This window comes from Tangfeifania diversioriginum (assembly GCF_900141875.1).
Taxonomy (GTDB): domain Bacteria; phylum Bacteroidota; class Bacteroidia; order Bacteroidales; family Prolixibacteraceae; genus Tangfeifania; species Tangfeifania diversioriginum.
This window is the reverse complement of sequence record NZ_FQZE01000011.1, coordinates 57,672-115,342: the sequence shown is the minus strand read 5'-3', so window position 1 is coordinate 115,342 and position 57,671 is coordinate 57,672. Positions and strand designations below refer to the sequence as shown.

The window sequence follows — 57,671 nt, the reverse complement described above, 5'->3', positions numbered from 1 at the left end:
CGGCGGGCATGACTTCTGCCTCTAATTGCAAGGTGCTGTTATCGGTTGATATTGTATTCCCTCCGGTTATTGAAATGCTTCCCACGGGCACATATAAATCCGTAGATACGGTCCATCCTTTGTTTTCCAGATTGTTTTTATGAACCCACCCTGTATAGGTTGGCGGCTGATTGTTGCGTAAATCAATAGTGCCGTTTTGGGGATCAGTACCAAGCTCATCCATTTGCCTTAATACATCATCGATTCCTGCAGAAGTAAGTTTATTGTAACTCAGGTCCAGTTGTTTAATCTGAACGCATCCTTCAATATTTACTTCGCTAAGCTCGTTATGATCCATATCCACAATTCCCCAAAGATATTCATTTTTAAGAGCTCCCCGAAAATCGACAGAAGTATATTCATTCCCAAATGCACGAATCTCAATATTCCTGTTTGGATTTGATTTTTGAATGACTAATTCCCCTTGCTGGTTGGTATATTCTATTAACAAATCCGCAATATTGGGGTATCGGCTCATATCATTAAAAAAGTGCTGATTGAAGAAATCATTATGATGAACACATAAATGCCATAAACTGTCAGTCTCATTAGGCAATGTGATTGTAGTATAGCTATTGGCAGCCGCACGTAAATCCTGCAAGAGAGGAGAATCGCTCAAGTCAAGATTTTTTAAGCCATTAAATTCAAAGCATGCTCGCTTTAATTTATTTGTATTGGTAAGATTAACTTCCTCCAGCGTAGTTGAAAGGAAGCATTCTATCGTTTCCAGTTCGGTAAAGTTACTGAAGTCCAATTCAGTAATATCGTTGTAAGAGGAACACCATTCTTTTAAATAAGGAGCAACCAGGTGGAGATTCTCGACCGAATAAACTCTCTGATCTTCAACAAGTTCTATATCAGGAGTGCCATCATCTCCTGCATCGTATCCTATGTTTATACGCCGCACTGCACTCCAGGGAGTAACCTTTACCCTGTTAGCCCTTAACGCATTTGACCCGTAATCTTTCTCTGGCGCAGGCGAATTACTCGTGGTGCTGTCAGCCCATGTCCAGGTAACCTCGGCATCGGCACGCAAGGTCAGCACAGGTGAAAAAGAGCTGCCGGTGGTGTAAAATATGATTTCATCGGGAAAATCCTGTGAAATATTCTGATCAATTTCTTCGTTGCTATGGCCCGAAAAACAATTCTGAATTGGGAAGATAAAAAACAGGCTAAAAACAAAAATAGATATAGCTTTTTCTTTCATCTGTAATGAGTTTGCTTGTTTTATTTTCTTATAATCTTTAAAGTTACTTTACTTTCGCAACGTTTTCATGCAACATGTCAACTTCTGAAGAATCCTGTTTGCTCAACTTGGTTATCTCAACAATCCGTTGACACAAAAGAGGAGCAGCTTTTTCGGCTAATATCTTATTTGGATGGGAATCTGTCGGGCTACTTGCATATTCCGGTTTTAAATAAAGATCACCTTCAGTTTCAATATCATAAAAATCCCAGATATAGATGTTATCGTCTGGGGTATCCCACTCTTTTCGAACCCAGTCAAAAAAAGATTTCGCCCTTTGCGCTCTTTCCTTAGTTATGCTTTTTTCGACCCGTGCGGCCCCCGTCCATACCAGGAATTTAGTATCGGGAAACTCCAGCATTTTTTGTTTCAGAGCGTTATACTGAAGTTTGTAGTTCTCGATCCTTTTTTCCGGGGAATTGATATCAGGTTGATTGATATCCTCATCGATATCACTAACCGGGAAACAATGTTTGAATACAATCATGTTGTATTTTTTTGTGAGTATCTCAAGGGTGGGTTCATTCATATAAGGTGCTTCACCGGCATTCTTTACCCAGATGTTGTAATAATCATACGGGTAATTATTCCAGCCATAAGGCTTTTTTTTGGGGAAAAATTGTTCCTCAAAAACATAGTTGGTTCCATGCTTTTCGTTATAATCTTCCAGCCACTTTGCCACAAACGATTTTTGATTTATCAGCTTCCCAATGTAACGAATTGGTGGGGAGCCGGCATTTTTAATGATATTTCCGGTGCTGTGATGGAGAAAGAGGATTTTATACTCATTACCTGATTCCTTCTTGTTAAAAAACCTGAATAATAAGATGGCCACCAGTAAAATTGCACCTCCAAGTATTAAGTAATTGAATTTCATGTTACTACAAATTGAAAATTTATAAATAAATTTATTCTACACCAAAGTGTTTTTTAATTAATCTTTCTTTTTCGGATGGCGACAGGTTGGTCGTATTCAAATAGCCTTTGCTATTGCGAAAAATCAATTTCTGAATGTGAAAATTTGACACCACTTTGGCTGGATTTCCCATAATAACTGAATTATCGGGAAAATTACCCCGGACAACACTACCGGCTCCGACAATGCAATTGTCCCCAATGGTTGTGTTCATTAAAATAATGCTTTTAGCTCCTATAAAAACATTGTTACCAATTTTAATTTTACCACAAACAATTCCATCAAATTCATCCCTGAAACAATGAACAGAACCATCGTGTGTAAAAAATTCGGTATCACTGGCAATGATCGTCCGGTTGCCAATTTCTATTAAATAGGGCTCGGTTGAAAACTGCATGGTATTTATCAGGCAATTTTCCCCAATTTTCACTCCTTGTTTTCGCAGATAACGAATTCTCTTTTCTGGACTGCTTCTTAGTAATAATTTTTCATATATCTGCTTAATTAATCCTTTAATTAATTTCATTTGATTTCAGTTACTGTTGATAATTAACCATAGTACAAATATCAATAAAACACTGATAAACAAATAATTGAACCTCCGTAATTGATAGAGTCAAAAATTTAATTCGCTTAAAGATTCAACAATACTAAACATTTTAAAAAGGTATGTTTTAAAATCCTTAAAATAACCTTTTTATCATTTACAATCTTCCATCAACTAATTCGGGACTGAACAAACCTTTAACATCGTAAATAATACAGCCCTGTGATTTATGAGCTTGTATATTAATCTTTAAAAATTCATGATGTGCCGCGACAAGGATAATGGCATTATAACCATTTCCCTCCGGATATTTACTCATCATATGAATCTGAAATTCATTTTTTACTTCTTCGGGATCCGCCCAGGGATCATAAACGTCAACCTCCATTCCATATTCCCGAAGGTTACGGTAAATATCAATGGCTTTTGTGTTACGAATATCAGGGCAATTCTCTTTGAAGGTAATGCCCAACATGAGTGCCTTAGCCCCTTTTACCGACAATCCATTAATTATCATTAATTTAACTAATTCAGACACCACGTATTTACCCATACTGTCGTTGAGTCGGCGCCCGGCAAGGATAATTTCAGGATGATAGCCAAATTGCTCTGCTTTCTGTGCCAGATAGAAAGGATCAACACCAATACAATGTCCTCCGACCAGCCCAGGTTTAAATGGCAGAAAATTCCATTTTGTACCGGCTGCTTCCAAAACTGATGATGTATCAATATTCATCAAATTAAAAATTTTTGCCAGTTCATTAACAAATGCAATATTAATGTCGCGCTGACTATTTTCAATAACCTTGGCGGCTTCAGCCACATTAATAGCGGGGGCAAGGTGTGTTCCGGCCAAAATTACAGAACGATAAACGGAATCAACGATTTGGCCTGTTTCGGGAGTGGAACCCGAGGTAACCTTTTTAATTTTTTCCACCGTATGCTCCTTGTCTCCGGGGTTTATACGTTCCGGGGAATATCCTGCAAAAAAATCAACATTGTACTTTAATCCCGAAGTTCTTTCCACAACGGGGATACACTCCTCTTCGGTTGCTCCCGGGTAAACCGTTGATTCGTAAACCACAATATCACCCTTTGATATCACTTTCCCAATGGTTTCACTGGCTTTTATCAAAGGTGTCAGATCCGGATGGTTATAACGATCTACCGGTGTAGGAACAGTGACAATGTAAAAATTGCAGTTTTGAATTTCCCCAATATCGGTTGTGCAGAACAAACCCGGGCTATTTTCCCCGTTATTTTTTGTAATCGTGGGATTGTTTATCGTCAACACTTTTTTTAATTTTTCCGGTTCTACTTCAAGTGTTGAGTCGTTTCCCCCCATAATTTCAGCAACTCTGGTACTGTTTATATCAAAACCAACCACAGGGTATTTTGTTGCAAATAGCCGGGCAAGTGGCAAGCCAACATATCCAAGTCCTACTATCGCAATTTTAATCTGGTCTATCATTTTTAGTATTTTTTAATTTACTTCAGGTTTTCCCAATACCATTGCACCGCTTCCTTTAATCCATCGCGCAGGTTATATTCAGGATGATACCCCAGCAATTTTTGAGCTTTTTCCACAGATGCGAGGGAATGGGGGATATCCCCTTTTCGGGCCGGCCCGAATAAGAATTGAATATTTTTTATGACTGGATCGTATTCAGAAAGAAACTCTCTGAGATATCCGGCCAATTGGTTTAACGTGGTACGCTCTCCGTATGCCGTGTTATAAACTGTGTTAATGGAATCCGGATTATTTACCGTTAAGGCGAGCAAATTCATCTGAATCACATTTTCGATATAGGTAAAATCTCTTGAATATTCGCCATCACCGTTAATTACTGGTGACTGATGGCTGATCAACAATTTCACAAAATGTGGAATTACCGCAGCATAAGCCCCGTTTGGATCCTGTTTTCGCCCAAAAACGTTGAAGTAGCGCAAGCCTATGCATTCGATACTGAAAAGTTTTGAAAAAACATTTGCATACAATTCATCTACGTATTTGGTTACGGCATAGGGGGAAAGAGGCTGTCCAATTACATCCTCCACCTTTGGAAGTCCGGCAGAATCGCCATAAGTTGAAGAGCTTGCCGCATAAACAAATCTTTTCACCTTGGCATCTCGCGCCGCAATCAGCATATTCAGGAATCCGCTGATGTTCACTTCATTTGTTGTTGCCGGGTCCTTTATTGAGCGCGGCACTGATCCCAGTGCGGCTTCGTGTAAAACAAAATCCATTCCGTGGACGGCTTCCCTGCAATCATCCGGATTTCGGATATCACCGGTAATCAGTTTAAAGTTGGGATTTGGGAGCAGAAACTCTATATTTTTCATATTACCCGTTGAAAAATTGTCGAGGCACACTACCTTATTGCCAAGTTCAATCAATTTTTCACACAAGTTGGAACCAATAAAACCTGCTCCACCGGTAATCAGTATATTGCGGTTGGATATCATTTTATTAACTATTTATTAAACAATGTTGTTTGGTAAAAACCTCTGTTAGATGCGAAAGGTCCTGTCCGGGGAGGGGATTATTTACAATGAGTTTCAATTAAACTTTTTGTTTCCTCAATATGGCTTTTTGAGGAAGCACCAAATAATACAGATTCTATTTTCGGAAATCTGCCCAGGTATTCAGTGGCTTGTTCAGGTCGTAACGCTCCGGCAGCCAACACTTGCATAGCCACAGGCCTGAATTCTTTTTCTTTTAGGTATTTTTCGTAAACTTCAATGCCGCCACTCATCCTGAACCCAATTTTGTTGATGGAACTACATATTATAGGATTTTCTATACCAACAGAGTTCAAGGCATCGAGCAGTGCAGGCATATTCATAGTAATGTAGCCCGGTTCGGCATTGTACTTTTTTCGGATGTATGCATCATATTCCTTAAATACTTCAAACATTTTTAATCCAAGAATCAAATCGACAAGCACATTTTGAATAAAAATTACAGGGGTTTTAATACCCCTAAACATTTTCATTTCGGCATCTATCAATAATTCCATCAAAGACTTAAAGTCTTTGCTGATAAAAGCAAAACCTCCTTTGGCAAAGGTACCGAATACATTTCCCGGGACATACTGTTTGATTGTTCCCATGATCCCCAATTCGGTAACAGCATTAGCATATTTGTGCGCATAAGGCATACAGGGATAAATATTAAAATCTTTGTACCTCAATGGATTTGCCCGCATATGGTCGCATATATTTCCGATACGGTCGTGCGTAGTGCACATAAAGGTATTGATGCCCAAATCTATGGCCTGATCGATTACATTAATAATGGCCGAATCTTCCTTAAAACGGATCGACTGTGCTCTTGCTTTTTCGTCGGAAGCATGATTTACCGCAAAAAACTGGTTGTCGCCAAATAGAACTTTATCCATGTTTATTGTTTTTTGTAGTCAGCTATAATTAATTCAATAACCTTATCGGTACAAAGACCCTGTTCAAACGAGTTATAATCTGTTTGTTTTTTTTGCTTGATACAATCGATAAAATTGTCGATTTGCGCACTGTACTCTTCACCCCGAAGGTAGAAATCTACCGGAATGGCGAGGTCGGTGATATATTTAATGGTCCAGCCTTTATCCAGGCCTTCCTTTTCAACAGGTTCGTTTAGGTATATTTTAATTTCTGTGGCATCGCAAATTATTTTTCCGTTTTTCCCCTGGACAGTGATTGATGTTGACATTTTTCGGTAGGTTTCATCGCTCCAGTTTACCGACAAGATCCCACTTAATCCGTTCTCCAATATTAGAGTGCCATAAACGGCATCTTCAACGCTTTTTGAGAATATACGCTTTAGCTGAGTGCCGCTTGCCTTTACCGGGCGGGCAATAATTTCCTGGATCAGATTGATAACATGCGATGCATAGTCGTACAGGCATCCACCGCCTTCCTCAGATTTCGACCGCCAGGTTCCCACCTTTTCCTTTACTACCACCGGGCCATAAGCTTCTCCTGAAAAATGAACCAAGTCGCCCAATACCCTGGACTGAAGCAGCCGTTTTAGTTCCCTGAATGTTCCGATAAAATGATTATGATACCCCACTTGATTGAACACTCCCTTTTCATCAGCTAACCTGACTAACTCCTCCCCTTCTGAAACGGTGAGGCTGAATGGTTTTTCGCAAAACACATGCAATCCGCGTTCCAGTGCCAGTTTTACCATTGGATAATGAAATCGTGTTGGAGTGGCGATTAAAACAAAATCCAGTGGTTCCTTATTCATCATTTCCTTATAATCGCTGTATGTTTTTACCTGGCTGTATTTTTTAAAAGCATTTAATACCAGCGATGAGGCATCACAAACGGCCACCATTTCTGCATCAGGCTGGGCGCCCAAAATGGCTGCGTGGGAAAGCCCCATTTTGCCCAGTCCGACTATTGCTCCTTTTATCATTGGTTTAGTGTTTTTTTATATACGTTAAAAGTGGATAATGCAATTGAATCCCAATTGTATGTTTCATTCAGTTTATTATCGAAGTCTCTAACTGTAGGATTTTGTAATTTTGCTAAAATTTTTCTTGACAAAACTTCAGAATTACCTGCCTCAAAATAATCATTTTCTTCAAGTCCGACCTCTAAGTTAGGAGGTATATCTGATGACAAAACATCTATATTGTAACTCATAGCCTCTAAAAGGGAAATTGGCAGACCTTCCTGAAAAGAAGACATTATATAAAGGCGCGAAAAAGAAAATATTTGTTGTAATTTCTCACCTTTGATAAATCCAGTAAGAATAATATTATTTGCTTTAGCTTTATTTTTTAATTTTTTGCTATACGTAGTGGGATAGTCTGTATCTCCTGCAATTACCAGTTTAATATCACTTACCCCTGTCAATTTATAAGCATCAATTAAATAATCAAATCCCTTCTCTTCCAAAAACCTTCCTATTGCTAAGATATAATTATACTTTTCAAGACCTAATGATTCTAGATAATCAGAATGAACAGCACGTTTAGGTGTTTTTATTCCGTTTCTGATAATCTCCCATTTTGATAATTTATATTTTTCAACCAAAATATTTTTCATAGTACCTGAAATAAAAATAATACTATCTGAAAAGTTGATACTAATTCTTTCTGTCAGGTGAAGAAATAATTTAGAAGCTTTGTTCCACTTTTTTTGCGTATAGCTAAGATTATGATAAGTGAATACAACTTTTATATTAAAAAGTTTTAAGATTGGAATAAATGCCCCCGGACCGGTATTGTGATAGTGAGCAATATCCGGATTTAGAAAAATGGTATAAACGGTAGAGAGAAAAGAATGTAAAAATGTTTCCAGATATTTATTCTTAGGAACCCACAAATCGATAAATCTTATCTGTTTATAGATTGTGTTATATTCTTTTACATAGGGTTTTCTCCTAAACACAATTATTTCACAATTAAAATTATCTGCAATTTTTGTGTATAATTCTTCGCAATGTGTTTCAATGCCTCCCTGAATATTGGGAAAACCTCTTGTGCCGATAACACAAATTTTCATTTTCTTCAATGTACAAGTTGATTAATTAAGGTGAGGTAATTATGTTCAAATCTGGCAACCGAGAAGTTTTCTTTCAAATGTGTATAACTATTATTACCTAATTCAGTTCTCAATTTTTCATTCTCCGATAATTCCAGTACATGCATTCCGAGATTTTCAAAATCTCCTGGTTTCGTCAAATATCCATTAAATCCATTTTTTACAAGAAATTCATTATCACCCACATTTGTAGCAACAATTGGCAAGGAAAAACTCATAGCTTCCATAATAGAGTTGGATAAACCTTCAAAAAGTGAAGTTGACAGGTAAACATCTGACTCTGCTAAATATTGATACACATTTTTAGGATTCAGGACTAAAGATACATTGTTAGTAAGAGATAACTCATTTATCCAATTTCTAATTTTGGTTTCAAATTCTCCATACCCAATTATCGTGTAATGAATGTTTTTATTTTTTGAGTTTGTTATTGCGTAATGAATAGCTTTAATTGAAGTCATATAATCTTTTTGACGAACAAAACGGGCTACGGTAATGACTCTAATAAACATTTCATCTTTTTTAATCGCAGCCCTATTATTAAACTCAAAACAATTGTGAATAACCATCATTTTGTTTGCATCGAATCCATAGTTTATGCATTCCTCTTTTCCACTGAAACTATTGGAGATTGACATTGTAAGAAAATGATTGTGGAGAAATCGCTGAATAAAATTCTTAATTACCGAATGTTTTGAATTTCTGATGCCACCGATACGATGCTTAACCTTTAAAACAGAGCCTACAACTGCATTAATTAAATTACCAATAAAAAGATAAGATATAATAACTGATATTTTCTTCTGTTTACAAAAATTAAAGAAACTTACTATTTTCCTTAAATGACTGCCTTTTAATAAAATCAGTTCAATATTGTGTTCCATTATCTCATTCATAAACTTTTCTTCGATTTTATGTGAATAATAAACACAATAGTAAACTTTAAAATACTTATTTAAAAATTTGGCAAGCATAAGACCTTGTTTCTCAGCCCCACCGCTTATTAACCAATTATTGAGGATAACAATTTTTTTCATTTAGTTCGTTAACTCAAGATTTAAAAGGATAAGAAGTTTATGTTAAAATTTTATTATTCCACACCGAATTCGCTTATTCTTTAATAAATAGTCAAAATAATATAACGCACCATAATCTTCCTTGTAAATAATACTGAATAATGTTCTAATCCTCAACTAATGTTAAAATGCTTTAACAGAAATTTTTTTTTGGACCTTCTTGATAAATGTTTGGTTTCAATAACCTCATTTTTAATTTTATTGTAATAATCATCTGTTGATTTGATGACCCTTGCAGGTGAACCAACTGCTACTGAGTTATCAGGAATGTTTCTGGTTACAACAGATCTTGCTCCAACAATTACATTATTACCTATTTTTACACCTGGCAATATAATAACGTCATAGCCTAAATAAACATTATTTCCAATTTTGATTGTACTAATTTTATCCCAGTGTGGATGTCTCTTTCTAAAAATCCATAAGCCACCATCATGGGTTTCAAAATGTACCTTTGTAGCAGAAACATGATTACCAATTTCAACAAGATATGGTTCAGTGCTGAATGACAGCTTATAAAATCTGCAATCGGAACCAACCTTAACTCCAATCTTTTTTGCCCAAAGTACCTGATTAAATAATCTGTATGGGAGGTAATATAATTTAATTAATTTAGGAAACATATTGAGTTTTTAAGTAAAATACTAGGCATCCAACTTTTTGATAAAAAAAATTAAATTCTGTAATAATTGCTTAAAATGATGATTAAATAATCAGTTACTATATAAATATTACCATGAATATATCATAAAATTAAAGGCTGATTATTGATATCCAGTTCACCTACTATCAACTAATTAAGTTTTTTTTGGAAAATAAAGGTCATTTTGAATATTGGTATAATCGATTACAAATATTATAATCTTCAATGTTAAAAACTTATGACTGAATCAGTCTTAAAAATAAAGACTGAGTTTTCGTTTAATGATTTCCCTGATCTGAAATACTGGTCGGAATGTCCAATGCATTCCATCAACTGCAATGATATTATCCATGATATTGATGGTATGGATGGTATGAATATTTTTATTCTTTATCTTATTGATGCAAATATCCATATATGTTTCCTCAACAAATTTGGTTTCACTTAATTCTGTAACTTTTTGAATCGTTATTGATTTGCCATATTGCTCTTCGCAGTTTTGGGCAGGTCGGTACAAAACTCCATCCACCCTGATAAAGTTACCTGCTGACCGGGTTCCGTTTAGTCCTTCTTTCACCGGATTATTGGGGTGAGCAATGTATGTACCCAATAAACTGTCTGAGAAAAAGAGATGTAAATAATATTCATTGTCGTTTTTGCTTGTGGTCCCAAAAATATAGTATTTACCGTTGTGCTTTATAATCGTGGAATCAAGCAAAGGTAAATCCAACATTATTTTTATAAATACAAGGGATTTCTTTTCTGAAACATATTCATAACACGACAAACTGCCCGATTGTTTTGATTCCGGAAAAACATATACCTTGTTATTCTCCTTATAAACAAAGGGATATGAAAGGTGACTTTTGATGTCTAAAACTGTTTTTCGATTTATTTCTTTGAAGTCATGATCAAGTGACATCATGGAAATATTACCATAATTGTTTTTGTACAGATATTCCTCGAAAATAACACTAATGCTTCCATCATTTGACTCCAAAAAGAAGGGGTCTGCATCAAATTTAGCCAGAGATTTTAAATTTAGCCAGTAAATGTCGGGATCAAAGGATTTATTTTTGATTATATTATCAATATTATCGCGGAAAATTCCGATTGTCCATTTCTTAAAATATAATTTCTGAAATTGTGATGATACTATATCTTTTAAGTCACTCACTAAACCACTCATCTTAATTCAATTAAATCAAATATTATCAAACATTTACACTATTCTCTTTAACTTCATAAAACAGACTGCTGATTTCGGCTATTTTATTCTCTGTTAAAGTATGAAATTCTTTCACGTATGTTTTAGCTCTTTTCTCTAAACCATTTTGATTTCCGAGACGATTCATTGCTTTTATCATTCTATCAATATCACCATCCGCTGCAAAACCTAATTTTTCCCTTTTAATAATACCCCCCGGATCGACATAAAGTGATAATACCGGTATCCCGCAAGCCCATGCTTCTACAAACACATTGGGAAATCCTTCCATGGGAGAGGTACTTATAAGTGCTTTTGAACTTGCAATATGATGTAATGTCTCCGGTTGAGTTAACTTTCCTAAAAGAGATACATTCCGAAATTTTTTAAGTTTTTGATAAATCCGTAAGGCGGTCTTATCGCGGGGCGATCCAATCACTTTATACTTGTAGGCAGGCGATTTCTTCACCATTTCATAAAAATCCACAATTCCTTTTCTTTTATCAAGGCTTCCTACATAAACAAAATGATCCGGCACTTGATCTTGCTTTAATTGGATTTCAATCTGTTCAAAAATGTTTGAAAAGACCTGCGATTTAATACTCTTTTGAAGTAAAATATTTCTTTGCCCGGAATGTTGAACCAAAACAAGATCTGCTTTTCTTAAAAGCAAAGGATATATTATCTCAGTCAGCAAACCATTGAACATTACCCATAAGCTCAAACGATTTACCAAATAAAAATATTTAATTCTTTTACTGAAATTCGACACATCAAGGTCGGATGCAATTCCTAATATGAATTTTGCCTTTACCTTTCGAGCTGCCCAAAAGGCCAGAAGATGCCTGAAATCGCGGATGCGACAATAATAAACATCTGCTTGCTGTTTTTTTAAGGAGTTATATAATTTTGGCAAACGATGAGTAAAAGCCCTGATAAAAGGCAAACCGGAATTCCAGCCTTTTATTTTAATGACCTTTATTCCATCTGTGGTAATAAAATCTGTTGATGTATCAGAATCTAAAATAACTACTTCATGCCCGCCTTTTACCAGTGCTTTGGCCAGTAATGCCAACTGCAACTCACCTCCCCCAGAAGTATTTCCATTAAGCGCACTTGCTATATCTCCCCAAAAACAAATTTTCATTATTTAAAATGCTCGTTTTTCTTATTACTTGAATTGAAATAATATTGCTGTCCCTTCATTATATAGATGACATGCAAACTAGTCGTTACTTGTTTAAATATTTAATTCAAGAAAATCTTCTAGTTGACATTTTTGGGGCCAACATTGACCTTTGTGCCAGTTTAATTTTTCATCCCAGTGGCCGGGACAACTTTGAACAGCTGAATCCACAAAACAATAGCTGATTTCATTAATCCATGGTTCTTTTTCTTCATCATATATGAAATCATAAGCCATCGTATTAAAATTAAGCTTTTTTGAAACAGAGAATGCAATTTCGATACAGCGGATATCTATCTTATCGGGATTGACATCAATTTTACCACTACCAGAGGCTCTGAAATCATTTTCTCTTACAAATCTTCTGAATGCAAATGCCCTGTCCCCAATAATCGTTATTCTGGTATCAAAAGTATTATTTGGCAAATATTTCTGAAACAAAATCGAGTCTTTTTGTATCTGCCATTCCGGATATTCAATTTTTTCTTTTATCAGATTAAGTTTTAATAAAATTGATTTTAAAGTTGCTTTTCCATAATTAAAATAACCCACATTGGATATGGACGTTAAATTCGAACGATTCTGTAAGCCTCTTACCTTAACGCCATCATTAAAAACCTGATCAATAATTTTTTTCCCTTCGCCAAAAGAATTTAAAATAACCACATTGCTTGAACTTGCTCCTTTTGACAATTTCGCAATGATTGGAAATTCTGTTTCATTCAGAAAATTATAAGCGTGATTATTATTCCAGAATACCTGAGAATCAATGATTGGGAAACCATGACTTTTTAACAGATAGTACTCTTTTATTTTGTTTTCATATGACCAGTAAGTTTCAAAATTTGGATAGCATTTAATGTTAAATACATTCTGTGCAATATAAAATAATGATTCATAAATCAACATATCTGTATCGCCCTGAGTATGATGAAATAATAAATGCGAACATGATTGCAGTTCATCAAATAATGTATAAGAATTAGGATCAATTAGTTTAAAATGTATATTATTTTCATCCAGTATTTCCTTATATCTCTCACTGTAAGGACATAACCGATTATTTGAATTTAAAAGAAGACCTACTTCCATACCATGTTTTTTACTAAATTTGGAATGTGTGGATTGTTAATATAGTCTCTTATTCTTCTGTAAATTTTCCTTTTTTTGAGGTGCTTCTGTATAATCTGTTCATATTTATCATGATCCAGATTTTGTCTTAATTGAATGTATTTGTCGAGCGGGGTAAAGGGTAATTCAAAAACCCGGTCAAAGATAAAAATGTATTTCTTAACTTTAAATTCCATGCTATTCATATCAATTAATGCTCCCCAGGATATTCTGTTCCATAACATCAGATTTTTATTATAAGATGATTGAGGATTGCCTCTTTCATCATAATACGTTGGAATATTTTTCAATGCTGGCATAATAAAGTTTCCTAAATTGTATGCGATGATTCCATTTTTATATTTTTCGATCGGCTGAGGTGCATGGGCATGGGTCCCAATAATTATATCTGCCCCTGCATCAATTAATTTCCTGGCTTTTACAATTTCCTCTTTTAAAGGATAAGAAGATTCTTCCGCCCCCCAATGTATATAGATGACTATTCTGTTTACTGACTTTCTTAATTCAATAATACTGTCAATCAATTCTTTTATATCCAGAGTATCCAAATGAATGCCATTTTCTATATCAATAACAGGAGAAGTTGACGGGCATACTGCAGATAGAAAAGCAAATTTATTTTGATTAATTTCAAGTATTAAGGGTTGATAATTATCTTCTGCTTTTAAGTTTAAGCCGAACCAACTGATCCTATATTTTTCAAGTTCATTTAAAGTTGACTCCAACCCTTTTTTCCCATAATCCAGAATGTGGTTATTTCCTAAACTTACACTGATTAATTTACCATTAAAGATAGTGTTTAAATGATTTTCACTGGCATTTAGATTTATTTTCCCCGGAACCGGGTTGCCAACCATTGTTATCGGGCATTCCAAATTGATTACTGTTGGATAATGATTTATAAACTTAAATAGTTTGTGTGGGACCACATCTCCTAAAAACAGTATTGATTCTTTCTCGTCCATAAATACATGATTACTTAAAATAATTCTAAATTGTAATTCGTGAAATTTTCTTAAAGAATATATTTTCTTAAAGAATTTAAATCCATGCCAAACCAGACTTCCATAAAAAAGGTTTATCTACAAATCAGTAATGTTTTTAATCCAATTATCTATTGAATATTTTTCAAAAGAAGGGTCCCAACTTGGTATATAAGAATGAATAAAATCAAAATCAAAATCACTTAAATCTGGTTTAATTATTTTTATCCTTTCCGAATCATAGAAAGGTTCTCTTTTAATATATTCATTGGTTGTAATAAGAAGTAAGCCAGCTGCGATAGTTTCAAATGTGCGCATGGTTAAACCTGTTTGAATATCCATTGGATAATCAATCATCGACACTGAATTACTCATAATTTCTACTACTGAATTTAAGGGCAGAAAATTTGAACCTATATATTTAAATGTTGATGGGTTTTTAAATAACAATTTGAGATTCTTTTTTTTGTTAGGTGAATAGAAATAAAACTTGTGTTTTACTTTTTTATTTTTATTATTTAATAGCTTAATAAAGTCCTGAAAAAATTCATATCTACCTTTGTTAAAGTATGTACCTATAAATGAAATATCAAATTTCTTAGGATGATTTAATCCTATTTTTTTAAACTCAGGCAAATAAAAAAGTGGGTGATAATTAAGCTCATACTTTTCACAATCTTTAATGTCAAAGGAATAAATTATATCAAAATATTTTTTATACGGAAGAAAATCAAATTTTTCAACAGAACTCCAGTTATAATTAATTTTAGTTGCGTTTGGGAAGTGAAAAATAAGTCTTTGGAAAAATTCATGTTCGATCATAAAAGGAGCTTTTATCAAAATGATATCGTAACTTCTTTTTTTGATATAGTTAAACATTTCATTTATCTTACTTTCACGTTCTTTAGTATAGGAGGAATGATCTACCTTTCCAATAATTCCTTTTCTATTAAACTCATCATAGGAGAAGAAATCGACTGAATTGCAACTTCTTTCAAATGCTTCTTTAATACCTCTTGTATAAATGGTTTTGTTTGCATCAAAATATAAAATATTTGCTTTGGTTAAATTCATTGTGGATTAATATTTAAAGTTAATATTTTCAAAAAAAATGTAAAAATTTATATTAAATATTATGATTGCTTTTCTGTAGTTTGAACTACTTCACGTTATGTTCAAAATACAAGTTGAAATTTTTCATCTCTTCTAAACTCTTTTCATATTTTTTAAAAATTTCTGCTTCATTTGAAATAATGATCCAATCTATTAAACTACAAATTCCTTCTTCTAATTTAATTGCAGGTTTAAAGTTTAAATCTTTTTGTATAGCCTGAATGTCAGCAAAGTTATGCCTGATATCACCTGCTCTGAAAGAACCTGTGACTTGATAACCTGCGTTACTCTGTATATTTTTAAAAATTAAATTAACGATTTCAAGGACTGTCGTTTTTTGCCCCGTACCGACATTATAAATTTTATTTTTTTTATTAATTAGTAAATCATAATAAATAGCATTAACTATGTCATTAACATGTATAAAGTCTCTTGACTCCAAACCATCTTCAAAAACATTTATCTCTTTGTTTTCCAAAAGTAATTTTGAAAATATTGCTAAAATGCCAGTGTATGGATTATTAACTGACTGTCCCTTTCCATATACGTTCTGAAATCGGAAAATCGTATAAGGTAGATTAATGCTTTCACATAATGTTTTTACCAATTGTTCCTGATTAAATTTTGTAATTCCATAAATTGATTTTGGAGATATCGCACTTTTTTCGTCTGTTGCTAAAGATGAAACCTCCCTGTCGCAAAATGGACATTTACATTCAAATTGTCCCTTTTGCATGTCTTCAATTTTACGAGCATCCGGATAAACATTTCCATGTTCGATACAGTAATATTTGCCTTCTCCATATACTGCTCGGGAAGATGCTAAAATAAATTTTTTAATATTACTCCTATTTTTAATTATACTTTCAAGTAAAACTGCTGTTCCAAATGAATTAGTTTTTACACAGTTCGAAATATCATACATAGATTGTCCTGTTCCTGTTTCCGCTGCTAGATGGACAACATAGTCAACTTTATTTACAATAGTATTCAAATACTTACTTTCTAAAATATCTTCCTCGATGAATTCAGCCTTATTTAAAATACTTTTATATAAAAAAGAATCATATTTGAATTGCCCATGTATTTGTGGATTGAGATTGTCAATAATAAAAACTTCATGCCCTTCTTCATATAAAAGATTTGTAAAATACGATCCGATAAATCCAGCACCTCCTGTGATTAAAATCTTCATTTCATTATTATTTTTTCAATTCCTATTATTGATCTTTTTTTAAAGTTCACTTAAATTAAATGTAAAAGATAAAAGTTCTTTTGATTTTAACTTCTGATATGTTTTAAATCAAGTAGGGTTTAATATAAATTGTGTCCCACAACTTTCTTTTAATTTTTATAAAATAAAATACAAAGAATGTCTTATTATATTTTCACCCAATGGATTATTAAAATACATTATTCTGGTCGCTTATTAAAGATCGGCGATTTCCAACAAAAGGTTTACAAATTAGCGCTTTTATTAAAAAGCACAATCTTGTTATTTGTTTTATATCTTCTTTGTGACTCAAAATTTCCAAACATCCAAAAGCAGCTAATTAGAGGTAAAAGTAATATTGAATAACTTATTGAAATAAATAAAATCAAAAAGAACAATAAAAACTTACCCCTATATTTATAGTGCTCCGAGAGGAAAAAAGAACTTTTTATAGTCAATAAGATAAAAAAAACAAACCCCGCCAACCCACTCTGTGCCAACAAATTACCAATTCCGGAAATCACAGAGATATTTGCTCCAATTTTAGCTGTCCAGCTTGCTTCCGGCCCTCCGCCCATAATACCCAGCATCGGATTTTTTTTGAAATCCTCAAATGCAATCATAAAAGATTCAAAGCGCTGTGGATGGATTTGCTCTTCACTATTAATACTTCTCAATATGGTCATTTCCATATTAGTACTATCATCACTTAATTCCACTATTTTATCGGCCATAAAGGGTAAGGAAAGAATTAAATAAGCTCCAATAAGAACAACAGGAAAAACCATTAAGATAATTTTGACATTATTATTATAATAATAATGCAGCAATATGATCAGTAACATGGCAAAACCGGTGGTTGATTGCGTGGTAAAAAGTGCAGCCAATAATACCCATAACCGGGTGTTGCTGTTTTTATCGGTTTTTGTAATAAAAAGATTGATAAATATGGCCAGGCTGAGATAAACCGCAAATGCTCCCGGCTCCCAGGCATAACCACAATTTCTGGGGATGCCCGAACCTAAATTATTTCGCAGGTTATAATCAAAAGGCTGCACAGAATAAACAATGGCATTTAATCCCCCACCAGAAACAAAAGAAAATGAATTTACGCCCGGGATCTTACTAAATATGCTAAAAAGTGAATCTCCTCCCAAACCGAATTGAATGCTCCAAAAGATCAATCCCACTATTGCCAAATAAAACAGCCAGTATTCATAAATCCGTAAAAAATTAAATTTCAAAACTTTATAACACACATAAACAATCACGAACAAAGTAAAATAATCCAAAAAAATGGTAATCCGTATCTGACTGTACTTTAATGAAATGGCCAAGAAATAGATTGCAAGACCTAATATCAGGAAATAAAACCGTTTGTCGGGCCATATTTTCCATTTAATTGCCAAAACAACGCTTAACCCAACCGGAATTACATAACCAATGAAATTACCCTTGATTGAAGCAGCTTCACGAACAAAAGTGTTGGAATATCCGGCATAAAAGATTAAGACCAAAACAAAGAAATATTCAAAAAAACCTATTTTTTTTTCGAAACTGTCATAAAAGGTATTTTGTGAAAATACTTGTAACACTTTTATATTTTTTTGATTTTCTACAATGAACCGTTGATTCATCAATAATTTTTAATAAAAAGAGTTATTTATTTATCCTTAAACTGATAAACTTTTTAAATGTTAAAAATATTACTAATTTTTCCTTTCAAGTCTTTATTCAAATTTAATTAAAGTCCTTAAGGCTGATAATCAACTTTCTATAATACCAACTCATGCTTGATAAATAGATTAATCCTGAAAAAAACAGAGTACAGGCAGCGCCTGTTTCTCCAAATCGGGGAATTAGGATCAGATTAAATGCCATCGTGCTTAACCCAACGAGAAATGAGCTGTTTCGCAATGCCCCACCCTTTCCATGAGCGCCCAGAAACCGATTAAAAAAATCAGCCAGACCGGATAGGATAATACCAAAACTAACAATATAGGTAAGCGATATTACCGGATGAAACTCCTGCCCGTAAAAAATATTGATAAAGGGGCTAACCAATAACAGAGTCAATAAAAGTGCAGAAGCGCTTATCAGGATGGTAACCCATATTAACTTTCGGGGAATATTTTTGCTGGTTGAAAAATCTTTATAATGGGTTGTGGCAATTACATTTGGGATAAAACTTAATGGCGATGCGATGGTTGCAGCAAGCGAAAAGTAGCCCACCCCACTATTGTCCTTTGCAAAATAGCTAATTAAAATTCCGGTCAGCTGAGCAAAGCCAACAGAAAAAAGACTGCCAAGGTAAACATTGAACCCATAGGTTTTATTATAATAAAAAATTTCTCTCATCCTCGTATTTAAATTCTTGAAGGATGGATTTATTTTATAAATAATATAAATAAATACTAAAATTTGAGTGATTAGGAAAAATCCAAGAATAATTTGCAATTTATTCCCTGTATAATTAAGAAAAAATGAATAAATTATCAGGACAGAAATGAAAAAGCCAAGTTTAGGGTATAACCTCGAATTGGCAAGCAGTTTAATTTTATTATCGGCCTGGAATAAAACCTCGAAATAAACTACTAATAAAAATATCCAGGAAAATGGGATAATAAATATTAAAGTATTTCGTAGTCCCTTTTCATTAATATTATTATCAAAAAATGCATAACTTATTAAAAAAATACTCATTATAATAAAAAGGATACTAAGAATTATTAGCATTGCTCCATAATACTCTTTGCCTTTCATTAAGTCATGATTCAAAACCAAAGCCCTGTTCCCAGCCTGAAAAAAACCAAATGAAAATATTACAACTGCTAAATTAAAAACATTTAATAAAAATTTGAAGTCGCCATAAGATTCTGGCCCTAAAAAACGAGTTATTATCATACTGGAAACAATAGATAAAGGAATACCAATTACATTGACCATTGATAAGGCCATTACCTGCTTGAATCGTTTGTTTTCCAGATATCGTTTAGAAAATATCTTTTTTGTTATCCGTGTGCTAAGGCCAGGTTTTTCAGTTGCCATTTTAATATTTCTGCATTGTTGGTTCTTAATTTTTTATTTAACAGCTTAGATTTTCTCATTCCCATAACTACATTGTAGCGAATTTAAATACAGTCAATTCACTTTTTGTAATATCCATATCCCATTTGTTCACTCACCAGCTTATTGTCGTTTAAAACAATATATACATTGTTAATATCTTTATTTTTAAGCTCACTGAGTACCAACCGGAGTAATTTCTTTTTGGTTACATTGTAGCGGGTAACAATCAAATTTAAATTTGAATATCGTATTATTGCGAGAGCATCAGAAACCTGGGCCAACGGGGGAGAGTCAAGAATTATATACTCATAGTTCTTTCTAAGAAAATCAAAAAGGTTTACCACCATTTCTTTTTCCATTAAATCAAGCGGATTTGGAGGAACCGGTCCCGAATGAATAAAGTCGAGATTTTTAAATTCGGTTTTTTGGATTATTTCGTTCAGCGCCACCTCTTCGTTTAAAAACAGGCTTAACCCGGTTGTTTTGTCCACTTTTTTAATAACTGAGTGCGAATTACGAAGATCGAAATCAAGCAAAATGGTTTTCTTCCCCATTTGTGCATAGGATGCTGCGATATTGAGCGCATTAAAAGATTTACCTTCGCCTGATAAACAAGAAGTCACCAAAATGGTTTTGTGTGAGCTGCCATTCATCGCAAAATTAAGATTGGTCCGCAGTGTACGAAAGGTCTCTGCTGTTTTATCATTCGGTGAAGAAACAAAAACGTTTTTTTCTTTGCGCTCACTGAAATGAAATACTTTCCCAACCACAATTGCGTTTGTAATGTTTTCTATATCTTCCTGCGTGGTAATAGTAGATTTTAAAAAACTTTTGAATAATAAAATACTGAATGGAAAAGTAAACCCCAGAAATAAAGCGATTAAATAATTCATCATATTTTTCGGCGAAACTGGTGATAGCCCAACCATATGGGCAGGCTCAATAACCTCGTTATCGGGTAAATTGGAGGCTTTGGTAATTTTAGCTTCGGCTTGTTTCTCAAGCAGGTAGTTATAGATGGAATTATTGAGATTGTAGTTTCGCTGAATTCCGCCCATTTGCATTTGTGTTTCGGGAAGTTCACTCATCTCCCTTTCTATTCGTTCAATACGACTCTGCATTTCGTTAATTGAAATTTCATTGCTTCGGGCAGCAGCGGCAATATTCTCTGAAACGGTATTTTTAAGGTTTTTTATTTGAATATCAAGGCGGTTTACAATGGGGTTCCGCTGTTGGTTATTTTGTATAAGGTTATCCTTTTGAGTTTGTGCAGTAGATAGCTCTTCTATCAAATTATTGAGCAGCGGATCCTGAACTCCCATAGCTGAGGGGGGCACAATCTGTGTATCATCTGAATTATCACTGTTATATTCTTTGATGTAATCGTAATAACGCTTCTGCGTCATTAGTTCAGCCAATTGATTTTGCAAATCCAATCGCTGTTGGGCCAATCTAGTCGATTGTTCATCGATATTCATTAATTTATTTTGAGACATAAATTTCTGAAGGTTGTTTTCTGTTAGGTTCAAAGATGCAGACACTTCGTCCAATTGCTCATCAATATATTCAAGGGTCATATTGGCAAGGTGGTTCTTTTTCTCCAGGTTCGATTCAGAGTAAACCTGAATTAACTCGTTGATAATATCTTCACCGAGTTGAACAGAATTAGTTTTCATACTTATTTCGATGAATGTGCCCAGCCTATCAGGAATATTAAATTCCAACTTTTGTTCATAATGGCTTACCAGTTGCTTAATAGTGGAAAGTTTAAATGCAAAACGACGGTTATCACTGGATAACAAACTGTCGTTTTCATTGATTGTTACCAAAATCTTAAAATCATCTGTTTCAACAACTTGCCCCACATTCCCATTAATACTAAACTCCAAATCTTTTCTTTCTCCAATCTTATGCCCGGTATTATAATTATAAACCATGGCATCTTGCTTTTCAACCTTTAATGCATAACTTCCATCCGAATTTAAAATAACATCAAAAACAGGCCCAACGAGTTGTGGATGTTCCTTAAAAATAAATACTTTAAATGGTGACTCATTATAGGCATTGTAATACTGGTAATTTTTATATTCATAGTAAGATACTTCTAAATTCAGGTTTCTTACCGTTTGCGAAATATTTGGAAAGGATTTAATTATTTCTAATTCATTCTGGATATTTTGACTCCTGGAGAGTAGTTCGCTGTTTATATACCTGGATTCACCACTGGAACTGCTACTTCCCGAATTATCTTTTAACAATAGAGTGGCGGATACCTTGAAAGTAGGTATTGAATACCAGTTGTAAAAATAAGCAATACCCAATGCCACAATAATGCACGATATGACAATCCAAATATTTTTAAAAAATAGTTTAAAAATATCTTGAATATTCAAGATATTTTGCTCTGGTAGCTTCTGCTGATTCATAATGAATTTATAATTGATTTGTGTGTTTAAATTTTATTGACCAAACACGGTGTAAAACAAGATTCCAGTTGACAATGTTGATAACAAAATCTCAAATGGGAACTGGCGCATACCCCAGAATTTTTTGCGCATGGGTTTCACATACACCATATCATTAGGCCGAATGTAATAGTATTCAGATGCCATCAATGTGGATGATGTCAAATCAATGTTGATGCGTAAATTCTTCCCCTTTTCGTTCCGTGCAAGAATCACATCATTACGGTCTCCATACTCAGTAATATCTCCGGCAAGGCCCAGCGCATCAAATATGGTGAATTTTTCCTGTGAATATGTAAAATGACCTGGGTCCTGAACTTCTCCCAGTACCGAGACGAAGCGGTTTACTAATTTTACTGTAACTGTTGGTTGGCTTAAAATATGCTCTAATGAATCTTGCAAAATGGCACTAACCTCAGGAACGGATTTGTTCTCAACCTGAATATTCCCAACAACAGGCATTCGTATAAACCCCTCCCTGTCAATAGAATACGACATAAGATAGGCTCCATAGGGCTGAATATTTCCATCAATGTCGTTACTCTCTTGTACACCAAGTTGTTGAAAAACATTTGTCGAAGGGTCGTCCAAGCTTTTTATCTGTATGTAAAGCTCATCTTTAGGTTTTAACTTATAATCCGGCACTTTGGCATCATAGAAGGTTTTGACATTTCCCTGCTGGCTGGAATCATCACGCAGGTATTCCACATTCCTTTGTGATACACAGGACGAAAAAAGCAATATGATAGTTAAAATCATTATCGGGAATATTCTTAATTCTTTAATGAGCTTGCTGAATTTAGTTATTCCAATGATGTGCAGATGCTTTTCTGTAAAGCTATTCATTTTCATATAATTATAATTATTAACTGTTAAAGGTATCACATGGGGCACTGTCTGGTCAGGCAGGCTCGCCTCCGCCGGCCAGCGGATAATCATTTTTCTGGGGGGGGGGGTATTTTCCCCATGCCTGTTTCTTTTTGTTTTTTTGATGATAAATCTTGATGTTTATTGTCCATCGCCGGTTAATACAACTTTTACCGTTTTTAATAAAATGATGAAGTCGAGTTTAAGAGACCAGGTATCAATGTATTGCATATCCATTTTCATCCATTGATCAAAGGGTATATTATTCCGTCCTGAAACCTGCCAGACACATGTAATACCTGGTCTCATGCTTAATCTTCTTTGTTGCCATCTTTCGTATTGTTTTACTTCTGTGGGAATAGGTGGTCTTGGGCCAACAATTGACATTTCCCCTTTAAGCACATTTAAAAACTGAGGCAATTCATCTAACGATGTTTTCCGCAAAAATTTGCCAATTTTTGTAATCCTCGGATCATTCTTAATCTTAAATACCGGCCCGTCCTGTTCATTCTTATCCAGCAATGTTTTTTGTAATTCTTCGGCATTAACTACCATTGTTCTGAATTTATAGCAATAGAATTCTCTTCCGTGGAGGCCAGTCCGTTTTTGCATGAAAAGAACCGGTCCACCATCCAATTTGATTAAAATGGAAATGATTAACAACAGTGGAGATAAAATAACAAGAATGAAAAGGGAAAATACGAAATCAAGAATAACCTTAAACTTCAACGCCAAATAATTATCCGGGGTATTTCGGAAAGTTAAAAAGGGCATCTGGTTTAAAAACGAGAGCGTTGATTGCATTTTTACGTAATTCAATAGCATCGATTGCATTCTAAATACTACACCAACTTCTGCACATGAATAAATAAATCTCTGAATCTCATGCTGATCCAACGAACTTTTACAATAGAAAACTTCGTCAATTGTACTTTCGTCAATTACTCTGGATAGATTATGCTCATAAGGAATGATATTGAATTCGCTTTTATATTTATTAATTAATGCTTCGTCATCTGACATGATGGCCCAAACCCGATATCCCCAATCTTTTGTTTCAATCAACCGATCAATAAAATAATAGGAATCAGCGTCTGCAATAATTAGTATTTGCCTTGTATTCCTCCCTTTTCGCCTAAGATATTTCATTGCGACGGATAGAATATATTTGAACGAGTACAATACAATAAAGTCCAATAATGCAAATACCCCCAGTACCAATCTGGAGATTGAATCAAGATTTAAAATTTCAACTGAAGCATATAACAGTATGCTCCCAATAAAGATAATCGTGAAATATTCGACAAAACTAATTGAGTGCATTTTTATACGGCCGACTCTTCCCAGGTTAGCCTGCTCCAAAAGTAAAATCCAAACAGGGATAAGGATAAACATCACTATTTTGTACTGCGCAGGATCCCACATAATGGGTTTCAAAAAGATGTGGGTTAATTTCACCGCTGCCCAAAAGCATCCCAAAGTCAAAATTACCTGAAAAACATTGCTTATTTTTTCAAGTACTGGTTCTCTTTCTTTAAGCATGATAACGGAATTTAATTGACTGAAATATTAATTGTAAAGAAGTATCACTATTCGTGATCTTTTTAGTGCAAATGCATTAACCTACCCCATAACAGGTTAGTATGCCTTATTTTAAAGTTTGAAACATCAGGACTACCACGAAAATTGAAACCCGACGCATTAATACAAGGCCGCCCCCATTAAATCTAGTGGTTATAGATGTATTGCTAATTTCTTTTTTAGAAAATTGCTGTTAAAAAAAATTACTTTTTTTTCGGCCTTATCGTCATTATCAATTATGAGTTCATATATTTTCCCCCATTCAGGAATGCCCAGGAGGTTGCGATCATCAATGTATAAATCAGCGTAAATTTTTCTGCTATAGGAGTTATCAAATTCTTCATCTTCAAAATTATTGTTTACAGCATGAAATGTAAGTCCCCTCTTTTTACAAAATTGAACTGCCTCATCCAATTCTTTGCCTGAACGATGTGTCCAGAGAATAATTTGATGTCCTTTTTGCTGTAAAAGGACTAATGTTTTAATCGCAAAAGGTATTTCTTTCCCAATGGATGGGTATTTATGTTTTACAATGGTTCCGTCAAAATCAACTGCAATTATCATATTTTGTGCTTAATTAATTGTATAGTTCACTTAATATTAACCCGTTAATCAATCTAATGATTTATGTAAGACTCCTAATAAAGCTGAATTTTGTTGTAGTATCACATCCAATACTCTCTTTGAAATTACACAAGCCAACGTTGGGAGTACAATTTTCGGAGGAAGGGCCTAAATCAATAATCTTAAAATCGTCATGATAATATTCAAATATTTTATGAGCAAGGTAGTTCATAGTTCTTAAATGCGAGTATTTCAGGTTGTCGCCCCAGTAAGCAACCTGGACAACAGATTGGCTTACATGAAAAACGATGGCGGCACCAATTGGAAAATTTTTAGCGTTATACGCAATAAAAAAATCGGTATTTATTATGGCCGTGTACATCAAAATCTCCTCCCAACTCATAGTAAGAGGTAGTTGTTTGGTTTGTTTATTCAGTTTAATTACCTGATACGCTATTCTTTTTTCAAGAAGGTTTTCGCACAGGTGAAAATTCAGGTGTTTTTTTAGTGCTTTATTCAGATTATTTCTGCCATTTCTCCAAAGATTATTTTTGTAATTATCATCGAACTTTCTTGTAAAGAAAATATGATTCAATTCAATTTTCAAAATATAAAAATCTTTGTGGAAGAGGCAGTTTATCTGTTTTGAGATAAAGTTTTCATCGTAAACAGGTGGCGGCAGAATCAAGTTAATAGCCTTAAGGTTTTTTGACTTCCCCCATTTAACAAGCAAATCGATGGCGTTTTCAAGATAAGATATTTTGATATCGCCACGTAAATGTATAAAACCACCAAAAGGAGCAGAAAAGGCAGAAAGGAATGCACCTCCTCTAACGCCACCGACAATACCCAAGCGATATTTATTTTCTTTAAAGAGCAAATAATGAAGCGATTCGCATTTATGTTTGTTCAAGTAGTTAAAATCAGCATTCCCGTATATATAAAATGGGTTGCTAATGATATTGCCAAATTTTTCATGTGTTACTTCAAAAATTTCCATTTTTTGTGTTTTAAATCCCCCTCAGGCAGTGAGCTTCAATTTTTTATTCAAGCCAGGGCTAAACGAATTAGCGTCCTATGAAAAATCTTATAATTTAATTCTCAATCAATATAAAGTAAAAAGTTGGCAATCAGGATTCTGTGGTCTTTTCCGTTTTCAGTTGATATCATCATTAAGTAATAAATAGGATTAAATGCTAAAAACTAGCCCGGATTATTCACAAATAATCCCTATCTCTCCCGATGACTATCGGGACGACTAAGATTCAGTAAAACTTTTTTAAAAGTTCAACTTCATCTAAGTCGGGATTAACCTGAACTTTATTCATATTTTTAAAATTTATGAATAGTTCAGGCTAGAGAACAGAAAAACAAAATTTATTAGAAGTTATCCTGCTCCCGGATTTTAAAGTAAGGATATCCTTCACTTTTTTAGCTGCATCTGCCCCATTTTCAAAAGATTCATCTGTTGTTTTATTTTTCCATTCACCATATCTGCCACAATAAAAAATGTTTATTTCATCCAGGTAATCATGCACAAGTGATAGATTATGTGGCCTGTCAAAATCATAAACTATGTTGGCGAAAGGAATCAGACTGGCCTCCTTGAAAAGTATCTTATCCGTTTCCTTCAGAATGCTACATCGTTCCAGGTTACCGATTACAGGTTCAATAAAATGGTTGGGAGAAAGATACAATGGCTTATACTTAGGACTAAAATCTATAATCGCATGAATAATTTCATAATTGTCGGGGGTTTTATCGCCGTTTGATGAATGAGAAAAAATGAGTTTCGAAAATAGGATATCGTTATCGTAAAAATAAGCATAATCAAATTCCGAAGTTTGTTGCCGTTCAATTCCGATACTAACCATTACACAATTTGTGTATGCAAGTTTTTTCACCGCTGACAAAATTTTTTCAGGAACACCGGCCAGACAGCTTATCAGCTCAGGTAAAGGCATTGAGGAAATAAGATAATTGTAACTTACTTGTTCACCGTTTTCGAAAAGTACAACCTTCTGTTCCGTGTCAATATATACAACTTTATGGTTGTGCTTTAGGTCAATGTTGGAAATAATTTTCCCCATCAACCCGGAAAAACTGTTAGCCACTGAGTTATATACATTCTGTTTGCTGTTTAAGCCATTAGATATGGTTAAAGCACCAGATAAAATTTCCTCGAAAGTTGGCTGTTCAAACTCTTCCCGAATTTCTGATAATTCAATTTTTCCCGGAGGAAGAGTATAAATTTTATTTATAAGTTTTTCTAAAAAAGAATCCGTAAATATTTTCCCATAAACCGCATATAACCATTCCTGAAGATTGTTTGCATACTTTTCATTTCCCTGATTTAACTCAACAAGCTCATTTATGACTTTTACAACTATCTCTTTGGGAAGCCCCCGGAGGTTGACAATCGGTGGATGTTTGACAAAGCTTCTTTTCCAAAAATGACCGAGATTTGGCTCATTGGGTATTACTCCCTGATCGACAGATTTGGGAACAAAAAATTTAAACCAACCATTTTGCTTTAATGAAATATACGGTTTATAATCAAAAATAAATCGCATTCTATTGTAAAATGAAATCGCATTTTCGTTGGAAAAATCGTTCATTTCAAAAACAGTTGCCTCCAAATGATGGCTGCTTAGGAAATGAGCAGCCCCCATTCCGGCAAAACTACCACCAATTATAACGATTTTTGCCATGAGGTCTTTAAGGTTTTCCTTTTCAATGAATTGTTATGTGATTTCAAAATTGCAGGAAGGGTTTTTAACTTGCATTTTTTCTTTATGATGAAAAAACCAAAAGTTGAGGTTCCTATTTAATATACAGAAGCTCCGCTTTTCTTGTAAGGAATTCGATCTAGCGAAGAATATTTTTTTTGAGCTGTTCTGGTAGCTTTATTTTTAATTAACTTGATCTCATCTTTAGAAATATTAACATTCAGGCTAACTCCCATCGATGCTAAACGAATAAGCAAACGCGACTGGCCACTTATTCTTACCACCTCACCTTTAATACCTTTAAGAGGGCCAACAAGCACTTCACATTCAGAACCTTTGCGAATGTTTTTATAGTTTACTTCAATTTCTTTTTCTGTTTGCTGAACTATGGCTTTTATGTATTCAATTTGATTATTGGGAATTGACTGGGGTTCACCGCCAAAACTCACATAATAAACCACCCCTGGAATTCGGAGAGCCCTGAAATACTCGATGTAACTTACTTTCACAAAAACATAACACCTGAACAAGGGTAGATCAACCCATTTTTTTCGATCGCTCCATTGCCTCAATGTTTTCTTCAAGGGCAGGTAACATTCAATGTTCTCTTCTTTTAAACGGTCAAATACTTTTTTCTCGTTGTTCGCCTTGGTATAAATTGCATACCATTTATAAACCGGTTTCTGTAAATACATATTCAAAAAAAATTGCAGTGATTAAAATAAGATTAAAGTTTAAATACAAATTCTTTTTTCCACAATAATGTCCTGATTATCAATACATCAATGTTTCTTTTTCAACTTCGCCTTTAAAGTTAAATTTTCCAGGCTCAAATCGGCAAACATGCGTTTCAGCCGCTCGTTATCTTCCTTTAATTTATTGAGTTGGTTAATATCTGCTGATGACAAACTTCCATATCTCGACTTCCAGTTGTAAAAAGTTGCCTGACTGATTCCATATTTTTCTATTATTCGGCTGATTGAAGTACCATCTTTGTATTCCTGAAGAATTTTATGAATCTCGGTTTCTTTGTAACGTTTTTTAGGCATCTTTCTAAAAATTGAGTAAATGATTAGCGCAGTGACAAAACCTGATTTCAGCTATAGTTAAAGTTCATTCAAAACCAACAACCTGAAAAAGAATTTGTTTTTTTGCTTCGTTTTTAAAATAATTTTAGAATTTTTCCAATTTTGCATTAATTCCTGAGAATTTTTCCAATTATTGAATTTTAAAAATGAGTTAAAAAGCAAATCCAACTATCTCTATTTTAATGTTTTAAGGACAAAATTCTCAGTAGATTAGAGCATGATGCTTTGCGACGGGCACTGAGGTCCCCTGCCTGTCACTCACACCTTTTTAGCAGGTTTATGTGACAAAAACTTATCACTCGTTAAAGCTCTGATTGAAATTTTCACGAAAAAAAGTTACAACAATTCAAATAATTTCCTGATTGGAATTTTATTGAAATTTAATAACTCAGATTGACTATAAATTGAAAGAAATGTTGAAAATCTGGGGTTTATGGGGTATTTTTGTATTTGTTAGATTCTAATTTGCGAAAAATTAATTTCCAAATTAGGACATTTTCTCCCACATTGGGACAATGCCAATGGTTAAGTTAATTTGCTGTTAATAACAACAACCAGGGCACTAATAAACAAGTATTTACAACAAAAATAAAAATCATAATTTCTCTATATTTTTTGACTTTACAGATTATCCTACCCGTTTATATTTTATTTTATTAGAATGTACACAATTCAATTCCAGAATTTTAAGGCAAACAAAAAGGCTGCACATTAAAAATTCATGCGCAGCCTTGATTTTTTTTAACAGAAAGTTTTATGCAGCACTTTCTTCCATAAACATTTTTATATCTCCTTCGGGTTCGTTAATTCCGGCAATTCCGAATTGCTCCACCAACACATTGGCAACATTTGGCGAAAGGAATGCGGGCAGTGTTGGTCCCAGATGAATATTTTTCACCCCAAGAGAAAGCAATGCCAGCAATACAATTACTGCTTTTTGCTCGTACCAGGCTATGTTATAAGCAATGGGCAGCTCATTAATATCATTCAGTTCGAAAACCTTTTTCAGTTTCAAAGCAATTACTGCCAAAGAGTAAGAGTCGTTACACTGCCCGGCGTCGATTACGCGGGGAATGCCGCCAATATCGCCCAGGGGCAATTTGTTGTAGCGGTATTTGGCGCAGCCGGCTGTTAAAATCACCGTATCGGTTGGCAGTTTTTCAGCAAACTCGGTGTAGTATTCGCGACTTTTCATGCGGCCATCGCAACCAGCCATCACAAAGAATTTTTTGATAGCGCCGGTTTTAACAGCATCCACAATTTTATCGGCCAGCGCAAACACCTGTGCATGAGCAAAACCGCCGGTTATTGTACCGGTTTCAATTTCCTGTGGCGGGTCACATTCTTTGGCGTGCTCGATGATGTCACTGAAATCTTTCATCCTGCCGTTTTTGCGTTCAGGAATATGGGTTGCACCATTTAGCCCCGAAGCTCCGGTGGTGTAAATTTTGTCTTTGTAACCTGCATTTTTCAAAGGTGGAACAATACAGTTGGTGGTAAAAAGAATTGGCCCGTTAAACGACTCGAATTCTGATTTTTGTTTCCACCACGAGCCACCGTAATTGCCTACCAGGTGGTCGTATTTTTTGAAAGCAGGATAATAATGCGCCGGCAACATCTCACTGTGTGTATATACATCCACACCGGTTCCTTCGGTTTGTTTCAACAATTCCTCCATGTCTTTCATATCGTGACCGGAAATAAGGATAGCCGGATTGTTACGCACGCCAATATTAACTTGTGTAGCTTCCGGGTTCCCGTAGCTGGATGTGTTCGCTTCATCGAGCAGCGCCATCACATCCACACCAAATTTTCCGGTTTCCAGCACCAAATCAACCAACTCGTCAACGTCCAAATCCTCCGTGGTTGCCACCAGTGCCCGCTGCATGAATTTATAAATTTCATCCTTTTTGTGGCCCAGATTCCAGGCATGTTCGGCATAGGCTGCCAGCCCTTTCACACCATAAATTACAAGTTCGCGCAGCGAGCGAACATCTTCATTTTCGGTACTTAACACACCCACCTCTTTGGCCTTTTCTTCAAATTCTTCAACTGAAAAAGCGCTCCAGGTTACAAACCCTGGAAGGTTTTCAGGAAGCTCAATATTGTTTTCTTTGCACTTTTCATGCAGTTCATTCCTAAGCGCAAGGGCTTCATTTATTCTTTTCTCAAAACTGGTTTTGTCGAAATTGGCATTTGTAATGGTGCTGAACAACCCGTCGAACACAAATTTATCCACTTTGCCGGGGTTCAACCCTTTAGCTCTCAGCTTCTCGTTAAACCAGCTGATTCCTTTCAGTACATACATCAAGGTGTCCTGAAGGTTGGCCACATCATCGTTTTTCCCGCAAACTCCCTTTACTGTGCAGCCGGTTCCTTTGGCTGCTTCCTGACACTGAAAACAAAACATACTCATACTATTCTTTTTTTAATGTTTAAAATTTTCTCCCGAATCAATTCCTAAACTGACACATAAAACTATTTACGTGTTTGTCCTGTTCCGGTTATACTAATTTTCACCCAAATATTAAATGGCCCATTCCTCTGATAACACTTCGCCTTTAATTCCAATCATTGCAATTTTTACAGGTACCTTGCGCGATGCCTGCGCCAATGCCATTTGCACCATGCGGGTTAACCCGCCGCAGCAAGGCACTTCCATCACAACCACAGTTATGGTATTTACTTTTGCCTCGTCAATCAGGCGAATTAATTTCTGCATATAAATTTCTTTCCCCTGGTCGAGTTTGGGGCAGGCAATTACCATTTTTTTGCCGGCAATAAACTTCCGATGAAAATCGCCGTGTGCGAAGGCGGCACAATCGGCTGCTACAAGCAAATCGGCTCCCTGAAAATAACTGGCCGCCGGGTTAATCAAATGCATTTGCACTGGCCAGTGATCCAGTTCGGAGGCAGCCTCAGTGGCCTGAGATGCCATTTTAAATCCTGTTGCATTAAAGGATTGAGATGCAGAACCGGGGCAAGTTGCTCCTGTTTTGGGCTGGGGTGAAACTGGTTTTTCAATACCATGAAGCAGTTCATGTACCTCTTTTATTGAAAACGGAAGGGACTCCCGGTTGGCTTTTAGATAATTCAAAGCTTCTTTCAGGTAACCCATCTCGTTGTGATCCTGCAAATGTTTCAGGTGGGCAAAAACAGTGGCCCTGCCCTTTTCAATCATTTGGGCAATAACCGCTTCTTCGTCGTATTCAACGGCCTCCCGTTTTTCAACAGTAATTGCTCCCTGAGGACAGTGCCCCAGACAAGCGCCCAATCCATCGCACATCAATTCACTCACCAGCCGGGCTTTCCCGTCAATAATCTGAAGGGCTCCTTCATGACAATTCGGGACACATTGTCCGCATCCGTCACAAAGCTCCTCATCTATTTTTACAATTTCTCTTATCATTTTTTCTTTTTCCGTGAAACAAAACTACGCATACACCGTTGGGTAAACTGTATCAATTGTTACAAATTCAACATAAATGATAAATTATCAACTTCTGAATGAATGCCCTGTTTTTAAAGGGGTTGCCGAAAACGAAACCCGCAAATTGCTCCAACAGGTTCACTACCAGGTGAAGAAATTTAGCAAAGGCGATATTGTAGCCATTGCAGGTGAGCAAATTTCCAATCTTTTCATCATTCTCTCCGGGAGTGTGCGAGGCGAAATGATTGATTATTCGGGTAAAACAATAAAGATTGAAGACATTGAAGCTCCGCGTCCGCTGGCAACAGCATTTTTATTCGGTTCCGAAAACCGGTTCCCGGTAACAGTTACTACCAATAACAGCGTGGAAATTTTTTCGATTTCAATTTCAGAATTATTGCGGTTAATGCAGCTTAATTCGGTGGTGCTGAAAAATTACCTGGACAGTATTTCGTCGCGCACCCAGTTTATTTCTCAAAAACTTCATTTTTTAAGTTTCAAAACCATCAAGGAAAAAATAGCCCACTACCTGCTGCAAAAAGCCGGCGACCGGTTGCATTCGTTTCAACTGAACAGCACGCAACAGCAACTGGCCGAATTATTTGGAGTAACGCGGCCGTCGCTGGCGCGGGTGATTAGCGAAATGCAAAGAGAGAAACTCATTATTATTGATAAAAAAACGGTAACCCTTTTGAATAAACAAAAACTAAATGAATTGCTCAGAAATGGATAAAAGCAAATTAATTACCTACCAAAAATTTGGTCCTTATTCCAACTTAATAGCATTTAGCACCACCAAATCTACTTTCTCTGGCAGAAGCAATTTACGTTTTACTGGTAATGAGCCCGGCTTGGTGCAAAAAAAACGCGAACAACTGGCCAATGTTTTGGATATTAATGCCTGCCAATTGGTTTTTCCGAGGCAAACACATACCAACTGTGTTGTTAATTTGAACCACATTCCTGAAAATGAAATTTCAGAAACTGATGCGCTGGTAACCAACCAGCCCGGAATTTGCCTGTGCGTTCAAACAGCCGATTGTGTCCCTGTTCTTTTATTCGACCCGGATAATCGTGCTATTGCAGCAGTGCATGCCGGCTGGCGGGGTACTGTAACAAAAATTGCAACCTTAACCGTTAAAAAAATGAATAGGTTGTACGGTAGTTTGCCGCAAAATTTGCTGGCTGTAATCGGCCCGTCAATTGGCCCCGAAGTTTATGAAGTGGGGAGCGAAGTGGTAAAAGAGGTTCGCCAAAACATTCCCAATCCTGAGAAAACACTGCACAAAAATCCAACGGGTTCGTTTCACCTGAACCTTTGGGAAGCCAACCGTCAATTAGTGCTGGCTGCCGGGTTATCGAACGAAAACATTGAAATTTCAGGAGAATGTACTTTTAAAGAAAATAAGAAATATTACTCGGCCCGCCGCGAAGGGATTGAAACCGGCAGGATAGTTTCCGGAATTATGCTGTGCTGAGTAAAATTGTTTAGAACTCTTAAAAACGGGTTCTGCTATTTCAGTTTGATCGAAAACAACTATCTTCGCAGCAATCATGTTTCCTGCAAAAAAGTAAATAAAAAGAAATGGAAAAATACAAACTGGCAAACAGGCTTACCGGCTGGATTATTTTTATTATATCGGCCATTGTTTACTTAATGACCATTGAACCCACCACCAGTTTTTGGGATTGTGGCGAATTTATTACCACATCGTTTAAACTGGAAGTAGGCCATCCGCCGGGTGCGCCCATATTCATGATATTTGGCCGGTTTTTCACCTTTTTCGGGAAACCTGAAAATGCCGCCATGCTGATAAATGCCATGTCGGCTCTGGCAAGTGCTTTTACCATTTTATTTCTGTTTTGGACCATTACCCACCTGGCAAAAAAACTGATAACCAACGAAAATGAAGTAAGTACCGGAAACCTCATTTCCATTATGGCTGCAGGAGCGATAGGTTCACTGGCCTATACTTTTTCTGATACCTTTTGGTTTTCGGCAACTGAAGGCGAAGTGTATGCCTTCTCCTCAATGCTTACAGCCATTGTATTCTGGGCCATTCTGAAATGGGAAAACATTGCCGACCGGCCGCACGCCAACCGGTGGTTAATTTTCATTGCCTATATCATAGGATTATCAATTGGTGTCCACCTGCTTAACCTGTTGGCCATTCCGGCTATCGTCTTTGTGTATTATTTCAGAAAATACGAAACTACCCGCAACGGATTTATTGCTGCACTGGTTATTTCTGTGGTGATTGTAGGAATTATCATGTGGGGAATTATCCCGGGAGTGGTTACGGTTGCATCGTGGTTCGAGCTACTGTTTGTCAACACTTTCGGACTTCCTTACAAATCGGGAGCTTTGTTTTACATTGCCCTGATTATTGCAGCAATTGTTTATGGCATCCGCTATACTATTAAAAAGAAGATGGTATTTTGGAATACTGTAATTGTTGGGGTAACTGTAATTCTCATCGGTTATTCCTCGTTTGCACTCATCATTATACGCTCGGCAGCCATGCCGCCGATGGATCAAAACAGCCCTAAAGATGTTTTCTCGCTGTTAAGCTATCTTAATCGGGAACAATACGGGCAGCGGCCATTGTTCTTCGGTCAATACTACAATTCACCACTCAATCCGCAGGAGCGTTACACAGAGGGCAAACCGGTTTATTCCCAAATTGATGGGAAATATGTAGAAACCGACCGGAAAGTTGCGCCAAATTACGATGATAAATTCACAACCTTCTTTCCACGAATGTGGAGCAGCATGGATCCTGTTCATGCACAGGATTATCAGCAATGGGGACAAGTTCAGGGACGCAGAATTCAGCACCGGAATGAAAGTGGCGAAAACGAAGTCATTGTAAAACCTACGTTCTCCGAAAACATGCGGTTCTTCTTCCGCTACCAGGTGGGGCACATGTATTTCCGGTATTTTATGTGGAATTTCGCGGGCCGGCAAAACGATATACAGGGACATGGTGGACTACTGCACGGAAACTGGCTGAGCGGCATTAATTTTATCGATGAATGGCGACTCGGCGATCAGGACAACCTGCCCGACCGGTTTGCCAACAATAAAGCCCGTAACACCTATTATTTCCTTCCTTTACTGTTGGGGCTTCTCGGAATTTTTTACCAGTACAATAAAGGAAAGGAAGGCAAAAAAGGCCTCTGGCTGGTTTTCCTGCTGTTTTTTATGACAGGCCTGGCCATTGTAATTTACCTGAACCAGTATCCGCATCAGCCGCGCGAACGTGATTATGCCTACGCCGGTTCGTTTTATGCATTTGCCATTTGGATTGGACTGGGAGTGCTGGGCATTATTGAAGCACTGAAAAAATACATGCCCGAAACCATTGCAGGCGGTGTTGCAGGTGCACTCACACTTGTTTTGGTGCCGGGAATAATGGCCGCCGAAAACTGGGACGATCACGACCGCTCCAATCGTTATACCGCAAGAGATTTGGGTGCCAACTACCTGAAAACCTGCCAGCCCAACGGCATTATTTTCACCAACGGCGATAACGACACCTTCCCGCTCTGGTACAACCAGGAAGTGGAAGGCGTACGCACCGATGTGCGCGTGTGTAACCTCAGCTACCTGCAAACCGATTGGTACATCAACCAAATGCGCCGGCAAGCCTACGATTCTGAGCCAATGCCATTTTCTATGGATGAAGAAAAATACCGACAGGGCACCCGAGATTTGGTTTACCTGATGGATAACCCACGGATTTCAAGAGAAAGCATTGGGCTGAAAGAAGCTGTGGATTTTATTGCCGACGACAATCCGGCCACAAAACTCCGGCAGGCCGACAATGCAGCCTACCTACCCAAAAAAGTAATCAGCTTTAAGGTGGATAAAGAGGCTGTGATTGAAAACAACGTGGTGAAACCGGAAGATTACGATAAAATTGTCGATTCCATCACTATCGATTTATCGGACCGGAATTACCTGCCCAAAGATGAAATGATGATTTTGGATCTGCTCGCTACCAATAACTGGGAACGTCCCATTTACTGGGCCATTACAGTTGGCACAAACAAATACATGAACCTGGAGGATTACTTCAGGGTAGAGGGATTTGGATACCGGTTTGTACCCATTAAAGGCGAGAGTGAAGCCGAACGACTGTCGTACGGAAGTGTGGAGACCGAAATAATGTACGATAACCTGATGAATAAATTCGCTTACGGAAACATGAACGATCCGGATGTTTACATTGATGAAAACAACCGGAGAATGATGACTAACATCCGAAATTCATTCAGCAGGCTGGCCGCCGGATTGGTTGCCGAAAACAAAAATGATTCAGCCATTGCTGTTATCGACCGTGGCTTTGAGTTGGTACCGCCCGAAATTGTTCAGTATGAATTCTTTGGCATTCAGCTTGCCGAAAATTATTACGCCGCCGGTGCTCCCGAAAAAGCAAGAGCTGCCTTCGAAGAAGCAGTGGCGACGTTCGACGACGAACTGAGCTACTTCCTTTCACTCGACCGCAAATTCAGGCAGTCGGTGAATGAAGAAATACAACGCAACCTGTTTTATCTGCAACGAATGGAAAGGACAGCCCGCAACCATGGCGATTCCGAACTGTCAACAAAAATAGGCGAAACGCTGCAAAAACATTTTGAATCTTATAATTCAAATTAAATGAACATTTTAATCATTGGCTCCGGTGGAAGAGAACATGCACTGGGCTGGAAAATAAAGCAAAGCAAAAAAGCCGGACAACTTTTTTTCATACCCGGCAACGCTGGCACCAGCGAGTTAGGTGAAAACATTCCCCTTGGAGTAAACGATTTTCAAAATATAAAAAAAACCATTGTTGAAAAGCAGGCAGATATGGTGGTGGTTGGCCCCGAAGTGCCGCTGGTTGGGGGCATTCACGATTTTATTTCGGCCGATCCCGAGCTTCAAAATGTAAAAGTGGTGGGCCCTAAAAAGGCTGGCGCTCAGCTGGAAGGCAGTAAAGATTTTGCCAAAGACTTTATGATGCGCCACAATATCCCCACAGCAAAATATTTATCGGTAACCAATGCAAACCTCAACCAGGGAATTAATTTTCTGAAATCATTAAAAGCGCCTTATGTGCTGAAAGCTGATGGATTGGCAGCCGGAAAAGGAGTATTGATTCTCGATTCGCTTTCCGAAGCAGAAACCATGCTGAAAAAGATGCTGGAAGGGAAATTCGGGGAGGCAAGCAACAAAGTAGTAGTTGAAGAATTTTTGAACGGCACAGAGGTTTCTGTTTTTGTGATAACTGATGGCAAAGACTACAAACTTTTACCCGAAGCCAAAGATTACAAACGCATTGGTGAGGGCGACACCGGGCTAAACACAGGAGGAATGGGTGCCATCTCACCCGTACCGTTTGCCGGGCGCGAATTCATGAATAAAGTGGAAACCCGCATTATCAAGCCTACCATCAATGGATTGAAAATGGAAAAAATTGACTATTCGGGGTTTATTTTTTTCGGTTTAATAAATGTGGACGGCGAACCATTTGTTATTGAATACAATGTGCGGCTTGGCGACCCCGAAACCGAAGCCATTTTACTGCGCGTGAAATCTGATTTTGTTGATTTATTAGAAGGCGCTGCCGACGGAACGCTTGCCAAAAAAGAAATTGAAATCGACAAAAAAACAGCTGCAACCGTGATGCTCGTGTCTGGCGGCTACCCGGGAAGCTACCCAAAAGGGCTGAAAATTTCCGGTTTGGAAAAAGTGGCCAACAGTACGGTTTTCCATGCAGGAACAAAACCCGAAGGCAGCTCAGTGGTAACCAGCGGAGGACGCGTGTTGGCCGTAAGCTCTACAGGCAACAACAAAACGGAAGCACTGGAAACTTCATACAGAAATGCTGAAGTCATTCAGTTTGATAAAAAATATTACCGGAAAGATTTAGGATTCGACCTTTAATTAAGGTATGATACTTCGTACATTAAAATCAAACAGTGCTGTAAATTTCATCCTGTTCCCTTTGGTTGCAGTTATTTTCTGGCTGAAAAGCCTTTTAGAACCCGTAGTTTATCCGTTTTACAGGGGCGAAACCGAAAATTTACTCTACCGCCCTGTTGCGCAGCTGCTTCAAAACTCTGCGTTTCTGCAAAGCCTCGCATCTTTGTTGCTCATCATTTTAATGGCTTTTTTGGTCCTTCAAATTAACAACCGGTACAGTTTTATCCGTGTAAGAACCATGCTGCCCGCCCCTCTTTTTGTAATACTAATTGGAGGGTTTACCCAACTGCACACACTTCACCCGGTTTATTTCGCAACTGTTTTTTACCTGATTGCCATCTTCCGGTTTTTCAGCGCTTTCGGAAAAACAAAGCCCTACACAGCACTTTTCGACACTGGAATATGGCTGGGTGTAGCTTCACTATTTTATTTCAATGCCATAATTCTATTGCCGGCTTTTTTAATTGGCGCCGGCATTTTAACCCGCGAAACCCGGTGGCGCGAGTTCGTTATTCTTATTACCGGTGTTTTTGTCCCATTTATTCTGGCGTTTGGTTTTGCTTTTTATACCAACCACTTGCTCGAGTTATTAAAAATCTTAGAACTAAATATTGTAACACCCAATAACTATTTAAAAGGAAATATTGCTTTGCAGGCTTTTCTCGGGTTTCTTGTTTTATTTACCCTGCTTGGCAGTGTGAAGTTACTTCAGCAATACAACACCAAAAAAGTGAGTACCCGCAAGTTCTTCACTGTTTTCTTTTTCCTGTTCCTTTTTTCGGTTTTCAGCTTTGTTTTTATTCCGGCAACTTCGCAGGAGATGCTAATGATTATTGCCATTCCTGCAACGTTTCAGATATCCAATTTTTTTGTTTTTCTGAAAAGCCGGTTTTGGGGCGAACTGCTCTTTTCGTTGCTCTTCGTTATAGTTATTGCACTGCAGTTTTTTAGTTAACCCACAATGAAAAAAGAAAAACCAACTCTGGCCATTTACGGAATCCAGGACCGCGGGAACTTTGAACATCCGCTTTATGTGCACGACCACAACCTGGCGTTGATGCACAACGGAAAAGTAACCCACTTCCTGCAGCAGGAGCGAATCTCGCGCCGGAAAAGAGACAACTCGCTTCATATTCATTTAAAAGAAATTATGAAGCAGAATAAATTGCTGGACGGCGATTACGATTTGGTTTTTACCGACAACGTGGTTGGCCGCACTTTCCTCACATCTGATGGCGAAGCCCGTTTTGAAGCTCCGCTAAACAACCGGCTTTCGGAAGGCCTTGAAAAAGGAAAATGCTGGTGGTTTGGACAGGAGAAAGAAGCGCATGTTCTTAACCACGAATTGGCACATATTTTTTCGTGCCTGCCGTTTTTCGGCCCTTTCAAAGAGAACAGCCTGCTGGTGCATTTTGACGGTGGTGCCAGTGTGAGCAACTTTTCGGCTGCTCATTTCTTCAACGGAAAACTGAAATGGCTGGAATACCATTGGGATTTGAAACCCATGAGTACAATTTACAATGCCAACGCGTTGGTTTTTGCCATCATTGGGGCAAAACTGCCCGAACAAAATGCAGTGCCCGGAAAATTTATGGGATTTGCAGGCTTTGGCAACCCCCGTCCCGAAATTGAAGATTGGCTCATTGAAAACAACTATTTTCAGAATATCTGGGGGAAGACATCGCATTTTTTCAGAAAAGCCAAAAGCGATTTTGGAATTGAACTGAAGTCATTCGACCAAAAAAATCCGTTCATTCAGAATGTTGCGGCCTCGCTGCAACACATTTTCATTCAGCAAATTATAAACAAACTAAAAACACTTGCTGAAAAAACAAAAGCTGAAAATTTATATTACACGGGCGGCTCGGCGCTGAATATTGTGGCCAATACCAAAATCATCGAGCAAAACATTTTCAAAAATGTTTACATCCCGCCCTGTACCGAAGATTCAGGATTGGCTCTGGGGGCAGCTGCTTTTGCCGAATGGAAAAAACACGGCACGGTTAGTAAACACGGGCCTTACCTGAACAATTGGGGGATTGAAAACTATTCTGAAAATTACTCTCCCGAAACGGTTTTGACTGTGGCCAAGATGCTGGCCGAAAACAAGTTTGTTGGCGTGTGCAACGGTTTTGGCGAAGCCGGCCCAAGAGCTTTGGCCAACCGAAGTATCCTGGCACGGGCCAATTCAAAAAAAATTGCCCGGGAGTTGAGCATCAACAAAAAAGAACGCGAGTGGTATCGCCCGCTGGCGCCCGTTGCGCTTGAGAAAAACACCCGGTATTTTACAGAAAAAAACAGCATCCATCCACTTTCAAAATACATGCTTATCGATTTTGCAGTTCTTCCCCAAAAGCAAAAAGAACTGGCCGGAGCTGTTCATGCCGACGGAACGGCACGTTTTCAAACCCTTTTCGAAAAAAATCAAAATCCTTTTCTATTCGACCTGCTGCAAATCCTCGATGAAAAATTTAATGTAAAAGCCCTGATAAACACTTCCTTCAACACCCGGAATGAGCCAATTGTGCACACCACTGAAGATGCACTTGCGGCGGCAAAAAAAATGAAACTCGCCGGGACGGTTTTAAATGGGAAACTGCACTTTTAAATCCAATCAGCCAGTCAACTGCATTTCCTTTTTTGGGTTAAGAATATCATAATTCTTCTGCCTGTTTCAATCCTATAACTTACACTAAAAATTAGATTCAGAACAATTAAGTATTTTTGCCAGCACTCAAAATGAAAAAATATGGCACTCATTTTAAATATTGAAACCTCAACAGAAGTATGCTCGGTGAATGTATCGGAAAACGGCAATTTGCTGTTTGAAAAAGAAAGCCGTGAAGGATTAAACCACTCAGAACTGCTCACCGTATTCATAGAAGAACTTTTTAACGATAACAACCTGGTTATTAACTCCATTGATGCAGTGGCAGTGAGCAAAGGACCAGGATCGTACACAGGGTTACGCATTGGTGTTTCGGTGGCCAAAGGATTGTGCTATGCGCTGGGGAAACCGCTCATCGGAATTGGCACCCTCGAAGCCATGGGAATTTACACCAGCCAAAATGCAGAAAACTATCTCCCGGAAGCTTCCACTGAAAAAAATCTGCTTTTTTGCCCCATGATTGATGCCCGCCGCATGGAAGTTTACACCGCGCTTTACAACACAAAAAGCGAAGTTGTTGAACCCGTTTCAGCAAAAATTATTGACGACAATTCTTTTTCAACCCAACTTCAGGTTAACAAAATACTTTTTTTCGGAAATGGTGCCCGCAAATGCAAAAAGGCGCTTAACCACCCAAACGCCCTGTTTTTAGGCCCCGAAAAAGCTTCGGCACGATTTATGCAAAAACTGGCAGTAGAAAAATACAACAAAAACATTTTTGAAGACGTTGCCTATTTTGAACCGTTCTATCTGAAAAATTTTATTGCAACGGTTCCTAAAAACAAATTAATTGAATGAAAAAGTATTTTGCAGCCATAGTATTAACAGTCCTTCTCGTTCAAATGCTAACAGCAAAGGAAGAACGCATTCGCTACAACCTGAAATTTGGTTTTGTTAAAGGCGGCGAGGCTGAACTGGTAATTTCCGATACCATTTTTAACAATACCAAAGCCCTCCACTACTACATGGCAGGCCGCACAACCGGATTAACCGACAAACTGTTTGGGGTTAACGATATTTACGAAACAACTGTTGATGCCCAAACACGCTTGCCGCTCAAGTCAATCCGCAACATAAAAGAAGGAAAATACCGGTATTACAACGAAACATTGTATTTCCACGATGCCGATTCAATTTACAGCCTGAAATCAGGAGGCAGAGAAGCGCCCGAAAACCTGGTAGATATCATCTCAGTTTTTTTCTATTTCATTAACAATCATTTGATGGAAGATATTGAACAGGGTGAAGAGGTTACACTTCCAACTTTCCATGCCGATAAAATTGACGACGTAACTGTACAATACCTCGGGGAAACAACAGTAGATACCGATCTGGGCAAGATTGACTGCTATATTCTTTCCCCGACCGTGAGGAAAGGAAAACTGTTGAACCGGTCGGACGGGTTAAAGTTTTTCATTTCGAAAGAAACCAAAATGCCGATACTGCTCGAGTTCGACATGCGTGTAGGCGCACTAAGGGCAATTTTACAAAGCTATAAAATAGACGGTAAGGAACAGGTGGCAAAATAATTTGATAAATTTTCATCAAAAAACTCCTGAATCCATTCATTTTTAACCGATTTATTTATTTTTGCAAGGTCTATAAATTTGAATAAAATATAACTCATGGCATCAACATCAGATTTCAGAAACGGAATGTGCATCAACTATAAAAATGATATTTACACGATCGTACATTTTTTGCACGTAAAACCCGGTAAAGGTCCCGCTTTTGTCCGCACAAAACTCAAAAATGTTAAAACAGGACGTGTGATTGAAAATACCTTTTCGTCGGGCTCAAAAGTGGAAGAAGTACGAGTAGAACGCCGCCCTTATCAGTTTCTTTATAAAGACGATATGGGGTACAACTTCATGCACACCGAAACTTTCGAACAGGTTCCCATTCAGGAATCGATGATTGAAAACGCAGATCTGTTAAAAGAAGGACAGGTAATTGAAGTGAACTTTCATGCCGAAACCGAAACGCCACTGACAGCTGAAATGCCCCCATTTGTGGAGCTTCAGGTTACACAAACCATTGAAGGCGAAAAAGGGAACACGGCAAGTTCAACAGCCCTGAAACCCGCCACCCTTGAAACCGGTGCCGAAATAATGGTCCCCATGTTCATTAATGAGGGCGAAGTTATAAAAGTAGATACACGGGACCGGTCGTACAGCGAACGGGTGAAGAATTAACACACAGCTTTATAAGTTGTGGGCAGATTTACTACCCATTCTTTAGTGAGCAAATGCATCGGGATTTATCAGAACCGGGAAGGTTGCATTTTTCGCCACATCGGGATCAAAAGAGTTAATGGACAGAACTTTACCCTTTCGCGTATCATACAACTCTGCCCCCGTAAATAAACCTGGTGCCCAGGCATGAATAAATGTCCCATCAAAATATCCATCTGAAGTGTTACCAAAGTTGTGCGCATCATCCTTGTTTGTTGCGTCATACCATGGCATATACCGGAGTTGATGAACAAAATAATTCATTAACTCATTATCAGGCAACAATGCCCACTCTCCGCTATTCCTCTCATTTCTTTCCTTATCCCCACAGTCATTGGGACGAGGCAGCACATTCCATTCATTTTGACAATCGGTATCATGCCACCAGGCCAATTCAGGCCCAAAATTAATAACACGGAAATGCTGAGCGATTAGTTCGCTAGCCCACTTATAATGACCGTTGTATCCTGAGATTGCCGTATAATATACAATGCATTTTTCAGAAATACTATTATCAATAATCCATGCTGAAGCAAGCGTAGCTGCCTGACCGCCAATATTTACAATTACTGGTTTCGCAGGGTTTTTTGAATATTGCTCATTAATAATTTTCACATAAAGCTCAGCTCCCTCTGATAATTTCCCCTCAGCTTCCTTCTCGGTATGTGCCTCAGTTCCAATGGTTACTTTAGGAATTAAATTTTGGCGAATACCTGAACTTAATGCTCTTTCACGCATATCATAAAATTCCTGTTTCCACTCTGGATGGTAAAAGCCCCAGCCATCCGTCAAAACGGGTGTGCAAATGTAACCCTGAAAATTCATATTGCCTAAGGCAGCCATCACAAAGGCCCATTCATCCTCCAATACATCATCGACGATATCATTATCGTAGATCACAGGATTATTAACGGACTCCCCTTCCTGTGCAGTTACTCCATGAATATAAAGACCTTTGGGACAATCCGGATGGTTAAAACCCCAATCTCCGATTTGTGGTAAAGGATTTTTTGTCCAATCTTTGGTTTCAGGATTCCATTGAGCATATAACCCAAATTCAAAACATAATAAGAAAATAGAGAATAAGATAATTTTATTCATTCTGCAATCTTTAAAATACGATTAACTAATCAATTGAAAATCCTGTTTTGAAATTTTCAATTTCAACTAAATTAAACTGGGTAAGTTTATAATTGGAATCTTTAAGAATTTCAGCAAGTTTCATCTATGGTGTTGGATTTTTGATTTCACAACTACAAATTTATCATTAATTTTGATGTGAGTATGGGTTAGGAAAAATGAATAAAAAATCTATTACAACATAAGGATTTGATGAGTAAATTCATGAATAAAAAGATATCACTGGATTTCCGAAAAATTAAAATCTAAGTAAACAGAAGGTTTTTTCCCTTATATCCGTCAAGCGGTTCCAAACCGCTGGACGGGTAATAATCTCTTCATTTTCAAAAAAATTGGACCAGTATAACTTCACCTGATTTCCACGGTTATTTCCATTATGTCATTAAAACATGAAGCAGGTAACATTGGGATTCATACAATTTGAATATCTTTGCGTACTTATGCCTAAATCAATTAACTTTTTCTGAAAATGAAAATTTTGGGAACCATCTTGTTTATTTTAACCGTTTCGCTGTTAAATGCCGCCCCACTGAGAGTGCTGAAAAACGACACAATAAATGACACACACAACAAAGATTTTGTTTACAACGTGAAAAAAGCGCAGTCGTCAATTATCATCGACGGTGTGCTTGATGAACCCGACTGGCAGGCTGCCCAAAAAGCCCAACCATTTTACAGGGTGCTGCCCGTCGATACCGGCTTTGCCTATCAGCAGTCGGAAGTTTTAATGACGTACGACGACGAAGCGCTTTACATGGCATTCGTGTTTTACGACACAGTTCCCGGGAAACGGATTATGGAATCGTTTCGGCGCGATTTCAATTTTGGAAACAACGATAACTTCCTCTCTTTTTTCGATACATTTCTCGATCAAACCAACGGGTTTTCGTTCGGGATATCTGCATCGGGAGCAAAATGGGACGGCACTATGAGCGATGGCTCTGCGGTAAACCTCGACTGGGATTGCAAGTGGGAAGCGGAAACGGTTCACCACGACGACCGGTGGGTATCTGAAATGCGAATCCCATTTAAATCGGTCCGCTACCCTTCGGGGGGCCAACGCTGGAATGTAAATTTCAGCCGCCTCGATTTGAAAACCAATGAAAAATCGAGCTGGGCGCCCGTGCCCCGTCAGTTTCCAACTGCATCGCTCGCCTACACCGGCGTGATGCGTTTTGATGAACCGTTACCAAAATCAAGAATAAATTTTTCGCTGATTCCCTACATTTATGGAAGCTTTGCCAACGATTATGAATTTGGTGACGGCGCAGCGTACGACAAAGATTTTGGCTTCGATGCCAAAATTGGGTTCTCATCCGCTTTAAACCTCGATCTGACTTACAACCCCGATTTTGCCCAGGTGGAAGTGGATCAGCAGGTGACCAACATCGACCGCTTCGAACTGTTTTTCCCCGAAAAAAGGCAATTTTTCCTCGAGAACAGCGACCTCTTTTCAGGGTTCGGCTACCACACGGTAACGCCGTTTTTTTCGCGCCGGATTGGGTTGGATGCACCCGTTTTGGCAGGTGCACGATTAAGCGGTAAGCTCGGCAACGACTGGCGCATTGGGTTTATGAACATGGCAACCCGCGAAACCAGTGAGCACCTGGCACGTAATTTCACGGTAGCTTCAGTACAGAAAAAAGTTTTTACCCGCTCCAATTTCGGGTTCATTTTTGTGAATAAAGAATACCTGAATCAACCCGACAGCACCAATTTATTTAACCGCGTTGCCGGCTTCGATTACAACCTGGCCAGCAAAAACAATTTCTGGGAAGGCAAATTTTTCTATCACCGTTCCTTCCAACCCGGCAATCCCGACAAGCAATATTCACAGGGAGCACGCCTCGAGTACCAGACAAAAAACATCCAGGTAGAACTTTCGCAAACATCGGTGGGAGAAAATTACTGCGCCGAAACCGGTTATGTGCCCCGCACAGGATACAATTTTTTAGGACCCGAAATCCGCTACCTGTTTGTTCCGAACAAAAAAGTGGTAAGCCACGGCATTGAAGTTGAACTGGAAAACTATTTCGATCCGGATTACAAAAAAATTGAGCACATTTACACCTACAGCTACATGTTCGAATTTCAGAACCGTTCAAGTTTGGAGTTCGGCTACCAGGATTCGTATGTAAAACTTCAAAAAGATTTTGATCCCACACATATCAATAACCACTCGCTGGCTGCAGGAAGCAGTTACCGATTTGGCGGGGCTTATATTAATTACATGTCGCCATCAAAAAACCTGTTCAACTGGCAGGCCGAAGCAGCTAAAGGAACATTCTACAACGGCAATATTCAATACATTCAGGGGCAGCTTGGGTATCGTTTCCAACCCTACGTTAACCTGACCATGAATTTTAACTACACCGACATGGATTTGCCACAACCGTTTGAGCATACCAAATTATGGCTGCTGGGCCCCAAGCTCGATGTCACTTTCTCGAAAAATATTTTCTGGACCACTTTTGTGCAGTACAACGAGCAGCTCGACAATATGAACATTAATATGCGGTTCCAGTGGCGTTACCAACCGGTTTCGGACATTTACCTGGTATATACAGACAATTACATTCCCGGCAGCTGGAACTCGCGAAACCGGGCGCTGGTTCTGAAAATGACTTATTGGCTTAATTGAGTTGCGGGTTGCAGATTGCAAGTTACAGGTTGCAGGTTCACCGTTCACTGTTTACCGTTCGCTGTTTACTTTTGCCTACAAACTGCAACTGCTCACTGCGACTGCGACTACGACTGTCCACTCTCTTCAAATCAAACCAGTTCAGCCTTTTCTTACCAAAATGTTAAACCGGTTGGGCCTGTCTTTAAATCTTTTAAACCTGAATAAATTCGATTATCTTTGCGCTTCTTAAAAACAAATCGTATTTTATTTGTTTAAATAGTAACGTTATAAACGCAATATTAAAATGAAAGTAACTGTAGTTGGAGCCGGAAATGTTGGAGCAACCTGCGCACAGATAGTTGCCGAGAAAAACATTGTTCAGGAAGTAGTTTTACTCGATATTAAAGAAGGAGTATCGGAAGGGAAAAGTTTGGATTTATGGCAAACAGCCCCGGTTAATTATTATGACACCCGGCTGGTTGGCTCAACCAATGACTATTCAAAGACAGCTGACTCTGAAGTAGTTGTAATCACCTCGGGAGTTCCGCGTAAACCCGGAATGAGCCGCGATGATCTCATTTCAATTAACGCCGGAATTGTAAAAAGCGTTACCGAAAACGTAGTGAAATATTCTCCGAAAGCAAAAATAATTATCGTTTCCAATCCGCTCGACGTAATGACATACGCTGCTTTCGCTACGGCTAAAAAGCCTAAAAACGAAGTAATGGGAATGGCCGGAATTCTGGACACTGCCCGTTACCGTGCTTTCCTTGCCGAAGCGCTGGATGTTTCGCCACGCGATATCCAGGCATTGCTGATGGGCGGCCACGGCGACACCATGGTTCCACTGCCTCGCTATACAACAGTTTCGGGCATTCCGGTTACCGAATTAATTGACAAAGAAAAACTGGATGCCATTGTTGAACGCACCAAAAAAGGTGGCGGCGAACTGGTTAACCTCATGGGAACTTCGGCCTGGTACGCACCAGGTTCGGCAGCTGCCCAAATGGTGGAAGCCATTGTAATGGATCAAAAACGCATTTTCCCCTGCTGTGTAAAACTGGATGGCGAATATGGCCTCAACGATATGTTCGTTGGTTCTCCGGTTAAACTTGGCAAAAACGGTGTGGAGGAAATTCTGGAAGTGGCCTTAAACGAGGAGGAAAAAGAAATGCTGCACAGCTCAGCAAAAGCTGTTAAAGGTGTTATGGATGTGTTGGATGGAATGAACATCCTGTAAAAACATAACAGATAACTTATAGTTGGAACGGCTGTTTTACGAAGCAGCCGTTTTTTTTATTTATTTTTGGAAGATGAAGATTACTGTTCCCCTGCAAATAATCGAATTGGAAGACGATAACTATCACCTGGTTATTTCCTCGGTACTTCCCGACGGAAATCAAGGATTGTGGGTAGTCGATACCGGTGCTTCGAAAACGGTGTTCGATAAAACCCTCTCGGAAAACTTCTCAACTGACAACCAGGGAACAGAAGAAGTGCACACCGCCGGAATTGGCGAAAATCCAATTGAAACCGAAACAGGCAGGCTCCAATCGTTTTTGCTGGGCAAAATGAAAGTGGAAAACCTGCGGGTGGCGCTGCTCGATTTATCGCACATCAACACCTTTTATTCAAAAGCAACAAACCTGAAAATCTGCGGGTTAATCGGGAGCGACTTTCTGTTGAAACACCAGGCAACAATCGATTACAAAAAGAAATTGCTCCGATTGAAATTATAAACTTTTCATTTTTGCAAACCTGAACAATTTGGGTATATTTGCTGCGCTCAAAATGAAGGCTTTGGAATTAAATATCAGGTTATCGAAAAAGGCGCTTGCCAAAATTGCAGTTTTTGCTGCATTGATCGCAGTTGCTGTCCTTCTCGATGTATATTTTGAGAACCATCCGGTAGAGATGGATGAAATGGAAGAAACAGCCAACGCTTCAACAGAATTTGGCGTAGTTTACCTCTTCAACCCTGTTAATTCCTGCGGTGCCAGTACATCATCTCAAAAAACTCCTACGCGAAAATTATTTGAGCACTCGCACAACAAGCACATTCAGCAATACCACCAGGTTAGAAACTACCAGGTGCTAAAAACTGAAAGCAAAAAGCCACACAACCCCTTGATTTTTTCATACCACCATCTCACGTTCAGGCATTACTACTTTACTTTTCCTGACGACGATCCGCTGCTGTCATAAACAGATTTGGCGCATTCGCTATTCCTGAAAAAGCGAATTTCAGCAATGCTTTTTAAAGCAACTTTCAACTTTTTTCAGAAAAAAATTTCAAAAAAAATAAAACAATTTAAAAATTAATTTTCATGCAAAACAAAGGTGCGATTTTAACACTTGCCATCTTGCTTGCCGCTGTTTGCCTTTACCAGCTATCGTTTACCTGGAAAGCCAAACAAGTGGAAAAAGATGCTGTGGAGTATGCCCAGGGCGACCCGGACAAAGAGTATTTATACCTGGACTCCATCTCAGGCGAAGTTGTATATAACTTCTTGGGCCTGAAAGAATTTACCTACAAAGATGTGAAACAACTCGAGCTTAACCTCGGCCTCGACCTTAAAGGAGGTATGAACGTAACGCTTGAAGTTTCAGTTGAAGATTTAATCAAATCGTTGTCGAACAACAGCACTGACTCCACGTTCAACGCTGCGATAGCCCGCGCCAACGAACTTCAAAAAGAAAGCCAGACCGATTACGTTACACTTTTCGGCGAAGCATTTGAAGAGATCGATCCCAACGCGCGGCTGGCTTCAATTTTCCTGACACTCGAACTTCGCGACAGAATTAACATCAATTCAACCAACGAAGATGTGCTCGATGTTATTCGCGAAGAAACCAATGCGGCCATCGACAATGCTTTTAACATTATCCGCACGCGTATCGACCGCTTTGGAGTTGCGCAGCCCAACATTCAGCAGCTACAAACAAAAGGCCGCATTCTGGTTGAACTCCCCGGGGTGAAAGACCAGAACAGGGTGCGCGATCTGCTTCAGGGAACGGCCATGCTCGAATTCTGGGAAACTTACGAAAACCAGGAAGTTTACCAGTACCTGTTGCAAGCCAATGAACGGTTAAAAGATCTGGAATCGATTGAAAGCGACACAACAGAAACTGAAACCGAACAGGTTGATGAAAATGCTGAAACCGACGAAGAAGTTGCGGAAGCTGATACTGCAGAAACAGAAAGTTCGCTACTCGATGAACTTTCAGAAGGTGCAGCAGATGACACTACCGGAGCAGGAATGGATAACCTTGAAAATTTCAGGGAAGAATATCCGCTTTTTGCTCTCTTAAACCCAAGCACTGACCAGCAGGGACAGCTATTCCCCGGCCCGGCAGTGGGAATTGCTCATTTTAAAGATACGGCAAGGGTGAACGACATACTGGCCCGTGAACAAATTAAAAACATTTTCCCAAGGGATTTGATGTTTCGCTGGACAGCCAACCCGGTTGACGAGGCAGGAAATTTCTTCCGCTTAATTGCATTGAAAGTAACTACCCGCGACGGTGAACCACCACTTGATGGCGACGTTATTACCGATGCCCGCCAGGATTTCGACCAGTTTGGTTCAAACCCGGAAGTGTCGATGTCCATGAACAGCGAAGGTGCCAAAACATGGCAAAGGATGACCAAAGAAAATATTGGCAAATCAATTGCTATCGTGCTCGACGGCTACGTTCGCTCGTTTCCAACCGTTCAGAATGAAATTTCAGGTGGTCGTTCAAGCATTACCGGCCTGGAAAGCATTGAAGAGGCAAAAGACCTTGCCAACATTCTGAAGTCGGGTAAAATGCCCGCTCCGGCACGTATCATTCAGGAAGAAATTGTTGGTCCATCACTCGGGCAGGAAGCCATTAACAGCGGGTTCTATTCTTTCCTGATTGCATTTATCCTGGTGCTGGTTTACATGTTCTTCTTTTACAGCCGCAATGCCGGCCTAACAGCCAATGTGGCACTGATTGCCAACATGTTCTTTATTATTGGAGTACTCGCATCGCTGGGAGCTACGTTAACACTGCCCGGTATTGCCGGTATTGTGCTTACCATTGGGATGTCGGTTGATGCCAACGTGCTTATTTACGAAAGGGTACAGGAAGAACTCAGGGCCGGGAAAGGACTTAAACTGGCAATCTCTGATGGGTATAAAAATGCATATTCCGCAATTATCGACGGCCAGGTAACCACGCTGCTCACCGGTATTGTACTTTATGTATTCGGCTCAGGACCGATTAAAGGTTTTGCAACTACCCTGATTATTGGTATTATCACCTCACTTTTCAGTGCCATATTCTTAACAAGAATTATTTTTGACTGGAAACTGAAAAAGAACCACAAGATTTTATTCAGTTCGAAATTCACCGAAACCTGGTTGCGCAATACTTCCATTAAATTTCTTGAGAAAAGAAAAGTTGCATATATCGTTTCTGGCGCACTGATTATTTTGTCTATTGGTTCGCTTACTTTCCGCGGATTAAATTACGGTATCGACTTTAAAGGAGGCCGCACCTATGTGGTACGCTTCGACCAGGATGTGCAGGTGAACGATGTCCAAACTGCCCTGGGAAACGTTTATGGCGAAATTCCCGAAGTAAAAACATTTGGTGACGACAATCAGGTTCGAATCACTACTGATTACAAGATTGATGACGACAGCGAAAACGTTGACAACGAAGTAGAAGAGTTGCTAATGCAGGGGCTTCAGGAAGAAGGACTGATTGACAGCAACGTAACGCTTGAACAGTTTACTTCTGATTACCAGATGAGTTCGCAAAAAGTTGGACCGTCAATTTCTGACGATATCCGAAAAGATGCCGTTGTGGCAATCAGTCTTGCACTGATAATCATCTTTTTATACATACTTATCAGGTTTACCAACTGGCAATATGGCCTGGGAGCAATTGCAGCTCTCGCCCACGACTCCATAATTGTGCTGGGTATTTTCTCACTGCTGTACAGCATTCTGCCGTTTTCGCTTGAAATTGACCAGGCATTTATTGCGGCAATTCTTACCGTTTTGGGTTACTCCATTAACGACACGGTAGTAGTTTTCGACCGCATCAGGGAATACCTGAAACTGCACCCGAAACGGAACCGGGAACAAAATGTTGACGAAGCTGTGAACAGTACGCTTCGCCGTACATTTAGTACTTCGCTTTCCACATTTGTAGTGTTGCTGGCCATTTTCCTCTTTGGCGGGGAAACCATTCGCGGGTTCACATTCGCGCTTCTCGTGGGGGTTGTTGTAGGTACCTACTCATCGTTGTTTGTAGCTACACCAATTTCGTACGAGTTCCAAAAGAAAGTGGCAAAAGTTGTTAGCAAGCGTAAAAAATAATGCTTTGAAGAATAACAAATAAAGTGAATAGCCTTGCATTTTGCAGGGCTATTACTTTTTTAAGCCATCATTAAAAATTGATGGTTCCAATTTGTATATTTGTGAGCTAAATAAAAAAAGAAGAATGAACCATATATTATTCATTAGCGGAGGGGAACTTGTTTTGGTAATGCTGCTGGCATTGCTTTTTTTTGGTGCAAAAGCAATTCCGGATATTGCCAAAACCCTGGGAAAAGGAATGCGCGAATTTAAAAAGGCAACCAATGAAATAAAGCGCGAAATCAACGAAAACACTTCTGATATCAAAAGGGATTTCAACGAAATTAAAGACAACGTAAAAAAGAAAACCGATGAGGTGAAGCACGAATTTGACGAGCAAACTTCTGACGTGGAAAAAAACATTCAGAAAATATCGGATGATGTAAAAGAAAAAGCCAACGAGGCTACTGAAAAAGTTGGTAAAGAAACCACCAAATTAGGAAAGAAAATAGAAGAGTCCGCTGATGATAATGCCAAAGACAAAAAAGATGACGACAAAAAAGGCATTAAAGATTATACAGAGGATTAATTAAACCCGGGAATATGGTTTTGCTTTCTGCCCTGGCAATGTTGGTTTGTTTTGTATTACTGGCCCGCATTGTCGATTTATTTTTCATTGCCTCCCTGGACAAAATTTCCACCGATCTTCGTCTTTCAAGCGATGCCGCAGGAGCAACACTTATGGCTGTTGGCTCCAGCGCCCCGGAATTGTTCGTAGCCCTCTTTTCAGTTTTAAAACCCGGGGAACACCAGGCCATTGGCATTGGAAGTATTGTGGGCAGCGCCATTTTTAACCTGCTTGCCATTGTTGGGGCAGCAGCACTGGTGCGAAAAACCAAATTAACCTGGCAGCCCGCAGCCCGCGATTTCTTTTTTTACACCCTTTCCGTGCTATTGTTGATTCTGTTTATCTGGGACGGAAGTTTTACCATGAATGAAGCCATCATCTTACTGGGAGTTTATGTAGTTTATGTAGTGGCCGTGATTTACTGGAAAAAAGTATTGCCCTATAACGATCTCGAGTACGATGAGCCGGAAGCAAAAATCAACAAAAAAGGAATTATCGGAGTTTTCGACCGGCTGATTTCACGTATTTTCCCCGATGAAAAACATTACTACCAGGTATTTCTGCTTTCAGTTCTTTTAATTGCAGGATTGAGCTGGGCACTGGTTGAGCTGGCAGTTTTTGTGTCAGCAGCAATGAATATTCCCGAATCGATTATCGCACTTACTGTTCTTGCTGTGGGCACCTCTGTTCCCGACCTGTTTTCCTCTTTAATAGTTGCGCGGCAGGGACGCGGCGATATGGCCGTAAGCAATGCCATTGGTTCCAATATTTTTGATATACTTGTGGGACTTGGTTTACCGCTGGGCATTTTTATCCTGCTTTACGGCGGAACAGTAGAATCTGGCGGAGACATTACACGTTCGGCTGTCATCCTGTTTGGCTCAGTTGTTTTGCTACTCCTGCTGCTGATTTTCAGCAAGTGGAAACTTGGAAAATTGTCAGGAGGTATTCTGATTGGGATTTATATTTTATACATCATTCAGGAAATACTATTTGTTTAAATTTGAAGTTATTAAATAAAATATTTGGCCGTTGATTAAAGCAAAAAACATAAAAAAATCGTTTGGGAACCTCGAAGTGTTAAAGAATATCCACCTGGATATTCCGCGGGAAAAAATATATTCGGTGGTGGGGGCCAGTGGAGCAGGCAAAACCACTTTGCTGCAAATTTTGGGCACACTGAGCAGACCCGACAGCGGCGAAATTTTTTATAATGACAAGAATGTATCTGCGCTTCCTGAAAAAAAGCTTGCTGAATTCCGGAACAAGGAAATCGGTTTTGTATTTCAGTTTCACCACCTGTTGCCGGAGTTTACTGCCCTCGAAAATGTTTGTATCCCGGCTTTTATTGCCGGGCTTTCAAAACGGGATGCCGAAAAGGAAGCGATGAAACTGATTGATTACCTGGGATTAAACGACCGAATCCACCATAAACCTTCTGAATTGTCGGGTGGTGAAAAACAGCGTGTAGCAGTGGCGCGTGCCTTAATCAACAAACCCGCCGTTGTTTTGGCCGACGAGCCCTCGGGCAACCTCGATTCGGCCAACCGAAACGAATTGCACGACCTGCTTTTTAACCTGCGCGACGATTTTGGGCAAACCTTTGTAATTGTTACCCACGATGACCAGTTTGCTGAACGTTCCGACAAAATTATCCACCTAAAAGACGGAGTGATTGAAGGATGGGAAAACGGAACCACAGAATGACTGAAGAGGCATTTGCTCTCAAAGAATTTCTCGACGAAAAGGCTGAAAAATACAACCGCCCGCTATTCACAGAAACCGATCCTGTTCAGGTCCCGCGCCAGTTCATTCAAAAAGAAAACATTGAAATAGCTGCATTTTTAACGGCTACCATCTCGTGGGGCAGCCGACCGGCAATCATAAAAAATGCACTCCGCCTGATGGCGCTCATGGACAACCGCCCGTATGAATTTATCATGAACGCAGCACCTTCCGATTTTGAAATACTAAAACCTTTTGTTCACCGCACTTTTAATGGCGACGATTGCATCTATTTCGCCCAATCGCTAAAAAATATTTATGAAAAGCAAGGCGGGTTGCAACCGGTTTTTGTAAATGGTTTCAAAAAAGGGAACAGCATAAAAGCGGCATTGCAACATTTTCACAACCTGTTTTTTGAACTGCCCGGCGAACGCACTCGCAAGCACGTGGCCAATGTGGAACGAGGTGCCTCGGCCAAACGCCTGAACATGTTTCTGCGCTGGATGATCCGCAACGATAACAAAGGAGTTGATTTTGGCCTTTGGCAAGGAATTCCAACTTCTGCACTGATGCTTCCGCTGGATGTGCATACCGGGAATGTTGCCCGCAAACTGGGCCTTTTAAGCCGAAAACAAAACGACTGGAAAGCAGTGGAAGAAGTAACAGAATCACTTCGTAAATTTGACCCGGAAGATCCTGTAAAGTACGACTTTGCACTTTTCGGACTGGGCATTTTTGAAAAATTTTAACATGGCACATAACACCTGGTTTCAGTTTAAGCAATTTAAAATTATTCAGGAAAAAGCAGCCATGAAAGTGGGCACTGACGGGGTTCTGCTCGGTGCCTGGGTGAATATTTCAGAGGCAAGGACAATTCTGGATGTAGGAACGGGAACAGGAATAATTGCTTTAATGCTGGCACAACGCTCGCAAGCAAAAATTACCGGAATCGAGATCGAGGAAAATGCAGCCGCAGAAGCTACTGAAAATGCCCGTAACTCGCCCTGGTCAAACCGGATTTCAATTCTCCACACATCTTTTCAGGAATTTGCAGCCACAAGTCAAAATCAGTTTGATTGCATTGTTTCCAATCCGCCGTATTTTGCCAACAACATTAAATCAGCTGACAAAAATCTGGCAGTTGCAAGGCACAGCGATTTACTTTCGTTTTCCGATTTGGCCAAAGCAGCCAAAAAGCTTTTAACAACCAATGGAAAACTGGCGCTGATTTTACCGGCAGATAATGCTCCAAAATTCATTGAGACCGCAAAATGTTCCGATTTATTCCTTTCATTTTTAACGGAAGTGAAACCCACGCCACAAAAACCGGCAAACCGCTGGCTCATGGAATTTACACAAAAACCACAACCGCCTGAAAAAACCAGTTTGAGTATTCGGAATGATGATGGCAAAGATTTTTCGCCCCAATACAAAATGCTGACGCACAACTTCTACCTGAAATTTTAAATGCCTGTTTAAAATTTTGGCTTTCAGGGTTAAACTAAAATTAAAAAATGTTTCACGAACAATTGTGTTACCAATGGGTTAATTCTCTATAATTGCAGGCAATATTTAAGACAAAAAGGTATTTTATTTTCTGCAGTTATTAATTTTGCACATTTTAAAACGTAAACAGAAAACAGAGAAATACGGCATGACAATTACTATGAAACCAGAAGTACAAATTGACACCAATTACTACAGAGTCCTGGATATTCGCAATTTAACAGAATCAACATTTGTGTTGCAGCTTCCCAAAAGCAGGTTCAAATTTGAAGCGGGCCAACACATTTCGCTTTCAATAAAGGGAGATTATCAAAGTCGTGAGTACTCCATTTACAGTGCTGAGGAAGGAGAACACCTCGAAATTTTAGTGAAAGAAGTTGAGGGTGGTTATTTTTCGCCCAAACTGAAACACCTGAAAAAAGGTGATATGGTTGAAATCCACGGACCGTTTGGGAAATTTGGGCTCGACAACCCAAAACGCGACACGCACAAACATGTATTTATTGCCAGCGGAACGGGTATTGCCCCTTTTCACAGCATGATTCTCAGTAATCCCGGTTTAAACTACCAGATGATACACGGGGTGCGTTTTGCCACCGAAGCTTACGAAAGAGGACATTACGACAGCGATAAATTTGTTTTGTGCACTTCGCGCGATGATTCAGGTGATTTCCAGGGGCGTGTTACCGATTACATGGAACAAAACCAATTTGATGAAAACACCAGCTTTTACCTCTGTGGTAACAGCGACATGATTTTCGATGCCATGGAAATCCTGAAAGGAAAAGGTTTCAGTCGCGATAACGTAAATGTGGAAGTGTATTTTTGAAAGAAGACGGAAGTCGGAAGACGGAAGCCTGAAGAAAAGTCCGTAAATAAGAACTGTCATTCCCGCGAAAGCGGGAATCTCATAACCTTTAGCAGATCCCCGCTTTCGCGGGGATGACGACTTAAGTCGTCACTTTGAATCCACTTTTTCACCGTAAGCCAAATCGCCGGCATCGCCCAATCCCGGAGCAATATATGATTTGGCAGTGAGGCTTTCATCCACAGCTCCCAGCCAAAGCGTTACATTTTCAGCTCTAATGGTTTCTTGAATATATTCCACCCCCTGCTGGCTGGCAATAATAGCCACCAAATGCACATGCGCCGGGGTCCCTTTGCTGAACAGCGCTTCGTAGCCAATTTCCATCGATT

50 protein-coding genes (2 of these 50 cut by a window edge) are annotated in these 57,671 nt (G+C 38.5%); 20 read left to right on the top strand and 30 right to left on the bottom strand.

All coding sequences use genetic code 11. From position 1 onward, the window contains the following. From BUC07_RS09065 to BUC07_RS08930, 28 genes are all read right to left on the bottom strand, one after another. On the bottom strand, positions 1-1,246 hold the start of the coding sequence (locus tag BUC07_RS09065) for an Ig-like domain-containing protein (protein ID WP_073168555.1). Its footprint begins 1,502 nt before the window's first position; 1,246 of the gene's 2,748 nt are visible here — the first part of the coding sequence; it begins with the start codon at positions 1,244-1,246; its stop codon lies off the left edge, out of view. A gap of 43 nt (positions 1,247-1,289) precedes the next feature. After that, positions 1,290-2,162 carry a hypothetical protein gene (locus tag BUC07_RS09060; protein WP_073168553.1) on the bottom strand — a complete coding sequence of 291 codons (873 nt, stop codon included), beginning with the start codon at positions 2,160-2,162 and terminating at the stop codon, positions 1,290-1,292. A gap of 31 nt (positions 2,163-2,193) precedes the next feature. Further along, positions 2,194-2,727 carry an acyltransferase gene (locus tag BUC07_RS21460; protein ID WP_073168551.1) on the bottom strand — a complete coding sequence of 178 codons (534 nt, stop codon included), beginning with the start codon at positions 2,725-2,727 and terminating at the stop codon, positions 2,194-2,196. Between the two features lie 178 nt (positions 2,728-2,905). Next, entirely contained in the window at positions 2,906-4,219 is a 1,314-nt protein-coding gene (locus tag BUC07_RS09050) for a nucleotide sugar dehydrogenase (RefSeq protein WP_175552505.1), read from the bottom strand. A gap of 17 nt (positions 4,220-4,236) precedes the next feature. Then, positions 4,237-5,214 (bottom strand): SDR family oxidoreductase, encoded by a 978-nt coding sequence (locus tag BUC07_RS09045; RefSeq protein ID WP_175552504.1) that lies wholly within the window; start codon positions 5,212-5,214, stop codon positions 4,237-4,239. A gap of 77 nt (positions 5,215-5,291) precedes the next feature. After that, a complete protein-coding gene (locus BUC07_RS09040; protein ID WP_217652670.1) occupies positions 5,292-6,149 on the bottom strand; it encodes a hypothetical protein in 858 nt (285 codons plus the stop codon). Positions 6,150-6,151: 2 nt separating this feature from the next. Further along, entirely contained in the window at positions 6,152-7,168 is a 1,017-nt protein-coding gene (locus tag BUC07_RS09035) for a Gfo/Idh/MocA family protein (RefSeq protein ID WP_073168548.1), read from the bottom strand. Continuing rightward, the gene (locus BUC07_RS09030) at positions 7,165-8,262 is read right to left on the bottom strand and encodes a glycosyltransferase family 4 protein (protein ID WP_073168598.1); all 1,098 of its coding nucleotides are present in this window, start codon (positions 8,260-8,262) and stop codon (positions 7,165-7,167) included. The genes BUC07_RS09035 and BUC07_RS09030 overlap by 4 nt, the downstream gene beginning before the upstream one ends. Before the next feature lie 5 nt (positions 8,263-8,267). Beyond that, positions 8,268-9,338, bottom strand: a complete 1,071-nt coding sequence (locus BUC07_RS09025; protein WP_073168546.1) for a glycosyltransferase — start codon at positions 9,336-9,338, stop codon at positions 8,268-8,270. A 152-nt stretch (positions 9,339-9,490) separates the two neighbouring features. Then, positions 9,491-10,000 (bottom strand): acyltransferase, encoded by a 510-nt coding sequence (locus tag BUC07_RS21455; RefSeq protein ID WP_073168544.1) that lies wholly within the window; start codon positions 9,998-10,000, stop codon positions 9,491-9,493. A 273-nt stretch (positions 10,001-10,273) separates the two neighbouring features. After that, positions 10,274-11,209: a glucosamine inositolphosphorylceramide transferase family protein gene (locus tag BUC07_RS09015; protein ID WP_073168542.1), complete on the bottom strand. Its 936-nt coding sequence runs from the start codon at positions 11,207-11,209 to the stop codon at positions 10,274-10,276. A 25-nt stretch (positions 11,210-11,234) separates the two neighbouring features. Then, positions 11,235-12,374, bottom strand: a complete 1,140-nt coding sequence (locus BUC07_RS09010; protein WP_073168540.1) for a glycosyltransferase family 4 protein — start codon at positions 12,372-12,374, stop codon at positions 11,235-11,237. A gap of 93 nt (positions 12,375-12,467) precedes the next feature. Beyond that, on the bottom strand, positions 12,468-13,505 hold the full coding sequence (locus tag BUC07_RS09005; protein ID WP_139279520.1) for an ATP-grasp domain-containing protein: 1,038 nt from the start codon (positions 13,503-13,505) through the stop codon (positions 12,468-12,470). Continuing rightward, positions 13,496-14,509: a CapA family protein gene (locus BUC07_RS09000; protein ID WP_073168536.1), complete on the bottom strand. Its 1,014-nt coding sequence runs from the start codon at positions 14,507-14,509 to the stop codon at positions 13,496-13,498. Before BUC07_RS09000 ends, BUC07_RS09005 begins: the two co-directional genes overlap by 10 nt. 117 nt (positions 14,510-14,626) lie before the next feature. Next, complete coding sequence (locus BUC07_RS08995; protein ID WP_073168534.1) at positions 14,627-15,601, bottom strand: WaaS/CpsH family glycosyltransferase; 975 nt, start codon at positions 15,599-15,601, stop codon at positions 14,627-14,629. An 85-nt stretch (positions 15,602-15,686) separates the two neighbouring features. Continuing rightward, on the bottom strand, positions 15,687-16,835 hold the full coding sequence (locus BUC07_RS08990) for an NAD-dependent epimerase/dehydratase family protein (protein WP_073168532.1): 1,149 nt from the start codon (positions 16,833-16,835) through the stop codon (positions 15,687-15,689). Between the two features lie 263 nt (positions 16,836-17,098). After that, positions 17,099-18,490, bottom strand: a complete 1,392-nt coding sequence (locus tag BUC07_RS08985) for a hypothetical protein (protein ID WP_073168530.1) — start codon at positions 18,488-18,490, stop codon at positions 17,099-17,101. A gap of 103 nt (positions 18,491-18,593) precedes the next feature. Further along, positions 18,594-19,901, bottom strand: a complete 1,308-nt coding sequence (locus BUC07_RS08980) for an oligosaccharide flippase family protein (RefSeq protein ID WP_073168528.1) — start codon at positions 19,899-19,901, stop codon at positions 18,594-18,596. Between the two features lie 98 nt (positions 19,902-19,999). Continuing rightward, entirely contained in the window at positions 20,000-22,315 is a 2,316-nt protein-coding gene (locus BUC07_RS08975) for a GumC family protein (RefSeq protein WP_175552503.1), read from the bottom strand. 66 nt (positions 22,316-22,381) lie between these two features. Further along, on the bottom strand, positions 22,382-23,326 hold the full coding sequence (locus tag BUC07_RS08970; protein ID WP_083578178.1) for a polysaccharide biosynthesis/export family protein: 945 nt from the start codon (positions 23,324-23,326) through the stop codon (positions 22,382-22,384). 69 nt (positions 23,327-23,395) lie between these two features. Next, positions 23,396-24,796, bottom strand: coding sequence for a sugar transferase (locus tag BUC07_RS08965; protein ID WP_073168522.1), 1,401 nt, complete (start codon positions 24,794-24,796; stop codon positions 23,396-23,398). Between the two features lie 192 nt (positions 24,797-24,988). Then, on the bottom strand, positions 24,989-25,399 hold the full coding sequence (locus tag BUC07_RS08960; RefSeq protein WP_073168520.1) for a BT0820 family HAD-type phosphatase: 411 nt from the start codon (positions 25,397-25,399) through the stop codon (positions 24,989-24,991). Positions 25,400-25,460: 61 nt separating this feature from the next. Beyond that, entirely contained in the window at positions 25,461-26,399 is a 939-nt protein-coding gene (locus BUC07_RS08955) for a hypothetical protein (RefSeq protein ID WP_073168518.1), read from the bottom strand. Between the two features lie 355 nt (positions 26,400-26,754). Continuing rightward, on the bottom strand, positions 26,755-28,110 hold the full coding sequence (locus BUC07_RS08950) for an NAD(P)-binding protein (protein ID WP_073168516.1): 1,356 nt from the start codon (positions 28,108-28,110) through the stop codon (positions 26,755-26,757). 116 nt (positions 28,111-28,226) lie between these two features. Beyond that, on the bottom strand, positions 28,227-28,823 hold the full coding sequence (locus BUC07_RS08945; protein ID WP_073168514.1) for a UpxY family transcription antiterminator: 597 nt from the start codon (positions 28,821-28,823) through the stop codon (positions 28,227-28,229). 87 nt (positions 28,824-28,910) lie between these two features. Beyond that, positions 28,911-29,177 carry a transposase gene (locus BUC07_RS08940; protein WP_073168512.1) on the bottom strand — a complete coding sequence of 89 codons (267 nt, stop codon included), beginning with the start codon at positions 29,175-29,177 and terminating at the stop codon, positions 28,911-28,913. Between the two features lie 793 nt (positions 29,178-29,970). Then, positions 29,971-31,632, bottom strand: coding sequence for a hydroxylamine reductase (hcp, locus tag BUC07_RS08935; protein ID WP_073168510.1), 1,662 nt, complete (start codon positions 31,630-31,632; stop codon positions 29,971-29,973). A 111-nt stretch (positions 31,633-31,743) separates the two neighbouring features. Further along, positions 31,744-32,625 carry an ATP-binding protein gene (locus BUC07_RS08930; RefSeq protein WP_073168508.1) on the bottom strand — a complete coding sequence of 294 codons (882 nt, stop codon included), beginning with the start codon at positions 32,623-32,625 and terminating at the stop codon, positions 31,744-31,746. A 76-nt stretch (positions 32,626-32,701) separates the two neighbouring features. Here BUC07_RS08930 and BUC07_RS08925 point away from each other — a divergent pair, with 76 nt between their 5' ends. From BUC07_RS08925 to efp, 9 genes are all read left to right on the top strand, one after another. Beyond that, entirely contained in the window at positions 32,702-33,379 is a 678-nt protein-coding gene (locus tag BUC07_RS08925; RefSeq protein WP_073168506.1) for a Crp/Fnr family transcriptional regulator, read from the top strand. Further along, positions 33,372-34,124, top strand: coding sequence for a peptidoglycan editing factor PgeF (gene pgeF / locus BUC07_RS08920; RefSeq protein WP_175552502.1), 753 nt, complete (start codon positions 33,372-33,374; stop codon positions 34,122-34,124). Before BUC07_RS08925 ends, pgeF begins: the two co-directional genes overlap by 8 nt. 107 nt (positions 34,125-34,231) lie before the next feature. Continuing rightward, complete coding sequence (locus BUC07_RS08915) at positions 34,232-37,309, top strand: glycosyltransferase family 117 protein (RefSeq protein ID WP_073168502.1); 3,078 nt, start codon at positions 34,232-34,234, stop codon at positions 37,307-37,309. Further along, positions 37,310-38,578 (top strand): phosphoribosylamine--glycine ligase, encoded by a 1,269-nt coding sequence (purD, locus tag BUC07_RS08910; RefSeq protein WP_073168501.1) that lies wholly within the window; start codon positions 37,310-37,312, stop codon positions 38,576-38,578. It abuts the gene before it with no gap. Positions 38,579-38,585: 7 nt separating this feature from the next. Further along, a complete protein-coding gene (locus BUC07_RS08905) occupies positions 38,586-39,572 on the top strand; it encodes a DUF6427 family protein (RefSeq protein ID WP_073168499.1) in 987 nt (328 codons plus the stop codon). Positions 39,573-39,578: 6 nt separating this feature from the next. Beyond that, complete coding sequence (locus BUC07_RS08900) at positions 39,579-41,225, top strand: carbamoyltransferase C-terminal domain-containing protein (RefSeq protein WP_073168497.1); 1,647 nt, start codon at positions 39,579-39,581, stop codon at positions 41,223-41,225. Positions 41,226-41,366: 141 nt separating this feature from the next. Continuing rightward, positions 41,367-42,083 carry a tRNA (adenosine(37)-N6)-threonylcarbamoyltransferase complex dimerization subunit type 1 TsaB gene (gene tsaB / locus BUC07_RS08895; RefSeq protein ID WP_073168495.1) on the top strand — a complete coding sequence of 239 codons (717 nt, stop codon included), beginning with the start codon at positions 41,367-41,369 and terminating at the stop codon, positions 42,081-42,083. Further along, a complete protein-coding gene (locus tag BUC07_RS08890) occupies positions 42,080-42,814 on the top strand; it encodes a DUF3108 domain-containing protein (RefSeq protein ID WP_073168493.1) in 735 nt (244 codons plus the stop codon). The genes tsaB and BUC07_RS08890 overlap by 4 nt, the downstream gene beginning before the upstream one ends. A gap of 96 nt (positions 42,815-42,910) precedes the next feature. Further along, positions 42,911-43,480 (top strand): elongation factor P, encoded by a 570-nt coding sequence (gene efp / locus BUC07_RS08885; RefSeq protein WP_073168492.1) that lies wholly within the window; start codon positions 42,911-42,913, stop codon positions 43,478-43,480. Positions 43,481-43,522: 42 nt separating this feature from the next. Here efp and BUC07_RS08880 read toward each other — a convergent pair whose 3' ends face one another. Then, complete coding sequence (locus tag BUC07_RS08880; protein ID WP_073168490.1) at positions 43,523-44,620, bottom strand: hypothetical protein; 1,098 nt, start codon at positions 44,618-44,620, stop codon at positions 43,523-43,525. A gap of 508 nt (positions 44,621-45,128) precedes the next feature. On the opposite strand from BUC07_RS08880, the gene BUC07_RS08875 reads away from it, so the two are divergent. The 11 genes from BUC07_RS08875 (at position 45,129) to BUC07_RS08825 (ending at position 57,303) form a co-directional block, all read left to right on the top strand. Next, positions 45,129-47,300 (top strand): DUF5916 domain-containing protein, encoded by a 2,172-nt coding sequence (locus BUC07_RS08875; RefSeq protein ID WP_073168488.1) that lies wholly within the window; start codon positions 45,129-45,131, stop codon positions 47,298-47,300. 286 nt (positions 47,301-47,586) lie between these two features. Next, complete coding sequence (gene mdh / locus BUC07_RS08870) at positions 47,587-48,522, top strand: malate dehydrogenase (protein ID WP_073168486.1); 936 nt, start codon at positions 47,587-47,589, stop codon at positions 48,520-48,522. Positions 48,523-48,595: 73 nt separating this feature from the next. Beyond that, positions 48,596-49,021, top strand: coding sequence for an aspartyl protease family protein (locus BUC07_RS08865; RefSeq protein ID WP_139279519.1), 426 nt, complete (start codon positions 48,596-48,598; stop codon positions 49,019-49,021). A 52-nt stretch (positions 49,022-49,073) separates the two neighbouring features. Next, positions 49,074-49,487 (top strand): hypothetical protein, encoded by a 414-nt coding sequence (locus BUC07_RS08860; RefSeq protein ID WP_139279518.1) that lies wholly within the window; start codon positions 49,074-49,076, stop codon positions 49,485-49,487. A gap of 122 nt (positions 49,488-49,609) precedes the next feature. Beyond that, on the top strand, positions 49,610-52,636 hold the full coding sequence (secDF, locus tag BUC07_RS08855; RefSeq protein WP_073168481.1) for a protein translocase subunit SecDF: 3,027 nt from the start codon (positions 49,610-49,612) through the stop codon (positions 52,634-52,636). A gap of 124 nt (positions 52,637-52,760) precedes the next feature. Then, the gene (locus BUC07_RS08850; protein WP_073168479.1) at positions 52,761-53,204 is read left to right on the top strand and encodes a Sec-independent protein translocase subunit TatA/TatB; all 444 of its coding nucleotides are present in this window, start codon (positions 52,761-52,763) and stop codon (positions 53,202-53,204) included. A 14-nt stretch (positions 53,205-53,218) separates the two neighbouring features. Further along, on the top strand, positions 53,219-54,244 hold the full coding sequence (locus BUC07_RS08845; protein WP_073168477.1) for a calcium/sodium antiporter: 1,026 nt from the start codon (positions 53,219-53,221) through the stop codon (positions 54,242-54,244). Between the two features lie 31 nt (positions 54,245-54,275). Next, on the top strand, positions 54,276-54,950 hold the full coding sequence (locus BUC07_RS08840) for an ABC transporter ATP-binding protein (RefSeq protein WP_073168475.1): 675 nt from the start codon (positions 54,276-54,278) through the stop codon (positions 54,948-54,950). Beyond that, a complete protein-coding gene (locus BUC07_RS08835; protein WP_073168473.1) occupies positions 54,947-55,717 on the top strand; it encodes a TIGR02757 family protein in 771 nt (256 codons plus the stop codon). Before BUC07_RS08840 ends, BUC07_RS08835 begins: the two co-directional genes overlap by 4 nt. 1 nt (position 55,718) lies before the next feature. Beyond that, entirely contained in the window at positions 55,719-56,435 is a 717-nt protein-coding gene (locus BUC07_RS08830) for a tRNA1(Val) (adenine(37)-N6)-methyltransferase (RefSeq protein WP_073168597.1), read from the top strand. 199 nt (positions 56,436-56,634) lie between these two features. After that, a complete protein-coding gene (locus BUC07_RS08825) occupies positions 56,635-57,303 on the top strand; it encodes a ferredoxin--NADP reductase (RefSeq protein WP_073168595.1) in 669 nt (222 codons plus the stop codon). A 129-nt stretch (positions 57,304-57,432) separates the two neighbouring features. Here the strand turns inward: BUC07_RS08825 and upp are convergent, their stop codons facing one another. After that, on the bottom strand, positions 57,433-57,671 hold the final stretch of the coding sequence (gene upp, locus BUC07_RS08820; protein WP_073168471.1) for a uracil phosphoribosyltransferase. It continues 424 nt past the right edge of the window; only the last 239 of its 663 coding nucleotides appear in the window; its start codon lies beyond the right edge, outside the window — the gene reads right to left on this strand; the stop codon is at positions 57,433-57,435.

Excerpts from the sequence above, each read along its gene's own strand:
- BUC07_RS08890 (WP_073168493.1), top strand. The coding sequence starts at position 42,080 with ATGAAAAAGTATTTTGCAGCCATAGTATTAACAGTCCTTCTCGTTCAA.
- secDF (WP_073168481.1), top strand. The coding sequence starts at position 49,610 with ATGCAAAACAAAGGTGCGATTTTAACACTTGCCATCTTGCTTGCCGCT.
- BUC07_RS09050 (WP_175552505.1), bottom strand. The coding sequence starts at position 4,219 with ATGATAGACCAGATTAAAATTGCGATAGTAGGACTTGGATATGTTGGC.
- BUC07_RS08990 (WP_073168532.1), bottom strand. The coding sequence starts at position 16,835 with ATGAAGATTTTAATCACAGGAGGTGCTGGATTTATCGGATCGTATTTT.
- BUC07_RS08985 (WP_073168530.1), bottom strand. The coding sequence starts at position 18,490 with ATGAATCAACGGTTCATTGTAGAAAATCAAAAAAATATAAAAGTGTTA.
- BUC07_RS08930 (WP_073168508.1), bottom strand. The coding sequence starts at position 32,625 with ATGATAAGAGAAATTGTAAAAATAGATGAGGAGCTTTGTGACGGATGC.
- BUC07_RS08940 (WP_073168512.1), bottom strand. The coding sequence starts at position 29,177 with ATGCCTAAAAAACGTTACAAAGAAACCGAGATTCATAAAATTCTTCAG.
- BUC07_RS09030 (WP_073168598.1), bottom strand. The coding sequence starts at position 8,262 with ATGAAAATTTGTGTTATCGGCACAAGAGGTTTTCCCAATATTCAGGGA.
- BUC07_RS08875 (WP_073168488.1), top strand. The coding sequence starts at position 45,129 with ATGAAAATTTTGGGAACCATCTTGTTTATTTTAACCGTTTCGCTGTTA.
- BUC07_RS09035 (WP_073168548.1), bottom strand. The coding sequence starts at position 7,168 with ATGATAAAAGGAGCAATAGTCGGACTGGGCAAAATGGGGCTTTCCCAC.
- BUC07_RS08835 (WP_073168473.1), top strand. The coding sequence starts at position 54,947 with ATGACTGAAGAGGCATTTGCTCTCAAAGAATTTCTCGACGAAAAGGCT.
- BUC07_RS08955 (WP_073168518.1), bottom strand. The coding sequence starts at position 26,399 with ATGGAAATTTTTGAAGTAACACATGAAAAATTTGGCAATATCATTAGC.
- BUC07_RS08825 (WP_073168595.1), top strand. The coding sequence starts at position 56,635 with ATGAAACCAGAAGTACAAATTGACACCAATTACTACAGAGTCCTGGAT.
- BUC07_RS08880 (WP_073168490.1), bottom strand. The coding sequence starts at position 44,620 with ATGAATAAAATTATCTTATTCTCTATTTTCTTATTATGTTTTGAATTT.
- BUC07_RS09045 (WP_175552504.1), bottom strand. The coding sequence starts at position 5,214 with ATGATATCCAACCGCAATATACTGATTACCGGTGGAGCAGGTTTTATT.
- BUC07_RS08915 (WP_073168502.1), top strand. The coding sequence starts at position 34,232 with ATGGAAAAATACAAACTGGCAAACAGGCTTACCGGCTGGATTATTTTT.
- purD (WP_073168501.1), top strand. The coding sequence starts at position 37,310 with ATGAACATTTTAATCATTGGCTCCGGTGGAAGAGAACATGCACTGGGC.
- hcp (WP_073168510.1), bottom strand. The coding sequence starts at position 31,632 with ATGAGTATGTTTTGTTTTCAGTGTCAGGAAGCAGCCAAAGGAACCGGC.
- BUC07_RS09010 (WP_073168540.1), bottom strand. The coding sequence starts at position 12,374 with ATGAAAATTTGTTTTTGGGGAGATATAGCAAGTGCGCTTAATGGAAAT.
- BUC07_RS08860 (WP_139279518.1), top strand. The coding sequence starts at position 49,074 with ATGAAGGCTTTGGAATTAAATATCAGGTTATCGAAAAAGGCGCTTGCC.
- BUC07_RS08950 (WP_073168516.1), bottom strand. The coding sequence starts at position 28,110 with ATGGCAAAAATCGTTATAATTGGTGGTAGTTTTGCCGGAATGGGGGCT.
- BUC07_RS08945 (WP_073168514.1), bottom strand. The coding sequence starts at position 28,823 with ATGTATTTACAGAAACCGGTTTATAAATGGTATGCAATTTATACCAAG.
- BUC07_RS08905 (WP_073168499.1), top strand. The coding sequence starts at position 38,586 with ATGATACTTCGTACATTAAAATCAAACAGTGCTGTAAATTTCATCCTG.
- BUC07_RS09060 (WP_073168553.1), bottom strand. The coding sequence starts at position 2,162 with ATGAAATTCAATTACTTAATACTTGGAGGTGCAATTTTACTGGTGGCC.
- BUC07_RS08980 (WP_073168528.1), bottom strand. The coding sequence starts at position 19,901 with ATGGCAACTGAAAAACCTGGCCTTAGCACACGGATAACAAAAAAGATA.
- BUC07_RS08850 (WP_073168479.1), top strand. The coding sequence starts at position 52,761 with ATGAACCATATATTATTCATTAGCGGAGGGGAACTTGTTTTGGTAATG.
- BUC07_RS08925 (WP_073168506.1), top strand. The coding sequence starts at position 32,702 with ATGATAAATTATCAACTTCTGAATGAATGCCCTGTTTTTAAAGGGGTT.
- BUC07_RS08865 (WP_139279519.1), top strand. The coding sequence starts at position 48,596 with ATGAAGATTACTGTTCCCCTGCAAATAATCGAATTGGAAGACGATAAC.
- BUC07_RS09040 (WP_217652670.1), bottom strand. The coding sequence starts at position 6,149 with ATGGATAAAGTTCTATTTGGCGACAACCAGTTTTTTGCGGTAAATCAT.
- BUC07_RS08970 (WP_083578178.1), bottom strand. The coding sequence starts at position 23,326 with ATGATTATCCGCTGGCCGGCGGAGGCGAGCCTGCCTGACCAGACAGTG.
- BUC07_RS08830 (WP_073168597.1), top strand. The coding sequence starts at position 55,719 with ATGGCACATAACACCTGGTTTCAGTTTAAGCAATTTAAAATTATTCAG.
- BUC07_RS09000 (WP_073168536.1), bottom strand. The coding sequence starts at position 14,509 with ATGGACGAGAAAGAATCAATACTGTTTTTAGGAGATGTGGTCCCACAC.
- BUC07_RS08995 (WP_073168534.1), bottom strand. The coding sequence starts at position 15,601 with ATGAATTTAACCAAAGCAAATATTTTATATTTTGATGCAAACAAAACC.
- tsaB (WP_073168495.1), top strand. The coding sequence starts at position 41,367 with ATGGCACTCATTTTAAATATTGAAACCTCAACAGAAGTATGCTCGGTG.
- BUC07_RS08965 (WP_073168522.1), bottom strand. The coding sequence starts at position 24,796 with ATGCTTAAAGAAAGAGAACCAGTACTTGAAAAAATAAGCAATGTTTTT.
- efp (WP_073168492.1), top strand. The coding sequence starts at position 42,911 with ATGGCATCAACATCAGATTTCAGAAACGGAATGTGCATCAACTATAAA.
- BUC07_RS21455 (WP_073168544.1), bottom strand. The coding sequence starts at position 10,000 with ATGTTTCCTAAATTAATTAAATTATATTACCTCCCATACAGATTATTT.
- BUC07_RS09025 (WP_073168546.1), bottom strand. The coding sequence starts at position 9,338 with ATGAAAAAAATTGTTATCCTCAATAATTGGTTAATAAGCGGTGGGGCT.
- pgeF (WP_175552502.1), top strand. The coding sequence starts at position 33,372 with ATGGATAAAAGCAAATTAATTACCTACCAAAAATTTGGTCCTTATTCC.
- mdh (WP_073168486.1), top strand. The coding sequence starts at position 47,587 with ATGAAAGTAACTGTAGTTGGAGCCGGAAATGTTGGAGCAACCTGCGCA.
- BUC07_RS09005 (WP_139279520.1), bottom strand. The coding sequence starts at position 13,505 with ATGGAAGTAGGTCTTCTTTTAAATTCAAATAATCGGTTATGTCCTTAC.
- BUC07_RS08960 (WP_073168520.1), bottom strand. The coding sequence starts at position 25,399 with ATGATAATTGCAGTTGATTTTGACGGAACCATTGTAAAACATAAATAC.
- BUC07_RS21460 (WP_073168551.1), bottom strand. The coding sequence starts at position 2,727 with ATGAAATTAATTAAAGGATTAATTAAGCAGATATATGAAAAATTATTA.
- BUC07_RS09015 (WP_073168542.1), bottom strand. The coding sequence starts at position 11,209 with ATGAGTGGTTTAGTGAGTGACTTAAAAGATATAGTATCATCACAATTT.
- BUC07_RS08900 (WP_073168497.1), top strand. The coding sequence starts at position 39,579 with ATGAAAAAAGAAAAACCAACTCTGGCCATTTACGGAATCCAGGACCGC.
- BUC07_RS08845 (WP_073168477.1), top strand. The coding sequence starts at position 53,219 with ATGGTTTTGCTTTCTGCCCTGGCAATGTTGGTTTGTTTTGTATTACTG.